Source organism: Pseudogemmobacter sp. TB195 (assembly GCF_058313095.1).
Window position 1 is genome coordinate 510,355 of sequence record NZ_JBZEGG010000001.1, and the last position, 55,901, is coordinate 566,255.

Annotated in this window: 51 protein-coding genes and 3 riboswitches (2 of these 54 only partly in view); of the genes, 27 read left to right on the plus strand and 24 right to left on the minus strand. The window is 65.0% G+C overall.

The annotated features are described in order from the left end of the window. The 3 genes from AC4FS3_RS02410 to AC4FS3_RS02420 form a co-directional block, all read right to left on the minus strand. Window positions 1-1,512 carry the 5' portion of a TerC family protein gene (locus AC4FS3_RS02410; RefSeq protein WP_491019205.1) on the minus strand. Its footprint begins 42 nt before the window's first position, so the window shows 1,512 of its 1,554 coding nt (coding positions 1-1,512); the start codon lies at window positions 1,510-1,512; its stop codon lies beyond the left edge, outside the window. Window positions 1,513-2,155: 643 nt separating this feature from the next. Further along, the gene (locus tag AC4FS3_RS02415) at window positions 2,156-5,239 is read right to left on the minus strand and encodes an efflux RND transporter permease subunit (protein WP_491019206.1); all 3,084 of its coding nucleotides are present in this window, start codon (window positions 5,237-5,239) and stop codon (window positions 2,156-2,158) included. Window positions 5,240-5,249: 10 nt separating this feature from the next. Then, window positions 5,250-6,359, minus strand: a complete 1,110-nt coding sequence (locus AC4FS3_RS02420; RefSeq protein WP_092900126.1) for an efflux RND transporter periplasmic adaptor subunit — start codon at window positions 6,357-6,359, stop codon at window positions 5,250-5,252. Window positions 6,360-6,583: 224 nt separating this feature from the next. Beyond that, window positions 6,584-6,716, plus strand: a riboswitch (FMN riboswitch). 84 nt (window positions 6,717-6,800) lie between these two features. Here AC4FS3_RS02420 and AC4FS3_RS02425 point away from each other — a divergent pair. After that, window positions 6,801-7,265: a 6,7-dimethyl-8-ribityllumazine synthase gene (locus AC4FS3_RS02425; RefSeq protein WP_092900124.1), complete on the plus strand. Its 465-nt coding sequence runs from the start codon at window positions 6,801-6,803 to the stop codon at window positions 7,263-7,265. On the opposite strand, the gene AC4FS3_RS02430 is transcribed toward AC4FS3_RS02425, so the two are convergent. From AC4FS3_RS02430 to AC4FS3_RS02465, 8 genes are all read right to left on the minus strand, one after another. Continuing rightward, a complete protein-coding gene (locus tag AC4FS3_RS02430) occupies window positions 7,266-8,915 on the minus strand; it encodes a glycerol-3-phosphate dehydrogenase/oxidase (RefSeq protein ID WP_491019207.1) in 1,650 nt (549 codons plus the stop codon). It abuts the gene before it with no gap. After that, complete coding sequence (locus AC4FS3_RS02435) at window positions 8,908-9,690, minus strand: DeoR/GlpR family DNA-binding transcription regulator (RefSeq protein WP_283176473.1); 783 nt, start codon at window positions 9,688-9,690, stop codon at window positions 8,908-8,910. Before AC4FS3_RS02435 ends, AC4FS3_RS02430 begins: the two co-directional genes overlap by 8 nt. Continuing rightward, a complete protein-coding gene (locus tag AC4FS3_RS02440; protein WP_491019208.1) occupies window positions 9,687-11,207 on the minus strand; it encodes an FGGY-family carbohydrate kinase in 1,521 nt (506 codons plus the stop codon). Before AC4FS3_RS02440 ends, AC4FS3_RS02435 begins: the two co-directional genes overlap by 4 nt. 81 nt (window positions 11,208-11,288) lie before the next feature. Then, window positions 11,289-12,164: a DeoR/GlpR family DNA-binding transcription regulator gene (locus AC4FS3_RS02445; protein ID WP_491019209.1), complete on the minus strand. Its 876-nt coding sequence runs from the start codon at window positions 12,162-12,164 to the stop codon at window positions 11,289-11,291. Between the two features lie 143 nt (window positions 12,165-12,307). Beyond that, window positions 12,308-13,255 carry a D-ribose ABC transporter substrate-binding protein gene (locus AC4FS3_RS02450; RefSeq protein ID WP_092900116.1) on the minus strand — a complete coding sequence of 316 codons (948 nt, stop codon included), beginning with the start codon at window positions 13,253-13,255 and terminating at the stop codon, window positions 12,308-12,310. Window positions 13,256-13,346: 91 nt separating this feature from the next. Beyond that, window positions 13,347-14,387 carry an ABC transporter permease gene (locus tag AC4FS3_RS02455; RefSeq protein ID WP_283176471.1) on the minus strand — a complete coding sequence of 347 codons (1,041 nt, stop codon included), beginning with the start codon at window positions 14,385-14,387 and terminating at the stop codon, window positions 13,347-13,349. Between the two features lie 26 nt (window positions 14,388-14,413). Continuing rightward, on the minus strand, window positions 14,414-15,952 hold the full coding sequence (locus tag AC4FS3_RS02460) for a sugar ABC transporter ATP-binding protein (protein ID WP_491019210.1): 1,539 nt from the start codon (window positions 15,950-15,952) through the stop codon (window positions 14,414-14,416). After that, complete coding sequence (locus tag AC4FS3_RS02465) at window positions 15,952-16,608, minus strand: DUF2291 family protein (protein ID WP_491019211.1); 657 nt, start codon at window positions 16,606-16,608, stop codon at window positions 15,952-15,954. The genes AC4FS3_RS02460 and AC4FS3_RS02465 overlap by 1 nt, the downstream gene beginning before the upstream one ends. 816 nt (window positions 16,609-17,424) lie before the next feature. On the opposite strand from AC4FS3_RS02465, the gene AC4FS3_RS02470 reads away from it, so the two are divergent. The 7 genes from AC4FS3_RS02470 to AC4FS3_RS02500 all read left to right on the plus strand — a co-directional run bounded on the left by AC4FS3_RS02470 (window position 17,425) and on the right by AC4FS3_RS02500 (window position 24,771). Beyond that, window positions 17,425-18,993 carry an FGGY-family carbohydrate kinase gene (locus AC4FS3_RS02470; RefSeq protein WP_491019212.1) on the plus strand — a complete coding sequence of 523 codons (1,569 nt, stop codon included), beginning with the start codon at window positions 17,425-17,427 and terminating at the stop codon, window positions 18,991-18,993. A gap of 1 nt (window position 18,994) precedes the next feature. After that, window positions 18,995-20,500, plus strand: a complete 1,506-nt coding sequence (locus tag AC4FS3_RS02475) for a glycerol-3-phosphate dehydrogenase (RefSeq protein ID WP_491019213.1) — start codon at window positions 18,995-18,997, stop codon at window positions 20,498-20,500. Beyond that, window positions 20,497-21,429, plus strand: a complete 933-nt coding sequence (locus AC4FS3_RS02480) for a sugar phosphate isomerase/epimerase family protein (protein ID WP_491019214.1) — start codon at window positions 20,497-20,499, stop codon at window positions 21,427-21,429. The genes AC4FS3_RS02475 and AC4FS3_RS02480 overlap by 4 nt, the downstream gene beginning before the upstream one ends. Window positions 21,430-21,472: 43 nt before the next feature. Next, complete coding sequence (locus AC4FS3_RS02485) at window positions 21,473-22,420, plus strand: sugar-binding transcriptional regulator (RefSeq protein WP_491019215.1); 948 nt, start codon at window positions 21,473-21,475, stop codon at window positions 22,418-22,420. Window positions 22,421-22,432: 12 nt separating this feature from the next. Further along, complete coding sequence (locus AC4FS3_RS02490) at window positions 22,433-23,212, plus strand: triose-phosphate isomerase (protein ID WP_491019216.1); 780 nt, start codon at window positions 22,433-22,435, stop codon at window positions 23,210-23,212. Window positions 23,213-23,222: 10 nt separating this feature from the next. Then, entirely contained in the window at window positions 23,223-23,696 is a 474-nt protein-coding gene (gene derI / locus AC4FS3_RS02495; RefSeq protein ID WP_283176463.1) for a D-erythrulose-4-phosphate isomerase, read from the plus strand. Window positions 23,697-23,799: 103 nt separating this feature from the next. Next, window positions 23,800-24,771 (plus strand): class 1 fructose-bisphosphatase, encoded by a 972-nt coding sequence (locus tag AC4FS3_RS02500; RefSeq protein WP_491019217.1) that lies wholly within the window; start codon window positions 23,800-23,802, stop codon window positions 24,769-24,771. 13 nt (window positions 24,772-24,784) lie between these two features. On the opposite strand, the gene AC4FS3_RS02505 is transcribed toward AC4FS3_RS02500, so the two are convergent. The 5 genes from AC4FS3_RS02505 to AC4FS3_RS02525 form a co-directional block, all read right to left on the minus strand. Then, on the minus strand, window positions 24,785-25,714 hold the full coding sequence (locus AC4FS3_RS02505) for a glutaminase (RefSeq protein ID WP_491019218.1): 930 nt from the start codon (window positions 25,712-25,714) through the stop codon (window positions 24,785-24,787). A 68-nt stretch (window positions 25,715-25,782) separates the two neighbouring features. After that, window positions 25,783-27,075: a F390 synthetase-related protein gene (locus tag AC4FS3_RS02510; protein ID WP_491019219.1), complete on the minus strand. Its 1,293-nt coding sequence runs from the start codon at window positions 27,073-27,075 to the stop codon at window positions 25,783-25,785. Further along, window positions 27,072-27,887 carry an MBL fold metallo-hydrolase gene (locus tag AC4FS3_RS02515; RefSeq protein ID WP_491019220.1) on the minus strand — a complete coding sequence of 272 codons (816 nt, stop codon included), beginning with the start codon at window positions 27,885-27,887 and terminating at the stop codon, window positions 27,072-27,074. The genes AC4FS3_RS02510 and AC4FS3_RS02515 overlap by 4 nt, the downstream gene beginning before the upstream one ends. Continuing rightward, a complete protein-coding gene (locus AC4FS3_RS02520; RefSeq protein WP_491019221.1) occupies window positions 27,877-28,851 on the minus strand; it encodes an NAD-dependent epimerase/dehydratase family protein in 975 nt (324 codons plus the stop codon). Before AC4FS3_RS02520 ends, AC4FS3_RS02515 begins: the two co-directional genes overlap by 11 nt. Next, window positions 28,851-29,807, minus strand: coding sequence for a 3-oxoacyl-[acyl-carrier-protein] synthase III C-terminal domain-containing protein (locus AC4FS3_RS02525; protein ID WP_491019222.1), 957 nt, complete (start codon window positions 29,805-29,807; stop codon window positions 28,851-28,853). Before AC4FS3_RS02525 ends, AC4FS3_RS02520 begins: the two co-directional genes overlap by 1 nt. Window positions 29,808-29,969: 162 nt before the next feature. On the opposite strand from AC4FS3_RS02525, the gene AC4FS3_RS02530 reads away from it, so the two are divergent. The 3 genes from AC4FS3_RS02530 to AC4FS3_RS02540 all read left to right on the plus strand — a co-directional run bounded on the left by AC4FS3_RS02530 (window position 29,970) and on the right by AC4FS3_RS02540 (window position 32,283). Beyond that, window positions 29,970-30,569, plus strand: coding sequence for a TetR/AcrR family transcriptional regulator (locus tag AC4FS3_RS02530; protein WP_491019223.1), 600 nt, complete (start codon window positions 29,970-29,972; stop codon window positions 30,567-30,569). A gap of 3 nt (window positions 30,570-30,572) precedes the next feature. Next, a complete protein-coding gene (locus tag AC4FS3_RS02535) occupies window positions 30,573-31,595 on the plus strand; it encodes a sulfotransferase (protein WP_491019224.1) in 1,023 nt (340 codons plus the stop codon). A 199-nt stretch (window positions 31,596-31,794) separates the two neighbouring features. Beyond that, window positions 31,795-32,283 carry a hypothetical protein gene (locus AC4FS3_RS02540; protein ID WP_491019225.1) on the plus strand — a complete coding sequence of 163 codons (489 nt, stop codon included), beginning with the start codon at window positions 31,795-31,797 and terminating at the stop codon, window positions 32,281-32,283. 18 nt (window positions 32,284-32,301) lie between these two features. Here AC4FS3_RS02540 and AC4FS3_RS02545 read toward each other — a convergent pair whose 3' ends face one another. From AC4FS3_RS02545 to cobO, 5 genes are all read right to left on the minus strand, one after another. Next, on the minus strand, window positions 32,302-32,808 hold the full coding sequence (locus AC4FS3_RS02545) for a flavin reductase family protein (protein WP_283176454.1): 507 nt from the start codon (window positions 32,806-32,808) through the stop codon (window positions 32,302-32,304). A gap of 72 nt (window positions 32,809-32,880) precedes the next feature. Continuing rightward, window positions 32,881-33,516 (minus strand): flavin reductase family protein, encoded by a 636-nt coding sequence (locus AC4FS3_RS02550; protein ID WP_491019226.1) that lies wholly within the window; start codon window positions 33,514-33,516, stop codon window positions 32,881-32,883. 3 nt (window positions 33,517-33,519) lie between these two features. After that, window positions 33,520-34,677, minus strand: a complete 1,158-nt coding sequence (locus AC4FS3_RS02555) for an HPP family protein (RefSeq protein ID WP_491019227.1) — start codon at window positions 34,675-34,677, stop codon at window positions 33,520-33,522. A 35-nt stretch (window positions 34,678-34,712) separates the two neighbouring features. Next, a complete protein-coding gene (locus AC4FS3_RS02560; protein WP_491019228.1) occupies window positions 34,713-36,173 on the minus strand; it encodes a cobyric acid synthase in 1,461 nt (486 codons plus the stop codon). Beyond that, window positions 36,173-36,811: a cob(I)yrinic acid a,c-diamide adenosyltransferase gene (gene cobO / locus AC4FS3_RS02565; protein ID WP_491019229.1), complete on the minus strand. Its 639-nt coding sequence runs from the start codon at window positions 36,809-36,811 to the stop codon at window positions 36,173-36,175. Before cobO ends, AC4FS3_RS02560 begins: the two co-directional genes overlap by 1 nt. 36 nt (window positions 36,812-36,847) lie before the next feature. After that, a riboswitch (cobalamin riboswitch) is annotated at window positions 36,848-37,053 on the plus strand. Window positions 37,054-37,161: 108 nt separating this feature from the next. Between cobO and AC4FS3_RS02570 the strand changes: the two genes are divergently transcribed. The 7 genes from AC4FS3_RS02570 to cobJ are packed head-to-tail and all read left to right on the plus strand — an operon-like array spanning window position 37,162 to window position 45,103. Then, on the plus strand, window positions 37,162-37,512 hold the full coding sequence (locus AC4FS3_RS02570; RefSeq protein ID WP_491019230.1) for a DUF1636 domain-containing protein: 351 nt from the start codon (window positions 37,162-37,164) through the stop codon (window positions 37,510-37,512). Window position 37,513: 1 nt separating this feature from the next. After that, window positions 37,514-38,542, plus strand: a complete 1,029-nt coding sequence (gene cobW, locus AC4FS3_RS02575) for a cobalamin biosynthesis protein CobW (RefSeq protein ID WP_198835382.1) — start codon at window positions 37,514-37,516, stop codon at window positions 38,540-38,542. 8 nt (window positions 38,543-38,550) lie between these two features. Further along, on the plus strand, window positions 38,551-41,877 hold the full coding sequence (gene cobN, locus AC4FS3_RS02580) for a cobaltochelatase subunit CobN (RefSeq protein WP_491019231.1): 3,327 nt from the start codon (window positions 38,551-38,553) through the stop codon (window positions 41,875-41,877). Next, window positions 41,874-42,992 (plus strand): ferredoxin-like domain-containing protein, encoded by a 1,119-nt coding sequence (locus tag AC4FS3_RS02585; protein ID WP_491019232.1) that lies wholly within the window; start codon window positions 41,874-41,876, stop codon window positions 42,990-42,992. Before cobN ends, AC4FS3_RS02585 begins: the two co-directional genes overlap by 4 nt. Beyond that, window positions 42,976-43,605 carry a precorrin-8X methylmutase gene (locus AC4FS3_RS02590; protein WP_491019233.1) on the plus strand — a complete coding sequence of 210 codons (630 nt, stop codon included), beginning with the start codon at window positions 42,976-42,978 and terminating at the stop codon, window positions 43,603-43,605. The genes AC4FS3_RS02585 and AC4FS3_RS02590 overlap by 17 nt, the downstream gene beginning before the upstream one ends. 2 nt (window positions 43,606-43,607) lie before the next feature. After that, complete coding sequence (gene cobI / locus AC4FS3_RS02595; protein ID WP_491019234.1) at window positions 43,608-44,315, plus strand: precorrin-2 C(20)-methyltransferase; 708 nt, start codon at window positions 43,608-43,610, stop codon at window positions 44,313-44,315. Then, window positions 44,312-45,103 (plus strand): precorrin-3B C(17)-methyltransferase, encoded by a 792-nt coding sequence (gene cobJ, locus AC4FS3_RS02600; protein ID WP_491019235.1) that lies wholly within the window; start codon window positions 44,312-44,314, stop codon window positions 45,101-45,103. The genes cobI and cobJ overlap by 4 nt, the downstream gene beginning before the upstream one ends. Here the strand turns inward: cobJ and AC4FS3_RS02605 are convergent. Further along, window positions 45,082-45,828 (minus strand): cobalt-precorrin-6A reductase, encoded by a 747-nt coding sequence (locus AC4FS3_RS02605; protein WP_491019236.1) that lies wholly within the window; start codon window positions 45,826-45,828, stop codon window positions 45,082-45,084. The genes cobJ and AC4FS3_RS02605 overlap by 22 nt on opposite strands. Here AC4FS3_RS02605 and cbiE point away from each other — a divergent pair. The 7 genes from cbiE (at window position 45,827) to AC4FS3_RS02640 (ending at window position 51,416) form a co-directional block, all read left to right on the plus strand. After that, window positions 45,827-47,008: a precorrin-6y C5,15-methyltransferase (decarboxylating) subunit CbiE gene (gene cbiE / locus AC4FS3_RS02610; protein ID WP_491019237.1), complete on the plus strand. Its 1,182-nt coding sequence runs from the start codon at window positions 45,827-45,829 to the stop codon at window positions 47,006-47,008. The genes AC4FS3_RS02605 and cbiE overlap by 2 nt on opposite strands. Further along, the gene (locus AC4FS3_RS02615; protein WP_491019238.1) at window positions 47,005-47,412 is read left to right on the plus strand and encodes a cobalamin biosynthesis protein; all 408 of its coding nucleotides are present in this window, start codon (window positions 47,005-47,007) and stop codon (window positions 47,410-47,412) included. The genes cbiE and AC4FS3_RS02615 overlap by 4 nt, the downstream gene beginning before the upstream one ends. Continuing rightward, on the plus strand, window positions 47,409-48,197 hold the full coding sequence (gene cobM / locus AC4FS3_RS02620) for a precorrin-4 C(11)-methyltransferase (protein ID WP_491019239.1): 789 nt from the start codon (window positions 47,409-47,411) through the stop codon (window positions 48,195-48,197). Before AC4FS3_RS02615 ends, cobM begins: the two co-directional genes overlap by 4 nt. Next, complete coding sequence (locus AC4FS3_RS02625) at window positions 48,194-49,489, plus strand: cobyrinic acid a,c-diamide synthase CobB (RefSeq protein ID WP_491019240.1); 1,296 nt, start codon at window positions 48,194-48,196, stop codon at window positions 49,487-49,489. Before cobM ends, AC4FS3_RS02625 begins: the two co-directional genes overlap by 4 nt. Beyond that, the gene (gene cobA, locus AC4FS3_RS02630) at window positions 49,486-50,205 is read left to right on the plus strand and encodes a uroporphyrinogen-III C-methyltransferase (protein WP_491019241.1); all 720 of its coding nucleotides are present in this window, start codon (window positions 49,486-49,488) and stop codon (window positions 50,203-50,205) included. The genes AC4FS3_RS02625 and cobA overlap by 4 nt, the downstream gene beginning before the upstream one ends. A gap of 33 nt (window positions 50,206-50,238) precedes the next feature. Continuing rightward, window positions 50,239-50,425: riboswitch (cobalamin riboswitch) on the plus strand. A 33-nt stretch (window positions 50,426-50,458) separates the two neighbouring features. Further along, the gene (locus AC4FS3_RS02635; protein ID WP_491019242.1) at window positions 50,459-50,629 is read left to right on the plus strand and encodes a CbtB domain-containing protein; all 171 of its coding nucleotides are present in this window, start codon (window positions 50,459-50,461) and stop codon (window positions 50,627-50,629) included. Between the two features lies 1 nt (window position 50,630). Beyond that, window positions 50,631-51,416 (plus strand): CbtA family protein, encoded by a 786-nt coding sequence (locus AC4FS3_RS02640; RefSeq protein WP_491019307.1) that lies wholly within the window; start codon window positions 50,631-50,633, stop codon window positions 51,414-51,416. A 17-nt stretch (window positions 51,417-51,433) separates the two neighbouring features. Here the strand turns inward: AC4FS3_RS02640 and cobF are convergent, their stop codons facing one another. Then, window positions 51,434-52,210, minus strand: coding sequence for a precorrin-6A synthase (deacetylating) (gene cobF, locus AC4FS3_RS02645; protein ID WP_491019243.1), 777 nt, complete (start codon window positions 52,208-52,210; stop codon window positions 51,434-51,436). A gap of 114 nt (window positions 52,211-52,324) precedes the next feature. Further along, the gene (locus AC4FS3_RS02650; protein ID WP_491019244.1) at window positions 52,325-54,301 is read right to left on the minus strand and encodes a lytic transglycosylase domain-containing protein; all 1,977 of its coding nucleotides are present in this window, start codon (window positions 54,299-54,301) and stop codon (window positions 52,325-52,327) included. Between the two features lie 243 nt (window positions 54,302-54,544). On the opposite strand from AC4FS3_RS02650, the gene dapA reads away from it, so the two are divergent. Then, on the plus strand, window positions 54,545-55,420 hold the full coding sequence (dapA, locus tag AC4FS3_RS02655) for a 4-hydroxy-tetrahydrodipicolinate synthase (protein ID WP_198835396.1): 876 nt from the start codon (window positions 54,545-54,547) through the stop codon (window positions 55,418-55,420). Window positions 55,421-55,480: 60 nt separating this feature from the next. Continuing rightward, window positions 55,481-55,901, plus strand: partial view of a DMT family transporter gene (locus AC4FS3_RS02660; protein ID WP_491019245.1) — the 5' portion only. The gene runs 461 nt beyond the window's last position; 421 of the gene's 882 nt are visible here — the first part of the coding sequence; it begins with the start codon at window positions 55,481-55,483; its stop codon lies beyond the right edge, outside the window.

Below are 55,901 nucleotides of genomic sequence, written 5' to 3' on the forward strand. Positions count from 1 at the left end.
GCGGCCATTCATCGCGACGATCTCGAATTCCAGCCCGTCGAATTCCAGCTTTTCTCCTTCGACCGGCATATTGCCATGCCGCCAGAGGATATAGCCGGCAAGGGTCGAATAGCGCTCGGTTTCATCCTCGAGATCGGCCTCGAACAGCGCGCTCGCGCGGCGGATATCCATCCAGCCATCGACCAGCCAGGACCCATCCTCGGCGCGTTCCTCGGTCAGGGGCTCTTCATCCTCGTCGGGGAAGTCGCCGGCAATCGCCTCCAGCACATCGGTGGGGGTGACAATCCCTTCGAGAGATCCGAATTCGTCAACGATCACGGCAAGCTGCACCGGGGCCCGGCGCAGCTGCTCCATCAGGCGCAGCACCGAGACGCTTTCATGCAGCACCAGCGGTTCTCGCACCGAACGCTCGACACTGATATGACCATCCGTCAGCAGATCGCGCATCAGATCACGCGCCAGCGCCACGCCTGAAAACTCATCGAGGCTGCCGCGTGCGATCAGGAAACGGGAATGCTTCTGATCGAGGATCTGTTCGCGGATCTTCGCCTCGTCGGAGTCGAGATCGATCCAGTCGATCTCGTTCCTTGGTGTCATCACCGAGGTCGCAGGCCGGTCGGTGAGACCCAGAACACCCTGGATCATCTCTTTCTCTTCCTGCGCGAACAGGGCCTGCTCGGCCGAGCGGTCGGCGATCACATCCGCAGTGCCGCCCAGATCCTCGCCCTTGCGCCCGCCCAGAAGCCGCAACACCGCCTCGGCCGTGCGGTCACGCAGATCGCCCGAGGTGATGTAGCGTTCGCGATTGGCGCGGCCGATCTGGTTCAGCGCCTCGATCCCCACCGAGAAGCCGATGGCGGCATAGAGATAGCCCTTCGGGATGTGGAAGCCGAAACCCTCAACGATCAGCGAGAAGCCGATCATCATCAGGAAGCCAAGGCAGAGGATGACCACGGTCGGGTGTTTTGAGACGAAATTCATCAGTGTCTTCGACATCAGCAGCATGACCGCCATCGCGACCAGCACGGCGATATACATGATGGAAAGATGCTGAACCATGCCGACGGCGGTGATCACCGAATCCAGCGAAAACACCGCATCCAGCACCACGATCTGCAACAGGACCTGCCAGAAGGCGACCTGGACGACAGACCCCTCTTTTTGACCGGAATGCCCCTCCAGCCGCTCATGCAGCTCCATTGTGCCTTTGAACAGCAGGAACAGACCGCCGAAGATCAGGATGAGATCGCGCCCCGAGAAACCGTGTCCGAATATGGTGAACAGGTTAGATTGCAGCGTCACGATCCAGGCGATCGAGGCCAGCAGTACAAAACGCATGATCAAAGCCAGCGACAGGCCGATGATCCGGGCGCGGTCGCGCTGATGCGCGGGCAGCTTGTCGGCGAGGACGGCAATGAAGACGAGGTTGTCGATCCCCAGGACGATCTCAAGAACGATCAGTGTCGCGAGGCCGGCCCAGGCGGCCGGGTCAGACATCCATTCAAATAACACGAGGCTTGGCTCCGAAGTGAGAAAGCCGCGCCGGGATCATCCCGGCGCGGTTGGCGTAATGGTTGGCGTGACTGCCCGCAAAAGGGCAGGGCAGGGGTATCAGGGGTAAGAGGGGCCTTCTTACGAAGGTTTCCCTTCGTCGGGGCGCGGGGGGCTGGGCGTCGAGACTTCGCCCTATACTGCCTGAGCCCTCATCCGAGGCGCCCGGCGCGGCGGCCGGTTCGGCAGAAGAGGTGCCACGGCCTGCGCCTGTGACACCCGTGTTGCAGGTGCCCCGCGATCTGGCGGGGGCGCGGCATGATATGCCGACTGACCTGCGCGTCTGCCGCGCTGTGACGTGACCGAGTTTCACCCGTGTTCCCATAATTGCCGGTCCGGAGCTGCGAGCGGGCGATTATCCCGCCGTCGCGCACGCCCCGGTGCAGCGTAAGTTTTCTTCATGTCGGCGTCAGCCGCAAGCACTTCTGCCAGAATCAGCCAGATTTGCCGGCGGAATGGCGCCAGGGCCATGATCCTGGCGGCGAGCTTCCATGAAAAATGTGAAGGTTTTATAGCCATCGGGCGGTGAAACCGCGCCACCGGCATGGGAGCGCGCAAAGAAAAAGGAGGGCCGGAGCCCTCCTTTCCGGTGTGTTTTGCCGGCTCAATGTGCCGGGCTGGACCCGAATTGCTGCTCCACCTGCCGTTTGTGCAAGGCGTAAGCGGCGTCTGAGCGCGAGATCAGCGTGTAGAACATCGGCACCACGAAGAGGGTGAAGAGCGTCCCGATCAACAGGCCGGTGAAGATCACCAGACCCATCGCCTGCCGCGCCGCGGCCCCCGCGCCTTCCGCGATGATCAGCGGCACCACGGCCAGAGCCATGGCCGCAGTGGTCATCAGGATCGGGCGCAGACGGGTTTTCGCCGCCGCGACAATTGCTGCGCGCCGCGACAGCCCGTGATCCTCGCGCTGCTGGTTGGCGAATTCCACCATCAGGATCCCGTGTTTCGTGATCAGACCTATCAGTGTGATCAGACCCACCTGAGTGTAGATGTTGAGCGTGCTCGCCCCCATATACAGCGGCAAAAGCGCACCGAAAATCGACAGCGGCACCGACATCATGATGATGAAGGGATCGCGGAAGCTTTCGAACTGTGCGGCCAGAACCAGGTAGATCACGATGATTGCCGCCCCGAAGGCCAGCATGATCGTATTGCCTTCGGTCTTTTCCAGCCGCGACTGGCCGGAATAGTCGATGAAGAAGCCATCCGGCAGCACTTCTGCGGCAATCTCTTCAAGCTTTGCCAGTGCGGTGCCGCTGGACACGCCGGGCATCGCCATAGCCGACAGCGTGGCCGAGTTGAGCTGGTTGAACTGCTCGATCGACGAGGCTGCGACGCCCGGGGCAAGGTTGATCACCGCAGACAAAGGCAGCATCGCACCCGAAGAGGACCGCACGAAGAAGTCGTTCAGCCGCTCGGGGTTGTCGCGCCATTCAGACGGGACCTGGGTCACGATATCATAGCTGTTCGAGTCGCGGTCAAACTGCGCCACTGCGCCGCCACCGACCAGGAGGCCCAGCGTGGTGCCGATATCCGAGACCGAAACGCCAAGATTGGCGGCGCGGTCGCGGTCAATCGTCACCCGCACCTGGGGTGCGTCAAACGACATCGAGTTCTGCACGACGATGAAGAGGCCGCTGGCCATCGCCTTCTGGTAGATCTCATCCGCGACTTCGACCACGCGTTCGGGGGCGTGGATCGACTGGATCACCATCGAGATCGGCAGCCCACCGCCTGCGCCGGGCAGCGAGGGCGGGGCGAAGACGAAGCTCTGCATCCCCGGCGCATTGTCGAGAACGCCCTGGATCTGCTGTTTGATCTCTTCCTGGCTGCGGCTGCGATTGGCCCAGTCCTTCAGCGCCCAGATATAGAAACCGGTATTCGGCGTCCCCATGCCCGCGACCGAGAAATAGGTCTCGACCTCTTCGATGTCTTTGGTGCGGTTGGTGATTTCCGTGGCAAAGGCCTGGGTGTAATCCAGCGTCGCATAGCGCGGGGCATTCATCAGCGCGAACAGCGCGCCCTGATCTTCTTCGGGTGCCAGTTCTGACGAGGTGTTCATCAGCATGAAGCCCGTCGCGCCCAGCAACGAGACCACCATCAGAAGGGTCACGGGCCGGTAATCCAGCGACGAAGAGATGCGCCGCTCATACCAGTTCGCAAGCCCGTTCAGCGTCTTGTCGACGATCCTCTGAAAGCGCCCCGGCTCGCCATGGGTCAGCAGACGTGCCGACATCGCGGGGGTGATGGTCAGCGCGATGACCCCCGAAATGATCACCGACCCGGCGAGTGTCAGTGCGAATTCGGTGAACAGCGACCCGGTCAGGCCGCCGGTAAAGGCCAGCGGCGCCAGCACGGCGGCAAGCGTGATCGTCATCGCGATCACCGGGCCGGTGATCTCTTTCATCCCCAGAATTGCGGCTTTGGGTGGCGAGAGACCCTCGTCGATATGACGGTGGATGTTTTCCACCACGACGATGGCATCATCCACCACAAGGCCGATCGCCAGCACCATCGCCAGAAGCGTCAGCAGGTTGATCGAATAGCCAAGCGCCAGCATGATCGCGCAGACCCCGATCAGCGACAGGGGAATGGTGACGATCGGCATCAGCACCGAGCGGAACGACCCGAGGAACAGCAAAATAACCACCACCACGATGGCGACCGCCTCGGCGATGGTCTTGAACACTTCGGAAATCGAGGCGGCGATGGTCTCGGTGCTGTCATAGACCATGGTGATTTCCATGCCCCGGGGCAGCGTGGCCTGCAGCTCTGGCAGCGCCTCGAGCACGTTCGAGGCCACATCGAGCTGGTTCTCGCCCGGTGCCGGAATGATGCCGATGAAGGTGCCGGGCTGGCCCTTGAAGGTCACGATCCCTTCCGGCTCGCCCGAGGCCAGTTCGATCCGCGCGACATCGCGCAGCTTCACAACGCCATTCTCACCCGATACCAGCGGCAGCTCGCCAAAAGCTTCGGCATCCTGCAGCGTCGAGGCAAGTGTCAGCGAATAAACGAAATATTCGTTCTCGGTCTTGCCCGGTGCCGAGAGAAAGTTCGACGAGCGGATCGCCCCCAGCACTTCGGCCGCCGTCACGCCGCGCGACGAGAGTTTCAGCGGATCAAGCCAGACCCGCATGGTGAATTCCTGGCCGCCCAGAATATCCATCTGAGCCACGCCCTGGATATTGGTCACCCTGGGGCTGATCACGCGTTCCAGATATTCATTCAGCTGCTCGGGCGACATATTCGGGTTCTGCGCCGCAAGATACATCAGCGCGAAGGTCTGGCCGGTGCCTTTCAGGATCACCGGATCATCGGCGTCGGAAGGAAGATTGCCGCGGACCTGGTTGACCTTGGACATGACCTCGGTCAGCGCGATATCCGGGTCGGCGCCCAGTTTCATCTGCACTGTGACGGTGGAGACCGACTGCCGCGAGGCGCTGGTGATGTAATCCACATTCTCGGTGGTCGAGACCGCCGAGGCGATGGGCGAAGTGATAAAGCCCTGGATCAGTTCGGCATCGGCACCGGCATAGACGGTGCTGATGGTGATGACCGATTCCTCGACCTCGGGATATTGGCGCACCGGCAGGTTCACCACCGAAGCGAGGCCGATAAACAGGATCAGGGCGCCAAGGACCGTCGAAAGGACCGGGCGTCGGATGAAGATCTCAGAAAAATGCATCCGTTTCCCCTTATTCAGCCTGGGTTTCGGCTTTGGGCATCAGATCGACCGAATTGTCGACCCTGACCCGCGCGCCCGAGGTCAGACGGTTCTGACCCGAGGTCACGATCAGGTCTCCCGCCTTGATCCCTTCGGTGACCTCGATCCGGCCGCCGGCGCGGCGACCAAGCTTCACGAAGACCTGCTCGACTTTCTGTTCTTCTGCCGTCTCGCCGCCCTGGATCACATAGATCGTATCGCCATAAAGCGAAGAGCTGACCGCCGTTTGCGGCACCGCGATCACGCCTTCCTCTTTCGGAAGCGTGATGCGTACGCGCAGGAACTGTCCCGGAACCAGCCCGCCCGAGAGGTTTTCGACCTCGGCCCGGACCGAAACCATGCGGGTATTCGGGTCAACGCGCGGCTCGATGCCGGTGATGGTGCCAGTGGCGGAAAAATCGCCGACCTCTGAAGTGACAGTCACCGCACCGCCCATCTTCAGAACGGCAAGCTGTTGTTCAGGAACCGAGAAATCGACCCGCATCCGGCTGAGATCCTGCAGCGTCGCATAGATTTCGCCGGCCGAGACATACTGCCCGACCTCGACCCGCGGGATGCCGATCACCCCGGCAAAGGGCGCTTTCAGGGTTTTGCGGTCAAGCGCAGTCTGCGCAATCGCCACCTGCGCCGCAGCGCTTTCGACCTGGGCCTCGGCGCTTTCCAGCGTGGTCGCGGCACCGACACCGCGATCCGACAGGGTGCGGGCGCGGCTTTCCTCGGCGCGGGCGACCTTGAGCGCCGCCTCGGCAGATCCGAGCTGCGCCTTCTCGCTGTCATCGTCGATCAGGATCATCATCTGACCTTCGGTGACCTTGTCATTGGCGGCAAATTGCACCGCGCGGATCAGACCACCGCTCTCAATTGCCAGATCGACCCCCTGGCGCGACAGCGAAGTGCCGATGGCGTCGATGCCCGGCTCCCATGTCACCGGCTGCACCGGTTCGGCATTGACCGCGACCGGCGGCGGCACCATCCCCCCGAGGAACTGCGCAATCATCTCGTCACGAAAGAACTTGAACCAGACGATTCCGCCGACGACTATTCCCAAAAGAATGACTGCAATTATGAGCCGCTTGATCATCGGTTACTCCTGCTGGCGCGGTTCTGTCGGATGCCGGCACTATTCCGGTCTTGAACCGTGTTTAACTGAACTTTCCGGTCCGAGTGGTCAATCTGACATAGCTGTATCGGACCGACCGCTTTCCCGGGTCTTCGGCGGCAATGCTTATTTGTTCTTGTGAGGATCACAAGAGCGGCAATGCGCGGCCGGGCCTTGATTTCATATTTTCTCTCATGTTAGCCCTTAGGAGTTCTCAGGGCGGGGTGAGATTCCCCACCGGCGGTTATAGCCCGCGAGCGCTTCTCCCGGTGGGAGAGGGTCAGCAGATCCGGTGAAATTCCGGGGCCGACGGTATAGTCCGGATGAAAGAGAACCTGTCTGATGGGAAACCCGGCTTCGCCGGTCTGTCAGGCGGGCAATGCTCTGGGGCCGAAGACGTTAACTCAACGGATAGGTTCCGAAATGACTGATAACTCCTCCTCCAAATCTCCGCGCATCGCGTTCATCCGTGCCCGTTGGCATTCTGAAATCGTCGATCAGGCGCTGAAAGGCTTTACCGAGCGCGCGGAGAAAGTGCTGCCCGGCACCGGGATCGACGTCTTTGACGTGCCCGGCGCGCTCGAGGCGCCGCTGGTGGCGAAAAAGCTCGCGAAAACCGGCAAATATGAAGGAATCGTCGTTGCGGCCCTGGTTGTCGATGGCGGCATCTACCGCCATGACTTCGTCGCCGGTGCGGTGGTGGACGGCCTGGTGCAAGTCGGGCTTGAGACCGAAGTGCCGGTCTATTCCGTCTCGCTGACGCCGCATAACTTCCAGCCGGTCGAAGTGCTGGAAGGCTTTTACCACGCGCATTTCGTCAAGAAAGGCGCCGAGGCCGCAGAAGCCGTCAAGGCGATGCGCGACCTCGAGGCCAAAATCAACGGCTGATCATTTCAGCCGCAGGCGGTTGCGGGATTTAAGATCCTCCCGCGCCCGCTCAGCTTCCATGGCCCGCCGCGCCTCATCCCAGTTGAGCGCGGCGGCAGCCACGCCCGCCGCCTGTTCAAGACTGGCATCGGTCAGCACACCGGTCACCGACAGCGCCGTGCGGCGTTTGACCAGGTCATCCAGATGCACGACCTGTTCGTTGCGGATGATCCAGCCCAGTTCCTGCAGGGAATAATCCGGCGCATCCGAAAGCGTGATCGGGCGCGGCCCTTCGGCCTTTGCCACCGCGCGCGCCGTTGTGCCATATCGCGCGAAAAGCGCCTTCACCCTGCCCTGGCCGGCACCGGTCTCGCTTGCGACCTGCGCCACCCAGGCCGGTTGATCCGCCGGATAGTCGCGCCCGCCACCAATGGCGAGATCCTGCGTTGACACTTTCCGCGGCTGCCCGAGCCGTTTCAGCACCACATCGGCCACTTCTTCCGAAAAGCCCCGGAAAGTGGTCCATTTGCCGCCCACCAGCGAAATCACCGGCCAGGTCCGCGCGCCTTCGGCTTCGATCACCGGCGCCGAATGGTCGCGGCTGATCAACCCGGGATTTGCCGCATCCGAGGCCGGCAGTGGCCGGATCCCGGCATAGGCATAGACGATCTGATCCTTCGAGAAACTCAGCCCAGGCAGCAGCGAGGCAATCGCCTGCATGAAATAGTCGATCTCGTCCTCTTCGCAGCGCACATCATCCGGATCCGCCGCGCGGATATCGGTCGACCCCACCAGCGCCCGGCCAAGATAGTCGAAGACAAGGCAGATCCGCCCGTCATCGGCCTCGAAATAGATCATCCGGCCCTTCAGCGCGGCAATCACTCCGGGGTGATCCAGCAGGATATGCGAGCCCTTGGTGCCGCCGATCAGTTTTGTGGTCAGCCCCAGCTGCGCATTGACCCGGTCAATCCAGGGGCCGCCTGCGTTCAATACGATCCTCGGGCGGAAGGCGCGCGCGGTGCCGTCCGCTGCGGTCAGGCGGATTACATCACCTTCGACCACAAGACCGGTCGTGTAGTTCAGCACCTCGGCATTCGGATTGGCGCGTTTGCCATCCATCAGCAGTTCCAGCACCAGGCGTTCCGGCATCCGCACGGTCGCGTCATAATAGGTGCCTGCCGCGACGATCTTCGGCGTCAGCGGCGGGATTTCTCTCAGCGCGCGCGTTTTCGACCAGAGGCTGTGCTTCGGCATCACCCGGCGTTTTGCACCGTAAAAATCATAGAGGCTGAGGCCGATTTTCATCAGCACCGCCCCCCGTGACCGGGGCGCGGTCGTCGACCCGAACAGCGTCCGTATCGCCGCCGGAATGCCTTTGAACCATGAAAAGATCGGGATCACCGTATGCAGCGGATGCACCGCATGTGGCGCGTTTCTGAGCAGCAGGTTGCGCTCCAGCGTCGATTGCGCAACCAGGCCGAATTCACCCGTCTCAAGGTATTTGATCCCGCCATGGATCAGCCGCGACGGCGCCGCCGAGGTGCCCGAGCTGAAATCACCCTTATCCGCGATCACCACGCTCACGCCCTGTTCCGCGAGGTCGCGGAAGGTGCCGGCGCCATTGACCCCGGCACCGAGGATCAGCACGTCAATATCTTGTATGTCAGTCATTCTCATCCACCAGGATCAGGGGAACACCCGCCGCACGTAAATCGCGTTCCGTGTCGGGGGCAAGGCCGCGATCCACATAGACCGCGTCGAATTCGGTGAGATCGGCAAAGCGGTGCAGCGCCAGTTTGCCGAATTTGGTATGGTCCAGCAGCAGGACGCGCCGCGCCGCCGCTTTCAGCATCGCCTGTTTGACCCGCACCGCCCGCGCGTCCTGGATCAGGGCGACCGCCCCTGAAACGCCCGAGGCCGAACAGATCACGAGATTTGCCCGCAGCCCGGCCAGCGCGGTCTCGCACAGATGGCCGATAAAGGCGTTATAGGTCGGGTGATAATCGCCGCCCAAAGCGATCAGCTGCGGCCCCTCGGGGGCAGAAAGGCGCTGCATCATGCCAAGGCTGTTGGTGATCACCGTCAGCGGGTCGATCTGGCCCAGATGGGGCCCAAGCGCGGCGACCGTGGTGCTGTCGTCAAGGATCACCGCCTGGCCCGGCTGGATTTCCGCCAGCGCGGCGCGGGCCAGCGCGGCTTTCGCGCCGGCGGCATGGGTCTCGCGCCAGGCGATCAGGCTTTCATAGACGCCCGAAGGCTGGGCCGAGACCGCGCCATGCAGCTTGCGCAAAACCCCCTGCCGCGCGAGATCCTCGATATGGCGGTGGATCGTCATGCGCGAGACGCCGAAAGCCTGGACCAGATCGTCGATCCGGACCTCGCCTTTCTCGATCACCAGCGCGGCGATTTCGTCGCGGCGACCCGGTTTTCCTGCCGCGCTGCTCATGCCAGCGCTTCCAGCTGCGGCCAGAGCGGCGCGAGCGAGGCCGCCAGATCGCAATGCAGCCGGTAGCGCGCGTCCATCTCAGCGCGGCGAACCGGGTCGGGCGCCCAGGTCTTGCCAAGCGCGGCGAGGTCACGCGGATCGGCGGTCGGGCTGTCAAAAAGCCCCACGCCCGAGCCCGCGCAAAGCGCTGCCGCCCAGGCAGCGGGTTCCTCGGTTGCCGTCACCGTGACCGGCAGGCCCAGAACATCCGCGAAGACCTGTGCGAAAAGCGGATTGCGCGAAATTCCCCCGGTCAGCAGCGCGGTTTGCGGCTGAAACCCATCGCGCAAGGCATCGACATGGATCCGGTGGTTGAAAGCGATCCCCTCGATCACCGCGCGCAGCATATCGCCGCGGTCATGCCAGCCGCGCAGGCCGAGAAAACTCGCCGAAGCCCCCGCCCCATGCGGCGAGCCAAAGAGATAGGGGTGGAACATCAGGGTCGAGGGGCGCGTGATAGCGGCTTCAATCTCGGGCGTGATCAGCGCATGAAAGCTCACGCCTGCTGCCTCGGCCTTTGCCCGGTCATCGCCGCAGAGCGTATCAAGGAACCAGTCGTAATTCGCCGCCGAGGCCGGCGAGATCGACATATTATTCCATTCGCCTTTCCGCAGCCCGTTGCGGCAGAACCAGCGCGCATCGGTTCTGGCCGTGTTCGAGACGGTTTCATTGATCGAATAGGTGCCGGCGACAATCGCCACGCGCCCCGCACCATGCCCGCCAATCCCAAGCGCCGAGGCGGTCACATCATGCAGCCCCGCCACAACCGGCGTGCCTTCGCGCAGGCCCGTCAGCTGTGCTGCGGCAGCGGTAACCTGGCCCACGATCTGATCGGGCAGCGAGACCGGCGGCAGCGCATGTGACAATGCCTCCAGCCCGAAAAGTCTCAGGATTTCGGGGTCATAATCCTGGCTGTGAACATTGGTGAAACAGGTGCTTGCCTCGGTCAGATCGGTGCCGATCACGCCCGAAAGGCAATAGCGCAGCCAGTCCTTGCAGGCGAGGATATGACCGATCTTCGCGAACCGTTCCGGCTCATGCGCCCGGATCCAGGCCAGAAGCGCAGTTGGCGCCGAGGCATGCGGCATCTGGCCCGACAGATCCAGCGCGCGGGCCGAGATGCCATTCGCCTCCCATTCCGCCACCTGATCCGCCGCGCGGCTGTCGAGCGAAAGGACCCCGGGCCCGAGCGCCGCGCCGTCGCGATCGAGCAGGTACAGCCCGTCCCCATGCGCCGTTGCTGCCACTGCCGCGATATCACTGGCCCGGCCCGAAAGCGCCAGCGCCTCGGAAATCGCCTCGGCCGTCGCGGCCCAGAGCCGGTTCATATCGCGTTCGACATGGCGGGGGCGGGGCATAAGCTGCGGCAGGCGGCGGCGCGCCACGGCAAGCGGGCGGCCCATCGCGTCGAACACGACCGCTTTGGTCACTGTCAGTCCATTGTCGATGCCAAGAAGGCAGGGACCTTGATCAGCCATGAAACAGACCTCCCGACCGCGCGACATGGGCGGTTCCACAGAAGGCACCATTTCATGATGTTAATATAACATCAAGTGATGTTACATTTCCGGATCATCCCCTGCGAGCGGCGCGAGTTTCAACCGCACCCCTTCGCGCAGGAGATGGCTGGCAAGCGTCGGGTCCAGTCCGTCATCCACAATCACCAGGTCGAAGTCCCGCAAACCCGCCATGGAATGCAGCGCCCGGCGGGTGAATTTGGAATGATCGGCCAGCAGGATGCGGCGATCGGCGCAATCGAGCATGGCGCGCTTGATCTCGGTCATCTCGGGGCTTTGGTGAAAGGCCTGGCCATCGGTGATCGCGGCGGTGGACATGAAGGCGAGATCGGCGCGGAGCGCGCGGATGCTGGTCGCGGTCACCGGCCCGAGAAAGGCATTGCACCAGTTGTGCAACTGCCCGCCCAGGCCGAGCAGGGTGATATGCGGCGTAGAGCGCAGCGCATTCATCAGCGTCAGTGAATTGGTGATCGCGGTCAGCGGCACGCGGGTGGTCAGATGCGGCACCATTTCGAACACGGTGGTGCTGTCATCGAAAAACGCGGCCTGACCCGGCTCCAGCTCTGCTGCGGCCATGGCGGCGATGGCGCGTTTCTCGGCGCCCTGACGGGAAGTGCGCCACAGATCCGAGGCCTCGATCAGGCTGGTTGGTGCAGCAGAAACCACACCACGCATCTTGCGCAAAAGCCCGCGACCGGCGAGGTCATCGAGATCGCGATGCGCCGTCATCAGGCTGATCCCGAAACGCGAGGTCAGATCCTCGATCCGCATCGAGCCCTCGGCGATCACCGTCTCTGCAATCAGCTGGCGCCGCGCGATCTGGCGGGCATGGCGGCTGTCAGACGGAATCGCATCGCTGCCCAGAAGATCGGGGCGCGGATCCTGAATCGGATCTGACAAGTATTTATGCTCGGACATTTGGGCCTCCCGCCAGCCGGTTACTGCATTTCACCCGAAAGGCAAACGACGGCGATGTTCAGCGGAGGGAAAGCCGGGCCGGAACAATCCGGCACCGGCAAAAGGCAGAAGCGGCGGGCCGGAGGGCCGGCCCGCACCAGGTCTTACTCAGACAGAACGAAGGGAGCGGTGTATTTGTCGACATTGTCTGCGGTGATCAGCAGGCAGTCAAAGAGCTGCTTTTCCGATGCCGCGCCGGTTTCGCCGGTTTTGATGAACTTGTCGGCCTGCACCACAGCTTCGCGCGAGAAGATCGCGACCGGCTGGAGAACGGTGTATTGCAGCTCACCGGCCTTAATTGCCTCGACCGCGTCGGGCGAGCCGTCGAAGCCACCAACCTTGACCTGAGCCAGCTTGCCGGCCTCTTTCAGCGCGGCAATCGCGCCCAGAGCCATTTCGTCATTGCCGGCGATCAGGCCGATGACATCCGGGTTCGCCTGCAAAAGCGACTGGGTCTTCTGGTAGCCCTGGGTGCGGTCCCAGTTCGCCACTTCCTGACCGGCTTTCACCAGATCCGGATATTGGGTGATGACGGTTTCATAGCCGTTCGAACGGGTCGCGGCATTGTTGTCTGCCGGGTTGCCGAACAGTTCAACGAACTTGCCCGCATCGCCAACGGCCTCGACCCATTGCTGGGCACCCAGAGCTGCGCCCTGAGCGTTGTTCGAGACGAGCTGACCCTTGGCCAGGCCTTCCTGGTTGATCTCGGCATTCACGAGGAAAACCGGGATGCCCGCATCAACAGCCTTCTGCACTGCGCCAATCGAGCCATCGGCATTGGCCGGATCGAGGATGATCGCGACCGACTTATTGGTGATCGCGGTATCGACGAGGGTGCTCTCGGTATTGGTGTCGCCTTTATGCGAGGAGACATTGGCGGTGTAGCCAAGCTCTTCTGCGGTCGCTTTGGCGACTTCGCCCTCGGTGAACCAATAGGGGTTCGCCGGGTCATTGACGATGATGGTGATCAGGCCTTCGGCCGATGCGGCGAAAGCCATCATCGGCAGAGCGGCGGCAGCACCCATCAGCGCGCGGCGGGTCAGTTTAAGCATGTGTAATCCTCCCAGGGGTTGCATGCAGTCTTGCGGTCTTTGCCAATGGCGCGCGGGGTATGGCCCAGGCGCCCCGGCGAAGGGGTGTGGCTCAGGCTTTCCTCCCGCCTTTGCCGGTCTGGATCGAGTTCATCAGCACGGCGAGCACGATCACGCCGCCGGTGAAAACGGTCTGCCAGTAGGACGAGACGCCGGTGATCACGAGGCCCGCCGACAGGAAGCCGATCACGAAAGCGCCGAGCATGGTGCCAAGCACGGTGCCGCGCCCGCCGGTCAGGGCGGCGCCCCCGATCACCACCGCGGCAATCGCGGTCAGCTCGTAAGTCGTGCCTGCGGTCGGGCCAGCCGAGGTCAGCTGCGACGACAGGACCAGACCCGCCACCGCCGAAAGCATCCCCGACAGCGTATAGACGGTGACCTTGACGAATTTCACCGGTACGCCCGACAGCTCTGCCGCGCGCTCATTGCCGCCCGAGGCATAAAGCCAGCGGCCAAAGGCCGTGCGGCTGAGGACAAGCCAGGCGACGATTGCGCAGAAGGCCAGCACCAGAACCGAGATTGGCACGCCTGCAATCCGCTCGGATCCCAGCCATTTGAAGCCGGTATTGCCCAGATCGGGCGAGCCTGCGAGGCGGTTATAGGTCAGGCCATTGGTCATCAGGAGCGCAACGCCGCGCGCCACATACATCACGCCAAGCGTGGCGACAAAGGCGGGAACCTTCAGATAGGCGACCAGCACGCCATTGACCGCACCGACCAGCGCGCCCACGACCAGGGTGATCACCACAACCGCCCAGACCGGCGGATAAAGGATCACGCCGAGCGCGTCGATCTCGACGCCCTGCATCAGCGCGCCGCCGATCACGCCGCACAGCGCGAGGATCGAGCCGACCGACAGATCGATGCCGCCGTTCAGGATCACCAGCAGCATGCCGATGGCCAGCAGTCCGAAAATCGCGACTTGGCTGGCCATGATCAGGAAGTTCGAAGTCGTGAAGTAATTCGGTGAGAGATATGAAAAGACCGCGACAATCACGATCAGAGCGAAGAAAGCCCGGCCTTCAAGCAGAAGCTTCAGCAGGCTGAAACCTTCGCTCCTGGTGGCGGGGGCGGGTTTGGTGGTGTCGGACATTGTTCTGTTTTCCCCGAACTTCGCTCTTAAGCCGCGTGCTGTTCGCCAGAGGCGGCCATGATCATTTCTTTGGTGGCGTCTGCGCCGAATTCAGCCGTGATACGGCCCTTGTGCATGACGATGATGCGATGCGCGATCGACAGGCACTCGCTGACTTCCGATGTGGTATAGACCACGGCGAGGCCCCGTTTCGCGCCATCGGCGAGCAGGCGGAACACCTCGGCCTTGGCGCCGATATCGATCCCGCGCGACGGCTCGTCCAGCAAGATCACCTGCGGATTGGTCGCCATCATCTTGCCGATGACCACCTTTTGCTGGTTGCCGCCCGAAAGCGAGCCAATCGCCGCATCCGGGCCAGAGGTCTTGACGGTCACGCGCTTGATCGAATCCGCGATCAGTGCCTTTTCCGCCCTGCGCGAGGTGAAGAGCCCGCGGGTAAAGGCGGTGATCGAGGCGAGGGACAGGTTCTGCCCCACCGACATCGTCTGCACCAGCCCGTCGCGCTGCCGGTCTTCCGGCACCAGCGCAAGCCCGCGCGCGATCCGCTGCGCGATGGAAAGATGCGAGATCTCTTCGCCTTTCAGCTCGATCCGGCCCGAGGCCGCGTGCAGCCGCCCTGCCAGGGTCTCCATCAGCTCTGACCGCCCGGCGCCCATCAGCCCATAGATACAGACGACTTCGCCGGCCTTCACCTCAAGCGAGAGGTTGTCGACCACGTTATAGGCATTGCCGCCCGGATCGGGGACGACCATGTTTTTCACCGAAAGGGCGGTCTGGCCGAACTCATACCCGTCCGGCGGCGCGCCGAGATTGTAATTCTCGCCCACCATATTGCGCACGATCCAGTTCAGATCGATGTCAGCGCGCGGCGCCCAGGCGGTCATCGCGCCATCGCGCAAAACCACAGCGTGATCGGTGATCAGCAGCGCCTCTTCCAGGTGGTGCGAGATATAGACGATCGACACGCCCTTAGTGGTCAGGTCATTGATGACCTTGAACAAAACCTCGACCTCGGTCGCGGAAAGCGCCGAAGTCGGCTCGTCCATGATCAGGATGCGGCTGTCGACGGAAAGCGCACGGGCGATTTCCACGATCTGTTGCTGACCAAGGCGCAGATCCTCGACCGGGGTCAGCGGATCGATATCCTGCTCCAGATCCTGCATCAGCTTGCGGGCCTGGCGCTCTTCCTCGGCGAAATCGACGCCCATCGGGCCTTTGATCTCGCGGCCCATGAAGATGTTATCGCGCACGGAAAGATTGGGTGCGAGGCTCAGCTCCTGGTGGATGATCGAGATGCCCAGATCGCGGGCATGGGTTGAATTCTGGAAATGGACCGGCTGCCCATCCTGGATGATCTCGCCCGAGGTGGGCTGGATGACCCCGGAAAGGATCTTCATCAACGTTGATTTGCCGGCACCGTTTTCGCCGAAAAGCGTGGTGACCTGGCCGCGATGGATGTCGAAATTCACGCCTTTCAGCGCATGAACCGCGCCGTAAGACTTCGCCACATTGCGCGCGGCGAGCACCACTTCGGCAGTGTCGAATTTGGCTGTATCCGTGCTCATCACTGCACCGTCAGGCTGACGGGGGTGATGCGCCACATTTTGGCATTGATCAGGGTGAAGGCACCGGTGACCTCCAGCGTCTTGCCGGTCAGGTTCGCGGTGTCGATCCCGTCCAGAACGGCGGTCTTCATCGCGCGGTTGATTGCCGAACCGGCATCCTGATATTCGATCTGGTTCTTGAAGGCGCCGAATTCGATATCGCCGGGCGCGTCACGCAGGTCGGTGCCATTGATCGCCGGCCCGGTCTGAAGCCGGACGCTGATCCCTTCCGGCATCCCGTCAATCGCCATTTCATAGACGCCCGATTTCGCCTCGCCCGCAACGCCGGTGAATTTCACCATCATCACGGTGCCGGTGGTCGCCGGGGTGCCATATTCCTTCGCGGCCGCCGCCTTGTCGGCCTGGACGGCCTGGGCGAGCGTTACCACATCCACCGCTTTCGCGATCACGGCGTCTTTGATGCGGGGAAACTCGGCCTGGCCATAAGTGTCGGGCGAGAAAGCCTGCTGGCGGGTATCAGAGTCGGATCCGACCCGTACCACCTTAGTGTCGAGCGCGATTGCCGCGATCACGGCCAGAACAATCGCGCCGGCGATCCAGATCCTGCGACGGCTTTCGCTGCGCGGCGCGGCTGCGGTTTCCAGGCTTTGGCTCATGATTTGGTTCCCGGGAAAGTGATGTCTGAGAGAAGCGGCAGGCGCGGCATCAGGGGTCCAGTGCCAAAGCGGGCATGGCCGCCGGCGGCGAAGGCCAGAACGTCCGTTTGCATACCTTTAACTCCTCACCTTGCGACGGTCCCGGGTGTCACGCTCCTCAACGCGCTGGCTTTGGGCCAGGGGACTTTCGCCTTCGTTTGCAGCCTTTGTGATATTATAGTGATATTTAATCCGTCAAGTAAGATATGAAATGAGGCGGATGCAGGCTTTGAAATTTCCGGGAAGGCCGGGCGCTCCCGCTGATTCCGTCTGGTAGGGTCGTGGATATTGGCCCTCGCGGCGAACATGCTGCTGTTGCAGCCGGGCGTGCTGCGGGAGCAGCGGAATTTAATCTTAATTTATTGATTTAATGTGATTTGATGGCGGGAACTGGTACAGATCCACCTCTGGCGTCGCCATGACAATCCGGCGCCGGTTATCAGCCTTCCGGGGATGGCAGGCGGGGAAAGCCCTGGCCGGATGCTGGCTCCTTTCCCCAAGAATATCTGAAATAAATTACTTTGTCCGTAAAAAAATTCATTCACTATGGTATGATTGTGGGATATACCTCGCGCGGGTCTGCATGACAGAATGAGGGCCTGGATTTTTCAGCCGAAACGGGGGGAGGTCGCGGATGCGGCCGGATCGGCGGGAGGGATGGATTGCATATCGGCTTTCATATCGGGTCACAGAGAGGTCTTGTCCCCGCATCCCTGCGGCACCGCACTGGCGTGACCGCCGCGAGGGATGTTGTGGCGGCTGGGGGAGGGTCCGGACATGGCCGGCACTGAGATTCTGATCGGAATTGACGCGGGCACTTCGGTGATCAAGGCGGTGGCCTTTGATCTTGCGGGGCGGCAACTGGCCTCGGCTGCGGTGCCGAATCGCTACGCGACTGCCGCTGACGGATCGGCGACGCAGCCCCTGGGTCAGACCTGGGATGATTGCGCACGCGCCTTGCGTGAGCTGGGCGAGCTGGTCGAAGGGCTGGCGGGTCGCACCGCCGCGCTGGCGGTGACGGGGCAGGGCGACGGCACCTGGCTTGCCGGGGCAGGGAACCGCCCGGTCGGCGATGCCTGGCTCTGGCTGGATGCCCGCGCGGCGCCGACGGTCGAAAGGCTCGCCCATTGTGCTGAAAACCGCGCACGGTTCGAGGCCACCGGCACCGGGCTCAACACCTGCCAGATGGGCAGCCAGATCGCTCATATGCAAAGCTTCCGGCCTGAATTGCTGGAGGCGGCTGAGGTCGCGCTGCATTGCAAGGACTGGCTTTACCTCAACCTCACTGGCGTTCGGGCGACCGACCCATCGGAGGCGAGTTTCACCTTCGGGAATTACCGCAACCGTCAATATGATGACACGGTGATCGCAGCCCTCGGGCTTGAGGCGCAGCGCCATCTGCTGCCGCCGATCGTCGAGGGCACCGAAGTCACGCATCCGCTGAGTCCTGCGGCTGCGGCTGCGACCGGGCTCAGGGCCGGAACGCCGGTCAGCCTCGGCTATGTCGATATGGTGATGACCGCGCTTGGCGCCGGGGTCTATGGCGGCGGCGGCGAGGATGTCGCCTGTTCGACCGTGGGATCGACCGGGGTGCATATGCGGGCGGTCAGATGGCAGGATGTGCATCTGAATGCCGAGGGCACCGGCTATGTGATCTGCCTGCCGGTCCCCGGCGTGGTGACCCAGGTGCAGACCAATATGGCGGCCACGCTGAATGTCGACTGGGCGCTTGGCCTCGCGGGCGATGCGCTCAAGGCCTTTGGTCATGATGTCAGCCATAAAGAGCTGGTCGCGCGCATCGACGCCTGGCTTTCCGAAAGCCAGCCCGGCCAGATCGTCTACCACCCCTATATTTCTGAGGCCGGCGAGCGCGGGCCTTTCGTCAATGCTCAGGCCCGTGCGGGCTTTACCGGGTTTTCGCAATATCACGGCTTCCCCGATCTCTTGCGCGCAGTGACCGAGGGCCTCGGGCACGCCATGCGCGATTGCTACGCGGCGATGGGAAAACTGCCCGGAGAGTTGCGGCTGACCGGGGGCGCGGCGCGGTCGGGCGCTTTGCGTAAGATCTTTTCGGCTTCGGTTGATGCGCCTGTCCGGGTATCGGCCCGCGATGAGGCCGGGGCTGCAGGGGCCGCTATGATGGCCGCCGTTGCCATCGGCGCCTATAAATCCATGGATGATTGCGTCAATGAATGGGTGATCCCGCTTCTGGGCGCGCCCGAAGCCCCGGATGCGGGCCTTGTTGACGCCTATCACCGCATCTTTCCCGCCTATCAATCGGCGCGGCAGGTTCTGGTTCCGGTCTGGGATCAGCTGTCCCGCGCCCGCCGCCCGTCAGGAGAATGACATGACCGATATGATCGACCTCTTTGTGATCGGAGGCGGCATCAACGGTGCCGGTATGGCGCGCGATGCAGCCGGGCGCGGGCTTTCCGTGGTGATGGCGGAGAAAGACGACCTGGCGCAGGGGACATCCTCGCGCTCGGGCAAGCTGGTGCATGGCGGGCTGCGCTATCTGGAATATTACGAATTCCGCCTGGTGCGCGAGGCGCTGATCGAGCGCGAGGTTCTGCTGAACGCAGCACCCCATATCATCTGGCCGATGCGCTTCGTGCTGCCGCATTCGCCGGCGGACCGGCCCGCCTGGCTCGTGCGCCTTGGGCTGTTCCTTTATGATCATCTGGGGGGCCGCAAGAAACTCCCCGGCACGCGGACGCTGAACCTGCATCGTGACCCGGAAGGGGCGGCGATCCTCGATCAGTACAAAAAGGGCTTTGAATATTCCGATTGCTGGGTCGATGACGCCAGGCTGGTGGCGCTGAACGCGCTTGGCGCGGCGGAGAAGGGGGCGACGATCCTGACCCGCTCGCCGGTGACTTCTGCTGTGCGCGAGAATGGGGGCTGGACGGTGACCGTTCGCAATCACAAGGGTGAGGAGCAGACCTACCGCGCCAAATGTATCGTGAACTGTGCGGGTCCCTGGGTCTCGGACGTGATCCAGAATGTCGCCCATACCAAATCGACGCGCGGCGTGCGGCTGGTCAAGGGCAGCCATATCATCGTACCGAAATGGTGGGCCGGGCAGAATGCTTATCTGGTGCAGAACCACGACAAGCGCGTGATCTTCATCAACCCCTATGAGGGGAATATGGCGCTGATCGGCACCACCGATATCCCCTGGGAAGACCGCGCCGAAGACGTCGAGATCAACGAGAGTGAGATCGACTATCTGCTGAAATGCGTGAACCGCTATTTCAAGGAAAAGCTGCGGCGTGAGGATGTGGTCCATGCCTATTCCGGCGTGCGGCCATTGTTTGACGATGGCAAAGGCAACCCTTCGGCTGTCACCCGTGACTATGTGTTTGACCTCGACGAGACCGGCGGCACGCCGATGCTGAATGTCTTTGGTGGCAAGATCACCACCTTCCGCGAGCTGGCCGAGCGCGGGATGCATAAGCTGAAACATATCTTCCCGCAGATGGGGCCGGACTGGACCGCGACAGCGAAACTCCCCGGTGGCGAGATGCCGAACGCGGATTATGAGAGCTTTATTGAGACCCAGCGGGAGGCCTTCCCCTGGATGCCGCGCGCGCTCATCCTTTACTATGCCCGCCGCTATGGCAGCCGGATGAAGGATCTGATCGCGGGCGCGACCTCGGTCGACGGTCTTGGCCGGCATTTCGGCGGCGATCTTTATGAGGCCGAGGTGAAATACCTGGTTGCGAAAGAATGGGCGATGGAGGCGGAAGACATTCTCTGGCGCCGCACCAAACATAAGCTGCACCTGACCGAAGATCAGATTGCGGAATTCACCACCTGGTTTGACGGCTGGAAAGCGGGGGCGCGCGCATGAAACTGACGCTTTCGCTGAACACCAACCCGCTGGTGAACCGTTTCGCGGAACCCTCGGACCTGATCGAGACCGTGGCGCGCGATCTGAAGATCCGCGACCTGCAGCTGACGCATGAATTCATCAACCCGTCCTGGCCCGCCCCGGTGATCCGCCGTCTGACGCGCGAAATGCAGGCGGCCCAGGCCCGCACCGGGGTGCGGGTGACCTCCGGCATGACCGGGCCCTACGGGCGGCTGAACCATTTTGGCCACCCGGACCGGGATGTGCGCCGCTACTATACCGACTGGTTCAAGACCTTTGCCGATATCACCGCCGATCTGGGCGGGGTCTCGGTGGGCACCCAGTTCGCGATCTTCACCTATAAGGATTTCGACGATCAGGCCCGGCGCGAAGAGCTGACGCAAATCGCCATCGACCACTGGGCCGAAGTGGCGGAACATGCGAAAGCGGCCGGCCTGAAATATGTCTACTGGGAGCCGATGTCGGTGGGCCGCGAATTCGGCGAGACGATCCGCGAGGCCATCGCGCTGCAAGACCGGCTGACGGCGGCGAATATGGCAGTACCGATGTGGATGATGGCCGATATCGACCATGGCGATGTCACCAGCCCGAACCCCGATGACACCGACCCCTATGCCTGGGCGCGGGCGGTCCCGAAGCTTTCGCCGATCATCCATATCAAGCAGTCGATGATGGACAAATCCGGCCACAAGCCTTTCACCGCCGATTTCAACGCCAAAGGCCGCATTCAGCCCGAGCTGCTGCTCGCCGCCTTCCGCGAAGGCGGTGCGGTGGATAACGAGATCTGCCTTGAGCTGAGCTTCAAAGAGCGGGAGCCGAATGACCGCCAGGTGATTGCGCAGATCGCGGAAAGCGTTGCCTTCTGGGCGCCGCATATCGACACCGGTGTGCAGGACCTGCATATCTGACGCCGCGTTAACCCAGGGCAACAGCCTTAACCCCAGGACGACAATGGCACCGCGCCGCGACATTGACCCCGAAGAAAGCCTCGCGATCCGCGCGGCCTGGCTGCATTACGCAGGCGGGCTGACCCAGGCCGCGGTGGCGAAACGGCTGGGGCTTGCATCCGTCAAGACCCATCGGCTGATCGCCCGGGCGGTGCTTGAGGGCGCGGTCAAGGTCACGATTGACGGCGACATCGTCGAATGTGTGGAATTCGAAGACCGGCTGTCGCGCCGTTACGGGCTGGATTACTGCGAAGTGGCGCCGGATCTGGGCGAAGAGGGGATGCCTCTGCGCGCCCTCGGCATGGCGGGCGCCGGGTTTTTGCGGCGCGAGATCGAACGGGGCGAGACGCCGGTGATCGGTCTGGGCCATGGCCGCACCATGCAGGCGACCGTGCGCCAATTGCCCAGGATCAATGCGGCTGGCGTCAGCTTTGTCTCGCTTTTGGGCGGGTTGACGCGGAACTACGCCGCCAATCCGCATGATGTGATGCACAGCCTGGCGGAAAAAACCGGCGCAATGGCCTTTGTGCTGCCGGTGCCGTTCTTTGCCCGCTCGGTCACGGATCGTGAGGTTCTGCTGTCGCAGCCCGGCGTGCGCGAGATCTTTGATCTTTCCGCCGGGGCCGGGCTGAAGCTCGTGGGGATTGGCACGGCGGATGCCGGGGCGGGGCTGGTGGCCTCGGGCATGATCGAGCCGCGCGAGATCGAAGAGATCACCGCCACCGGCGGCGCGGGCGAGATGCTTGGCCATTTCTTTGACGCGCTCGGGCGCGAGGTGGAAACCGGCCTGACCGCCCGCACGCTTTCGGTCGGGTTCCGGCCCGGGGGGGACCGCATCGTCGCCATCGCGGGCGGTGCCGACAAACACCACGCCATCCGGGCCGTGCTGGCCAGCGGCCGGCTGAGCGGGCTGATCACAGATGAGCCAACAGCGCGCGCGCTGCTGGACTGAAGAGGAAAGAGAATGGCACAAGAGACCTGGACCGGGAAAACCTGGATCGGCACCAACTGGAAGATGCATAAGGACTGGGCCGCAGCAAAGCGCTTTGCCGAGGGCCTGATCGCATCAGACAAAGATCGCGACCCGCGCATCCAGCGTTTCATCATCCCGCCTTATCTTTATGTGCGTGAAATCAAAGCGATGCTGAAGGACACTTCGGTCAGGGTCGGCGCGCAGAATATGCATTGGGAAAGCGAGGGTGCTTTCACCGGCGAGATTTCCCCGATGATGCTGAAAGATGCCGGTCTCGATATGGTCGAACTCGGCCATTCCGAGCGCCGCGAGATGTTTGGCGAGACCGATGAAGGCGTCGGGCTGAAGACCGAATCCGCGATCCGCCACGGCCTCGTGCCGCTCATCTGCATCGGCGAGACGCTGGAGGACCGCAATTCGGGCCGCGCCGCTGAGGTGCTGGCGAAACAGACCCGTTTTGCGCTGGAGCGCCTTTCTCCTGAACAGAAACAGGCCGAAATCCTGCTGGCTTACGAGCCGGTCTGGGCCATTGGCGTCAATGGCATCCCGGCCAAAGCCGATTACGCCGATGCGCGTCAGGCTGAAATCATCGCGGTCGCCACCGAGGTTCTGGGCCGCCGCGTGGCCTGCCTCTATGGCGGTTCGGTCAATCCCGGCAATTGCGAGGAACTGATCCAGTGCCCGCATATTGACGGTCTTTTCGTCGGTCGCTCGGCCTGGGAGGTCGAGGGCTATCTGGGTATCATGGCGCAAGTCAGCGCCAAACTGTGAGGGAAGACAGATGAAACTTGCAATCGCAGGCGACAGCGCCGGTGAAGGTCTCGCCAAAATCCTGGCCGATCACCTGAAAGGCAAATTCGAGGTCTCGGAAATCTCGCGCACCGATGCGGGCCCGGATGCGTTTTACGCCAACCTCTCGGACCGCGTCGGCTCCGAGGTGATGGCGGGCCAATATGACCGCGCGATCCTCGTCTGCGGCACCGGCATCGGTGTCTGCATCGCGGCGAATAAAGTGCCGGGCATCCGTGCAGCACTGACCCATGACACCTATTCCGCCACCCGCGCGGCCCTGTCGAACAACGCCCAGATCATCACCATGGGCGCGCGCGTCATCGGGCCGGAACTGGCGAAAGCCATTGCCGATGCCTGGCTCTCGGAAACCGAAAACTTCGACGCCGCCGGCAAATCCGCCAGCAATGTCGATGCCATCGACGCGGTCGGCGCGAAATATAACGCGAAGCTTTCGGGCGGCTGAGCCCCATTGAACAACAAGCCCCCGGGGTCTATCCCCGACGGGGCTTGTCGGGGCGCGAACTCCTCCTCCTCCTCTCGCGCCCCACCTATTTGCGGAGTTGCCGATGCTGACCCTCCCCGCTGATCACGCGCCTGACGGGATGCGTCTTGAAGATCACCTGACCGGCAAATCCGGCCCGGTTTCCGTGATCCGGGCCTTTGCAGAGGCGCTTCCCGGGATTGCGGCGCGGCTTGCGGCGGGGCGGCTTTACTCTGACCCGGCCGCGGTGATCGGCATCAATGAAAGCGGCGACAAACAGAAAGCGATGGATGACGCGGCGCATCACTATGTGCTGCCTTACTTGCGCGATGCGGGCGTCCGGCTTGTGCTTTCGGAAGAGGCCGAGGATATCGTCACCCTGAACCCGGACGGGCTCTGGGATGTGGCGATGGACCCGATTGACGGATCAAACTCCATCGGGATCGGGGCGCCTCTTGGCATGTTCTTCGCGGCCTTCCCGGCCAAAGGCGCGGATTTCCTGCGCCCGGGCAGCGAAATCGTGGCGGCGGGCTATGCGTCGATCGGCCATTCGCTGGATTACGGCTTTACGCTGGGTGAGGGCGTTCAGATTTTTGGCTACGACCCGCAGGGGCGCGACTTCCGCCAGACCCATGCCAATGTGCAACTGAAGCCGAAGGCCTCGACCATTGCCTATAACGCCTCGAACCAGCGGCATTGGGCGCAAGGGTTGCAGGACTGGGTCTGCGATATGGAGCTTGGCCGCGATGGCCCGCGCGGGCGCGATTTCAATATGCGCTGGCTCGCGGCAGCGGCGGGGGAACTCCACCGCATCCTGATCGAGGGCGGCGCGTTTCTGTATCCCGCCGACAGCCGTAAAGGCTATGAGAACGGGCGCTTGCGCACGCTTTATGAGGCGTTCCCGATTGCTTTCCTGATCGAACAGGCGGGCGGCAAGGCGACCGATGGCGTCAACACGATCCTGGCCCGACTGCCCCTGGCGCATCACGAACACACGCCGCTTGTGTTCGGCGCGGCGGATGAGGTCGATATCATCCGAGATTACCTGACGCGCTGATCAGACCAAGGCCTCAGAACACGGACCATCCCATCCGCTGCGACAACATCTCAAGCGCCTCGGCGCCCAGGAGCGAATTGCCATTCGCGTTCAGCCCCGGCGACCAGACGGCAATCGAGGCCACCCCTGGCACAACCGCGAGGATCCCGCCTCCGACCCCGCTTTTCCCGGGCAGGCCAACGCGGTAGGCAAAATCGCCCGAGCCGTCATAATGGCCGCAGGTCAGCATCAGCGCGTTGATCCGCCGCGCCCTGACGCCCGAGATCACCGAGCGCCCGGTCACCGGATTCTTGCCGCCATTGGCCAGATACCCCCCGGCGCGGGCCAGTTGCGCGCAGCTCATGGTGACCGCGCAATGGTGGAAATAGACGCCCAGCACATGGTCGGGCGGGTTGGTCAGATTATCCCAGGAATGCAGGTAATTCGCGAGCGCCGCATTGCGAAAACCGGTCGCCTTTTCGGCGCGCGCCACCGCCGGATCGGCGCTGATCGTGTCATCATCCGAGATGAAGCGCAAAAACCGCAGGATCTCGCCAATCGTCTCACGCGGTGCCCGGGCATGCGCCAGCAGCGCATCCGCCACCACCAGCGCGCCCGGATTGATGAACGGGTTGCGGGGGATGCCCTTTTCCTGTTCCAGCAGCACGATGGAGTTGAAGGCGCTTCCCGAAGGTTCGCGCCCGACGCGGCGCCAGAGCGCATCGCCATACATCCCAAGCGCCAGTGTCAGGGTGAAAACCTTGGAGATCGACTGGATGGAGAAAGGCAGATCCGCCTCGCCTGCCGTGAAAAGCCCGCCCTCATTCAGCGCGACTGCGATGCCGAAATGCTTCGGGCTGACATGGGCCAGCGGCGGGATGTAATCGGCGGGATGGCCGCGCTCTTCGCGGCTCGCGAGCGTGGCAGTGATCTCGTTCAGGATATCTTGCAGCTTGTCCATCATGGCAGCCTGCCCGTCACGCCCCTGCGCTGGCAAGTCCCTTTCAGACTGACCGCATTCAGGCTTCCCTGTCAGCGCCGCACCAGCACGCGCCGCCGTTTGGCGCCCGGATCTGCGGCCAGATCTGCGGGCAATCCGGTGCGGAACTCCATCACGGGCGGGATGCAGCCAAGGCCGGCGGCGAGGCGGGTAAGCGAATGCTCCATCGCCGGGATGGCGATTTCCCCGACCGTGGTGTCGAGCCAGACCGTCAGCCGCCTCGCCTCTTCAATCACCCGGTAATCCCGCACCGGCACCGGCAGGGTCGCCACCGCCTGGCGGATCGCGTCCGAGGGCACCATGCGCGGCCTGCCATCCGCGCCGGCCCACCAGAGGATATCATCGGCGCGCCCTTCAATCCGTTTCAGCCGCTGGCTCGCACAGCCGCAGGGGCAGGGCTCCGGGTCGGGGATCAGCACATCATCCAGCCGGTAGCGCAGGATCGGCAGGCTCTGCCGGGTAAAATCGGTGATCACCGGGCAAAAGGCGCCGGTCGCTTCGTCGATCACATCGCGGTCGAAATGGATATAGCGCTCGTTCAGATGCAGCGATCCATGGCGACAGGGATAGCCCAGAACACCTTCGGTGCATTGATAGGCCTGATCCGGACGCTGGTCGAAAACAGTCTCTATTACCGCGCAATCTTCGGGAGAGAGCACCTCGGCGACCGAGATGATCCGCTTTGGGCGAATGCGGATCTGCCCCGCCGCCTGCGCCTTTGCGATCAGGCCGAGGATCTGCGCCGGGGCGATCAGCACGGTCGGGTTCTGCTGGTTCAGCAAAGGCAGATGCGCCTCGAACTCAGACAGAAGATCGTAGAAACGAAACTGCATCAGCGGGTTCGAAAGGCTTTCATAGAGCGCGTTATTCGCGCGCAGGAAAAACGCGATCCGCTGGCGCGACAAAAGCGGCGCGGGCCAGAACCGGCCGCACATCACCGCCGCCCAGAGCGCGCGTTCGCGTTTGTCGCTGAGAAACAGCCCGCGCTGCCCCGATGTGCCGGTGGAAAGCCCCACCGCCACCTCGCCGATCATTGGGGAAAAATCGCGGCTCTCTTCGGATTTCAGCGCTATATCCAGGGCCTGGTCGCGATGAATGCCACAGGTGTTGATGCCAGTAAAATGCTCCATCAGCCGGGCCTTGTTCATCATCGGCCATTCCGCAATGCGCCTTGCAGCATAGGGCGCGTGAAAGGGCGAGCGCGGCATGATCTGCTCGCGCAGGTGGCGCAGCCCGGCGGCCTGCCAGGCGATGATTTCCGCGCGCGAGCGAAAGCCGCGTCCGTAACGTGCGGCCAGAAAGGCGGTGAGGGGCGAGGGGGTCACGCAAAGGCCTCCGGGCAATGGGACGGCCAGAAGGTGATGTCGGGCCGGTTCCGGGCGAGATCGGCCAGCGCCGAGAAGGTGGCGAGATAGGCCGCCGCATCGCCAAGGCGGCGCAGGGTGTAATCGGGCGGCGGGCAGCCATCGCGCAGCGCCTGGCGGCTCCAGGCCGCATCGGCGATCAGAAAGGCCGGGCCGCTGGTGGTCTGGGGCAGGTATAGGCCGAACTGGCCATGACCATGCCCGGGCAAGGCCACTGCAAGCAGGCTGCCAGTGCCGGAAATGTCGTGAAACGATCCCAGGCCGCTGCTGCCATCCGGGGGCGCGGCCTGCGGGAAATCTTCGAAAAACTGCGGTGACAGAGCCTGAAGCCGCCGTCGGAGCCCTTCGGGGCACCCCGCTTTCAGCGTGGCGAGGCGGCTGCCCTGATGCAGATGAGCCCAGGCTTTGCGCGAGGTGAGGACGGGCGGGATCGGATCCATCCCGAACAGCCCCGCGACATGATCGGCATGGAGATGCGAGAGCACCACCTGCCGGATCTGCGCGCCGTGGCGGCCGAGCTGCGCGGGCAGGCGCTGGTCCCAATCCAGATGCGCCGGCGTGAGCCAACGGTAGAGCCGTTCCGGGAAGGGGCGGGTTGCCTCGAAAAAGGCAGGTCCGTAGCCGGTATCGAACAGGATATCGCCGAGGCCCGGATGGCGGATCAGCACGACACCGGCGGGAAAGCGGATGGGCCGCCAGCCCGCATCGCGGCGCGACAGCCTGGCGGGGGCGCAGCAATATCCGACGCGAAACGGGATGAGTTCAGGCAGCATAGTCGCGGATCCCTTCTGAAAGGGTCACTTGCGGGCGATATCCCAGATCGGCCCGTGCGGCAGAGATGTCGAGCGTCAGGCTGCGGCCCAGCGAGACCACGGCCTGGCGGGTCAGCACCGGCTCGATATCGGGGCGAAACAGGTGATGCAGGGCCTCGAACCCGGTGGCGATTGTCATGGCGACCCCATAGGGCAGGTGCCTGCGGCGCGGCGTGAGGCCAAAGAGATCCGCCGCCGCATCGGCAAGCTGCGCGAACCGCCAACTCTCGCCCGAGGTGATGTTGAACACCCGCCCTCCGACCTTTTGGGCGTGAGCTGCGGCCAGAACCATCGCGCGCGCGGCATCCGAGACATGGGTGACATCAATCAGCGCCGCGCCGCCCGAGATCAGGGGCAGCGTCCCGCGCCGCATCGCCGTCAGAAGACGCGGCATCAGCGCCCGGTCGCCGCGCCCATAGATCGAACGGGGGCGCAGGGCCACCACCCGCATCGCGCCGGGCTGGTCATAAGACAGCGCCAGTGCCTCGGATTCCGCCTTGGTCCGGGCGTAATGGGTGGCAAAGTGTGCGGGCAGGGGCGCGTCTTCGGTCAGATCCAGCCGGTCGGTGCCATTGGCATAAATGCTGGGGGAAGAGGCGAAAATGAACCGCTTCACCCCGCTGTCGCGCGCCGCGTCCAGTAATCTGCGGGTTGCATCCACATTCAGCGCCTGGAAATCGCGGGCGCGCCCCCAGGCCGAAGACAGGGCGGCACAGTGGAAAACAGTCTCTGTGCCGGCTAAAACCGGCTCGAGCGGCAGCGGATCGCAGAGATCGAGCGGCAGAAATTCCGCGCCCTGTTGCTCCAGGCCTGCCCCGGCCCGCAGGTCGCGACCCTGCGCGGTGACCCTGGTGCCTGCAGCCAGCAATTGCCGCGCGATGCCGCCGCCAAGGCACCCGGTCGCCCCTGTGATCAGAACCGCCATCAGCAGCGCACCACCATGCCACCGAGCGACAGCCCCGCCGAGGTGCCGATCAGCATGGCAAGCCCGCCGCGTTGCAGGCGCCCCGAGGTGATCGCGTGATGCAGGGCACTCGGGATCGAGGCCGCGATCTGATTGCCCAGCTGCCCGAAGGTCCGGATCACCTTTTCGGGCGGTATCCCCAGCCGCGCCAGCCCATGATCCAGTGCCGGGCCAGAGGCCTGATGCGGCACGATACAGGCCAGATCGTTGTAGCCGACACCCGCCTCGTCCATGAGCGCCCGGAGGAAACGCGGCAGATAGCGCGCCGCGATGCGGAAGGCGGTCTGCCCGTCCATATGAAACACATTGGTGCGGTCGAGCAGCTCCGGATCGCGGGCGCCGCCGTAACGGGTGCCGCCGCCTTCAAGCACACAGGCGGCCTGGCCTTCGGAATAGGTTTCAAACCGGCTTGCCAGCACGCCCTCGCCCGCATCTGCGCCCAGAACCACCGCCGCCGCGCCGTCGCCGAAGATCGCCGCCGTATCGGGGTCGGACCAGTCCAGCCCGACCGAGGCGATGTCAGCGGAAAACACCAGCACCCGGCGCGCCCGCCCGGTGGCAATCCGCATCGCGGCCAGATCCAGCGCCTGCACGAAACTCAGACAGGTCGCATTCACGTCGTAAGAAGGAATACCCGATTTCCCCAGCCCAAGCCGGGCCTGCACCAGCGTCGCGGTCGAAGGGATCGCCTGTTCCATCACCCCGCAGGCGCCAAGGATCAGATCGAGATCGCCCGCGCGGATCCCGGCCACCTCAAGCGCCTGGCGCGCCGCTTCGGTCGCCATCATCGATGTGCTTTCCTCGGGTCCGGCAATATGGCGGGCGGCAAGCCCATAGCGGCGTTCGGTGGTGCCCGCAGCCCAGCCGAACCGCTGGTCAATCGCGGATGAGGCAAGGCGCTGTTGCGGCAGATACATACCCGTTCCGAGAATCCGCATCGCAGGTGGGCTGTTCCGATGGGATGTACTCTGCATGACGCACCTTATTGAACATTGTTCACTAACCCTTGACCTGGGCCGGGCTTTGCGTCAAGAAGTTTTTGAACAACGTTCAGTATGCAAAACCTTACGGAGGCGACTATGAGCCGACCCCAGCGTGTGCCGCGGGCAGAGCTGCGCCAGGCCATCCTTGAGTCTGCACGCGGGATCCTGGATCGCGAAGGCGTCCCGGGTCTCTCGGCCCGCGCGATCGCGCGTGAGGTCGGATATACTGCGGCCTCGATCTACAATGTCTTCGGCTCGATGTCGGATATTCTGATGGAGGTGAATCGCGAGACCTTTGCCCGGCTTGAACAGCTCTTTGACACGCTCCCCGAGGCAGGCACCCCTGCGGCGCGGCTGCATCTGATCTGCCAGAGCTATATTTCTTTCATGCGTCGCAACCCGGCTTTGTGGAGCGCGCTTTTCGGCGGTATGCGCCAGCGCGAGACTTTCCCCGCCTGGTATGGCGAGGCGGTCCGGGGCCTGATGGGGCGGTTGACAGAGCTGCTCCGCGAACATGCGCCCGATCTGGATGACAATCGTGCCATGCGGCTGACCGAGCAGCTTTATGTCGCGGTGCATGGCGCGGTGGCGCTGGAGGTGGACCGCCGGCTCGACATCCTGACCACACAAAGCGCCGGCGAAATCGCGGCTTCGGTGCTGGATGCGATGCTCAGCCGGCTGAAGCCGAAAGGCTGAAAGATGGCGGGGGCGTTCATTCTAGGATCGGCGCGCTGCGGGTCGACGCTGGTTTCGGATCTGATCCGCCTGCATCCCGAACTGCTCAGCCTCTCTGAGGTGTTTTCCACGGCCGGCGCGCGGGCCTTCCCGCCCGGTCAGCTTTCGGCGCGGGACTTCTGGCGTGGCCTCGCGGAGCCGACCCGGATCGGCGCGCTGGCCGGCAATCCGCTGCGGGCGCCGCGCGAGTTTCTCTATGGGCGCCAGCAGGGCAACCGCCATGACCCGTTTCGCTGCCCGCCGCTCCTCCAGGTCGCGCTGCCGCATCTGACTGACGCGCCCGATGACCTTTTCGACCAGTTGGCGGCGGAGGTTGCTGCATTTCCCCGGCAAAGCGTTGCGGATCACTACCGCCAGCTGTTTGGCGCGATGGCCATGGCCCGCAATCGCCGGCTCTGGGTTGAACGCTCGGGTGGCTCGCTGGTGGCGACGCGGACGCTGGCGCGCCTGTTTCCCGAAGCGCGCCTTGTCCTGCTGACGCGGAGCGGCCCGGAAACCGTGCTCTCGATGAGCGATTACCCCGCCACCAGGCTGGCCGCGCGGATGTGGCAGCGGATGCGGGGCTTTGGCATCGACCTTCTTGACCCCGACAGCCATTACGGGCGCGGGCGGATCTGGCGGGTCCTGCAGGCGCTGAGCATTGCGATGCCGGTCACGCCGATGCTGGATCGGCCCGCCGATCCGCTGCTGCTGGCGCGGTTCTGGTCGGCCATGATGATCCGGGGGGCGCAGGCGCTTGCGACCCTGCCACGGGCGCGCTGGCATCACCTTTCCTATGAGGCGCTGATCGCGACACCAGAGCCCGAACTGGCGGCGCTGGCCTTGTATCTGGGCGTATCGGCCCCGGCGGGCTGGCTGCGTGAGGCCGGGGCCCGGCCGGAGCACCGCCCGTCTCGCGCGGACCGGCTTGCCCCCGCTGAGAGGGCGCGTCTTATCGCGGCCTGCGCCCCGGGCGAGGCTGCGCTTGCCGCCCTGATCCGAAGCTGACCCGGGCCTGATCCGGGTCCGTAGGCCGCGCGGAATATGGCAGGTCCAGGGCATTAAGGACCGATTTTAATGACTCGAATGCCCCCTGCCTCTGCTGTGAAAACCTCGTCTTAAGCACGCCTCTGCTTTGCTCATCTTCGCGACGGGTGAGGGTCGGACACTCTGATGACCCCGCCGCAAAGGTGGAAAGGGGTTCGTCATGAAACATGTCTCGACCCGGGTGCGGGCGGGCTTTGCAGTACTTTGCTTTTCGATAGCCAGCGGTGCAATGCCACCATTCAGTCTGGGAAAGGCCCTGGCGCAGATGCGGCCGACCCATATCGGCACGATCTGGGTGGTGCGGGCCGACCCGGGCGGTCTGATCGCGACCAGGGAACGCGAGGTTCAGCGCTTGCGGGCCAGCGGCGACCGCGTCGAGCTGCGCGGCACCTGCAATTCGGCCTGCACGATGTATCTCGGGCTCGACAATATCTGCGTCCACCGCCGCGCGAGCTTTGGCTTTCATGGCCCAAGCTCTTACGGCAAGCCGCTGCCAAAGCCGGAATTTGACCACTGGTCGCAGATCATGGCGCAGAATTACCGCGAACCGCTTCGCAGCTGGTTCATGGAAACGGCGCGTTACAGGCTCGACAACCCTCTCCGGGTGAGCGGGGCAGAGCTGATCCGCCTCGGCTATCCGGAATGCTGATCGGGGGGACCCGGCAGATCAGCTGATATCCACCGCCCGGCGATAGGCACGCTGGCCATAAAGCAGGGTTGCCGGATCTTCCGACAGGGTCACACCGGTGACATGGCCGACAAAGATATGATGGGTTTCCCAGTAAAGCGCGGTGGCAAGGCGGCATTCAAACACCGCCGTCGCCCCCGCGATTTTGGGCTGGCCAAGGCTGCCCGGTTGCCAGGGCACCTGGGCAAAGCGCGCGTCATGATCTGCCATGCCGCTGCGGCCGGCAAAGATATTGGCGATCTCGTGCTGGCCCTCATGCAGCAGATTGGCGCAAAAGGCGCGGTTCTTCAGGATCGCTGTCGCGGTCGAGCTGCGGTGATGGATACAGGCCAGCAGCGAGGGATGGTCGCCATCCGCCGAAACCGAGGTCAGCGAGGAAATCGTCACGCCAAAGCGCCCGCCTTCTCCATCCGTGGTGGCGACGGCGACAAAGGTCGCAGCCCGGCTCATGCCTTCGACAAAACACCTGCGCAGTTCCGGGTCCATAGATGGGCCTCCTGTACGTTAGTACAAATTTATTGCATTGGGCGGGCAGGAAATGCCAGCGAAAATCGTGCCTCAGCCGCGGTCTTTGGCAATGCGGTCCTGCCAGAACGGGCGCTCCAGTCGGAACACATCGCGCGTGCGCACATAATCCGCGCCAAAAGACCGCCCGACGAGGTCAAGCCCGGGCGTGTCGACATGGCCGCGCGCTTCATCCAGCACGAAACGATCCTCGATATGGATCGACAGCACCTCGCCGACAATCAGCGTCTGCCGGGGCCCGGTCGCTACCCGCTGCAGGAGGCAGCATTCCAGCGCCACGGGGCTCGCGCTTATCCGGGGCGGCGCGATTTTGACCGAAGGCGTCAGCTCCAGCCCGGCCAGCTCTGCCTCGCTCACGCCTTCGGGCGCGTCGATCGAGGTCAGGTTCATCGCCCCGGCCAGCGCGAAAGGCACCAGGTTCACCACGAACTCGCCGCTGTCGAGGATGTTCTGCGCCGAATGTTTCAGCCCGCCGTCGCGGCCCGGGCTGATCCCCAGCACCACGGTGGGCGGCTCATCCCCCATCACGTTGAAAAAGCTGAACGGCGCGGTGTTCACCACCCCGGCGGCAGATTTCGTCACTACCCAGGCGATGGGGCGTGGCATGACCGTGGCGACGAGCAGCTTATAGGCGATCCCTGCCGCGGTACTTTCCAGATCGAAATGCAAATCTCAGCCCTCTTCCTTGCGCTGATGTGCCAGCGCGGCGATCAGATCAGTGCGGGTGACGATGCCCAGAATACGCGTGCCTTCAAGCACCGGCACCGCATCATTCGGCCCCTCGGCCAGCAGCGGCAGCAGGTCATGGACAGGCGTGCCGGGGCTGCGGGTCGGCACATGGGGATCCATCACCTCCCGCGCCCGAACGGTACGCCCGCCCGCAGCGCCCAGCAATCGCGCAAGGTTTGCGGTGAAGCGGGTGCCGCTCAGTCGTGCATCTTCGGCGCCGCGCCGGATCAGGTGGATCTGGAAGATCACGCCCAGATAGCTGCCATCCGCCGCCGCCACCGGCAGCGAGGTAAAGCCCCGGTCGCGAAAGATCGCGCCAACCTCGGTCAGGGGCGTCTCGGGGCCAACGGTCACAAGGTTGCGCGACATGATCTCGCCGCAGGTGATGCCTTCGGTCTGGTGCCGCGCGGCCAGCAGCTCGGCGGCCGAGATCAGCCGGGCGAGGTCTTCAACGCCGATATTGGCGCTTTGGTGAAATTCCTGCAGCAGCCCGGCCAGTTCCGCGCGCGAAACGCCGAGCCGGTCAAGCGGGCGCGGATCGGGCTGGCCGGGGGCGGCGGTGGCAGGCTGACGGAACGGATAGCGCCGCCCGGTCAGTGCCGCCGCCAGCGCCGCCACCGGCACCAGTGCCAGTGTGCCAAGCGCGACCGGCACCAGCACATAGAAAAAGCCGAGCTCCGCCGCCGCATGGGGCGCAAGCACCGTCGCCAGCGCAACCGCGCCGCCGGGCGGGTGCAGGGCGCGGCTGAGATGCATCGCCAGCACGGCCAGCGCCGGGGCCAGCACGATCCGCAGCTCGGGCGCCTCGATGGTCAGAACCAGCGCCACGCCGACAAGGGCCGAGACCGCATTCCCCACCACCGCCGACCAGGGCTGCGCCAGCGGGCTGTTCGGCAGGGCGAATAGAAGCACCGCGCTGGCGCCAAAAGGCGCGATGACGAAGAGCCCCCAGGCCGAGGCGCCAGGGGCGGGGCTGAGGAACAGGATCAGCGCCACCATGCCGACAAACATGCCTGCCGTGGCGCGCAGGGTTTCGGTCCAGCCGCTAAAGCCCATCGCGGGGCCGGCATGGCGCAGCGTCCGGCGCAGATATTGTCCCATGGCGGCCTCCTGTTGCGGCGTGTCACTCTGCCCGATCAGCGGGCGAGCGCAAGCAGCCCGTCACAATCGAGATGGGTTTCCATATGATCGGCAAGGCGGTCAAGGATGCGCTCCACTTCGGCGCCGTATCGGGTTGCGCCGGCGGTGATGCCGAAATCCTTCAGCCAGGCGGCGCGGAAGGCGTCACTGGTGAATAGCCCGTGGAGATAGCTGCCCTCGACCCTGCCATTGGGCGAACGCGCGCCTTCCGGCTGGTCGCCGAGATACGCAAAGGGACGGGCGCGGTCAGGGCCTTCGGTCCGTCCGATATGGATCTCATAGCCGGTCACATCGAGGCCGGTGGCGGCATGGCGGGCCGTGACCCGTGCCAGCCGCTTGTCGCCCGACATCACCGTTTCCACATCGAGAAGGCCAAGCCCCGGCGTCACCCCCGGCGCGCCTTCGATCCCATCGGGATCGGCGACCGAGTGGCCCAGCATCTGATAGCCGCCGCAGAGCCCGAGGATCCGCCCGCCGCGCCGGTGATGCGCGAGAATGTCTATATCCCAGCCCTGTTCGCGCAGAAACGCCAGATCTCCGCGTGTCGATTTCGACCCGGGGATCACCACAAGATCACTATCGCCGGGGATCGCCTGACCGGGAAGGATCATCGAAACCGTCAGATCCGGCTCCAGTTTCAGCGGGTCGAGATCGTCGAAATTCGCGATGCGGCTGAGAGCCAGGCAGGCGACCTTTACCCGCCCCTTGCCCGATGGCGCCAGGTCGAGCGCATCTTCCGCCGGCAAAAGCCGGGCATCGCGAAACCAGGGCAAAACGCCAAAACCGCGCCAGCCGGTACGGTCCCCGATCAGCCGGTAGCCATCATCGAACAATGAGGGATCACCGCGAAAGCGATTGATCAGAAAGCCCGCGATCTGCGCGTTATCGCCTGCGTCCAGCACGGCCTGGGTGCCGACGATCTGCGCGATCACGCCGCCGCGGTCGATATCACCCGCCAGCACCACCGGCACGTCGGCCGCCAAGGCAAAGCCCATATTGGCGATGTCATTTCGCCTCAGATTGACCTCGGCCGGGCTGCCGGCGCCTTCGACAATCACCAGATCCGCCTGAGCCCTGAGGCGGCGGAAGCTCTCCTGCACTGCCTCGGCGATCTTCGGCTTCAGGCCAGCATAATCCTTTGCGCGCACCGAGGTCAGGCGACGCCCCTGCACCACCACTTGCGCGCCGGTATCGGTTTCAGGCTTCAGCAGGACCGGGTTCATATCGCTATGCGGCTCCACCCCGCAGGCCAGCGCCTGCAGTGCCTGGGCCCGCCCGATCTCGCCCCCGTCCACTGTGACCGCGGCATTGTTCGACATGTTTTGCGGCTTGAACGGCAGGACCGTCTGCCCCCGCCGCCGCGCCACCCGGCAAAGCCCCGCGACCAGCAGCGACTTGCCGACATTCGAGCCTGTGCCCTGGATCATCAGCGCGCGGCCAGGCGTCTGGCCAGACATCAGAACTCTACCCCGGCCTGGGCTTTAACCCCGGCGCGGAACGGGTGTTTCACCATCGCCATTTCCGTCACCAGATCGGCCAGTTCCATCAGTTCCGGCTTTGCATTGCGCCCGGTCAGCACGACATGGGTCATCGGGGGTTTCTCATCGCGCAGAAACGCCAGCACCTCGACCAGAACAAGGTAGTCATAGCGCAGCGCGATATTGATCTCGTCCAGCAGCACCATGCGGTTCCGCTCGTCCCGGATCAGCTCTTTCGCCTTTTCCCAGGCGCGCGCGGCGGCGGCGCGGTCCCGCTCCAGATCCTGGGTCTCCCAGGTAAAGCCCTCGCCCATCGTGTGGAACTGGCAGAGACCTCCGAAATTCTTCAGGATCAGATCGCGCTCACCGGTCGACATCGCGCCCTTGATGAACTGCACCACGCCGCAGGGCATTTCATGCGCGATGCAGCGCAGGATCATCCCGAAGGCGGAGGAGCTTTTGCCCTTGCCCGGCCCGGTATGGACGATGATCAGCCCCTTCTCGCCGGTCTTTTCCGCCATCATCCGGTCGCGCGCGGCTTTGATCTTCGCCTTTTTTGCGGCGTGGCGGGCAGCATCTTCCGCAGGAGTTGCGGCGGGATCGGGAGCATCGGTCATTCCTGGCCTCGCTTGACATTCGGTGGGTCTGATGGCTTGGCTGTGGCCATCGCTGGTTCCTGCCATACAGCAGGCGAAGAGGGAATGCGACAGGCCGAAAGCCCAGACGCAGCCGCCCCCGCGACCGTGACCGGAAAGGTCGCCCAACCGCCACTGGCCATCCGGCCGGGAAGGCAGGGCGCCCGCAGGGGGATCCCCCGAAATCCGCAAGCCGGGAGACCTGCCAGCGCCGGTGCGGCCCTTCGGGGCGCGCATCATTCGTAACGGGCGGCCGGGGTGAGCCGCGGGTCTGGTGGTGCTTTTGCCCGCCACCTGTTCCCCGCGCAGCCACAGCCATGCCGGAGGGGCAAATGGCCGGAGAAACCGAGCTTGTGGTCTGTACCACATGCAGATTGCCGGGCAGCAGCCCCGAGGCCATACGCGATGGCGCGCGGCTCTCTGAGGCGCTGACCGCCAAAGGCGTGGGGCATCGCCGCCAGGAATGCCTGTCTGCCTGTTCCAATGGCTGCGCCGTGGTGTTTCGCGGCCCGGGCCGCTGGACCTATGTCCAGGGCCATCTCGACCCCGATCTGCATCTGAACGACCTCGTCACCATGTATCACGCCTTTGCGGCGACGCCCGATGGCATCGTCCCCTGGCGTGCGCGGCCCGAGGTCATCCGCAAGAACACAATCGCCCGTATCCCTCCGATGGAGCTTTGACATGTCCGCAGACAAATCCCTGGAAAAAACCCCCGTCACCGTGATCACCGGCTTTCTTGGCGCCGGGAAAACCACGCTGATCCGCCACCTGCTGCAAAACCCGGGCGGGCGGCGGCTCGCTGTGCTGGTGAATGAATTTGGCGATGTCGGCGTTGATGGCGACCTGATCCGCGACTGCGCCGATGCGAATTGCCCGGAAAGCTCGATTGTCGAGCTCACCAATGGCTGCATCTGCTGCACCGTTGCCGACGAGTTCATCCCCTCGATCGAAAAGCTGATGGCGATGGAGCCGCGCCCCGATCATATCGTGATCGAAACCTCGGGCCTTGCGCTGCCGAAACCGCTGCTGAAGGCCTTCGACTGGCCGGCTTTGCGCTCTAAAATCACCATCGACGGTGTGGTCGCGGTCGCCGATGCCGAAGCGGTCGCCGCCGGCCTTTTCGCGCCGAATCCGGCACAGCCCGGCGCGGCTGAAGCCGATCACGAGACCCCGCTTTCCGAGGTCTTCGAAGATCAGATCGCCTGCGCCGATATCGTTCTTTTGTCCAAGGCCGATCTCGCAGGAGATGCCGGTATCGCAAAGGCGAAAGCCGTGATCGAGGCCGAGGCGCCGCGCCCTCTGCCGATGCTGCCTTTGACCGAAGGCGTGATCGATGCGCGTGTCGTGCTGGGGATCGGCGCGGCTGCCGAAGACAGCCTGAATGAGCGCCCCTCGCATCACGATGGCCATGATGATCACGATCATGACGATTTCGACACGATCGTGGTCGATCTGCCCGAGATCACCGACCCGGAGGCACTTGCGGCGAAAGTCTCGGCCCTGGCAGCCGCGCAGAACATTCTGCGCGTCAAAGGCCATGTGGCGGTCGAGGGCAAGCCGATGCGCCTTCTGATCCAGGCCGTCGGCCCGCGTGTGCGTCATCAGTTCGACCGGCCATGGGGCAACCAGCCCCGTCGCTCGCAGCTTGTCGTGATCGCGGAACATGGCAATATCGACGCAGCCGCCGTTCGGGCCGCTCTGGGGGCATAAGGGGCCTGATGCACGTCCTCTTTCGCGAAAGCCACGGTCTGGAAGAGACCGACATGCCGCAGGATCTCGGGCAGACGCCCGGGGATCTTGTGGTGCTGTCGTTTTCCGACAGCGACCTCGGGGCTTTTGCGGCAGGGTGGAAGCGGGGGCGCGAGACGCTGCCCTCCCTCAGGCTGGCAAACCTGTCGCGGCTGACGCATCCGCTCTCGGTCGATACCTGGATCGGGCAGACGCTGACCGGGGCGAAAGGCGTGCTGATCCGGCTGATCGGCGGGGTGAATTACTGGGCTTACGGCGTCGAACAGGTCTCTAACATGGCCAGATCACGCGGGATCGCGCTGGCGCTCCTGCCGGCGGATGGTCGCCCCGACCCTGCACTGGATGCCGCCTCGACTTTGCCGGTCGCCACGCTGCGGCGCCTGTCCACGCTGTGCGATACCGGCGGGGCGATCGCAGCCCAGGGCGCGCTGGCGCAGCTCGCGCTTGCGGCGGGTCTCTATGCCGGGCCGGTGCCCGGGGCAAAATCGCTGCCGGGCTTTGGCTTTTGGCACCCGTCAGGCGGCGTGATCCGTGACTTGCCACATGGCGAGGCGCCGCTTGTCCTGATCCCCTTCTACCGTGCCTGGGCCGCCGCCGGCGACACCGCCGCCATCGACGCCCTGATCCTGGCGTTCGAAGCCGAAGGCTTTCGGGCATATGGCGCGTTCCTTCCCAGCCTCAAGGACGAGGCCGCTGCCCGCTGGCTGCGCGAGACCCTCCCGGCGCCTGGACTGAAAGCGGTGGTCAATGCCACCGCCTTTTCCGCCCGCGACGCCAGTGGCTCGCCGCTGGAGGCCGCCGGTGTGCCGGTCTTCCAGGTGATCCACGCCACCTCTACCCGCGCCGCCTGGGAAGGGGCCGGGCGCGGCCTCTCCCCCGCCGATCTGGCGATGCATGTGGCGCTTCCCGAAGTCGATGGCCGCATCACTGCCGGCGTGATTTCATTCAAGGACGAGGCGCCGCGCGACCCGGATCTGCAATTTTCCCGCACCAGCCACGCGCCGGACCCCGAACGTATCGGGGCCGTGGTCGCGAAGGTCAGAGCCTGGATCCGCCTCGCGTCAGAGCCCCCGGCCAGCCGCCGCATCGCGATGGTTCTCTCGACCTATCCGGGCAAATCCTGGCGCATGGCTCATGCCGTGGGCCTTGACGTTCTGGCCTCGGCCGAGGCGATGGCCGAGGACCTCTGCGCCGCCGGTTTCAGCATTCAACCCGGTGCTCCGCTTGATCAGGCGCTGCAGTCCGAGACCATCGCCTGGCCGCTTTCGGCCTATCGCGAGGCGCTCGCCCGACTGCCGGAACCCCTGAAAACCGCCATAACAGAGACGCATGGCCGCCCAGAAGACGATCCGGCGATCCAGGCCGGCGCCTTCCATTTCCAGGCGACGCGGCGCGGCAATCTTCTGATCGCCCTGCAGCCCGAACGCAGCCGCAGCCCGGATCGTGACGGCGAATATCACGATACCGGTCGCATCCCCGGCCACGCCTATACCGCTTTCTATCTCTGGCTGCGGCAGGGCACAGATGCGCTTCTCCATATCGGCGCCCATGGCACGCTCGAATGGCTGCCCGGGAAGGCGGTCGCCCTCTCCGCCGCCTGCTGGCCCGAGGCGCTGGTCGCGCCGCTTCCCGTGATCTACCCGTTCATCGTCAATGACCCGGGCGAGGCCGCTCAGGCCCGCCGCCGCATTGGAGCCGTCACGCTCGGTCATCTGACCCCGCCGCTGGCGGATGCCGCAATGCCCCCGGCGCTGGCCCGGCTTGAACGCCTGCTTGATGAATATTCCACCGCCGATGGCCTCGACCCGGCCCGCCGTGACCGGCTGATCGCCGCTATCCGTCAGGAAGCGCAAAGCGCGCATGTCGAACAGGATCTTGACATCCCGGAAACCGCCTCCCCCGCCGAGGCGATCCCCAGGATCGACCGTTTCGTCTGCGACCTGAAAGAAAGCCAGTTCGGCGAAGGCCTCCACATCTGGGCCCGCGGCACACCTTTTCATCTGTCCGAAAATATCCTCGGGGGCCACCCTTCCGGGCCCGGGGGGGCAGACAGCCCCCGGGGCCAGCCATCCGGCGATCCCGACTCGCTGACCTCCGAACGCGACAACCTCATCGCCGCGCTCAACGGCCAGCCAGTTCCGCCCGGACCCTCCGGCTCGCCCTGGCGGGGCCGCGCCGATGTGCTGCCCACGGGACGTAACCTCTATGGCACCGACCCGCGCGCTGTGCCGTCACGCGCCGCCCATGCCCAGGGCATCAGACTGGCCGAAGAACTGGTGCGCCGCCACCTCCAGGATCATGGCGATTACCCGCGCGGCCTTGTCCTCAACCTCTGGGGGTCGGCCACGATGCGCACGGCGGGCGAGGAATTCGCCATGGCGCTGCATCTCGCCGGGCTGGAGCCGATCTGGGACGAAGGCTCTGACCGCGTCACCGGTTTTGGCATCCTGCCGCTGACCCTGATGGACCGCCCCCGGATCGAGGTCTCGATCCGCGCTTCCGGCCTGTTCAGAGACGTCTTTCCCGATCTCGCCCGGCTTTTTGATGCAGGCTGCGAGGCGCTGGCCGAGCGTGACGAAGCTGCCGATATGAACCCCTACACGACCGCGCCGCGCGGGGCCCGGGTCTTCGCGCCTGCCCCCGGCAGCTATGGTCTCGGGATCCGCGAGGGCGATTATTCCGAAAGCGCCCGCAAGGCGGCGGGCGAGGCCTGGCTTGCGGCTTCGGACCATACGGCCCAGGGCGCCCCTGCACGCGATCTGCTTGAAACGCGGCTTCGGGCGGCGGACGCCTTCCTTCATACCCAGGATATAACGGAAACCGATCTTTTGCTCGCGATGGATTACGCCAGCCATGAAGGCGGTTTCGCCGCCGCGATGGAGCGGCTTGGGGCGGCAAAACCGGCGCTTTACCACCTTGACGCCACCCGCCCCGACCAGCCCCGCGCCCGGGCGCTGACCGAGGAAATCGCCCGTGTCACCCGCGCCCGCGCTGCCAATCCGGTCTGGCTGACCTCGATGACCCGGCATGGGTTCCGGGGGGCCGCCGAGATCGCCGCGACGCTGGAACATCTCGCGGCTTTTGCCCATCTCGCCCGCGTGGTGCCGTCGCATCTCTTCGATCTTTACCGCGAGGCGACGCTGGACGACCCGGCGATCCGGGCTTTTCTCGAGACCGCCAACCCCGATGCCCTTGCTGCGATGGAGGATTGCTTCCGCGCGCTGGAAGCGGCGGGTCTGTGGCAAAGCCGCTCCAATTCCCGCGCAGCCAGGATGTCGTCAGAGGGGGTGGCATGAGCGGGCAGGTGCAGGGCTGGTGTCCGGGTGCGCTGCGGCCGATGATGTCCGGCGACGGCCTGGTGCTGCGCATCCGCCCCCATGCCGGGCGGCTGATGCCGGAACAGGTGCTGGCGCTGGCGGATCTCGCGGAAACCCATGGCAATGGGCTGATCGACCTCGGCTCGCGCGCGCATCTGCAATTGCGCGGCGTCACCGAGGCCGCGCTGCCAGCGCTGCATCAGGCGCTGATCTCGCTTGATCTCCTCGATTCCAGCGCCGAGGCCGAGGCGCGGCGCAATATCCTCACGACACCCTTGCACCGCGCGGGCGATGAGACGCTGACGCTGGTCGAAGGCCTGGAAGAGGCTTTTCGGGACGCGCCGGTCCTTCCCGCAAAATTCGGCTTTGCCGTGGATACCGGGGCGGCGGCGATCCTTGGGGGCACTTCGGCGGATCTGAGGATCGAACGTGCGGCTCAGGGCCTGATCCTGCGCGCCGAGGGGATGGAACGAGGCGAGCCAGTGACCACTGACAGCGCCATTCCGCGTCTGATCGAGGTGCTGCACTGGTTCCTCGCGCAAGGATCTGCGACCCGGATGGCACGGCTTGCGGCCCGCCCGCCGCTGAACGCGACCGAACTGCCGATGACCGGGCCGGCGCTGGTCCCGGGCAGGACTGCGGCGGGGCTCTGCCTCGCGCTGCCCTTTGGTCAGATCGGGGCGGCGATGCTCAGGGCGCTGGCGGTTGCACCGCTGCGGCTGACGCCCTGGCGGTCGGTGATCCTGGAAGACATCACCCGCGCGCCGGTCACCGGCCTGATCGAAGACCCTCATGATCCGCTTTTGCGCGTGGCGGCCTGCACCGGAGCGCCCGGTTGCCTGTCTGCCGAGGCGCCGGTGCGGGGCCTCGCCCGCAGCCTGGCGCCTTTGGTGCCGGCGGGCGCCTTGCTGCATGTTTCGGGCTGTGGCAAGGGCTGCGCTCATCCAGGCCCCGCCCGCCTGACCCTTACTGCAAGACAAGGCCGCTTCGATCTGATTGAAGACGGCGCCGCCAGTGCCAGTCCCGCCTTGTGCGGGCTTTCCCCCGATGACCTTCCTGCGATTTTGCGAGGCCGCCTTGACCCATCTTTATGAAACCGACGGCGCGAAGATCTATCTCGCAAGCTTTGCCACCATCCGCGCCGAGGCCGATCTGGCGCGCTTTACCCCCGAGGAAGAGGTGGTCGCGGTCCGCATGATCCATGCCAGCGGCATGGTCGAACTGGCCCCCCATATCCGCTTTGCGCCGGGCTTTGCAATCGAGGCCCGCGCGGCGCTGGAGGCGGGGGCACCGATCCTGTGCGATGCAAAAATGGTCAGCGAGGGCATCACCCGCGCCCGTCTGCCGGCGGGGAATGAGGTGATCTGCACGCTGCAGGACCCGTCCGTGCCGGAGCTGGCGGCGCGGATCGGCAATACGCGTTCGGCGGCGGCGGTGGAACTGTGGCGCCCCTATCTTGCGGGCGCGGTGGTGGCGATCGGCAATGCGCCGACTGCGTTGTTCCATCTGCTGAACCTGCTGCAGGATCCGGATTTCCCGCGCCCGGCGGCGATCATCGGCTGCCCGGTCGGCTTTATCGGCGCGGCGGAATCGAAAGCGGCGCTGGCAGAAGACAACCCTTTGCCCTGGTGTGTGGTAGATGGCCGCCTCGGCGGTTCGGCGATCACGGTGGCGGCGGTCAACGCGCTTGCCAGCCGTAAGGAGTGAGCATGGCCAAAGTCACCTGTATCGGCCTCGGGCCGGGCGATCCGGATCTGATGAGCGTCAGAGCGCATCGGCTGCTGACCTCGGCGCGGATCGTCGCCTATTTCCGCAAGCCCGGTCGCGAAGGCCAGGCGCGGCGGATGGTCGAGGGGCTGATCCCGGCAGGGGCCGAGGAATGGCCGATGGAATATCCGGTCACGACCGAGATTCCGGTGCAGGATCCAGGCTATAATGCGGCTTTGGCGCCGTTTTACGACCATTGGGCCGCGCGGCTTCAGTCGGCAGAAGCGGATGTTGTGGTGCTGTGTGAAGGGGATCCCTTTCTCTACGGCTCGTTCATGCATCTGCAATCGCGGCTGCCTGCCGGGATGGTCGGGGTAGTGCCGGGAATTCCGGGCATGGTCGGCTGCTGGCATGCGACGGGCCAGCCGGTGACCTGGGGGGATGATGTGCTGACGGTGCTGCCCGCGACCTTGCCCGAGGCGGAACTTGCACGGCGGGTGGCGGATACCGATGCTCTGGTGGTGATGAAGATCGGGCGCAATCTGGCCAAGCTCCGGCGCGTACTGGCAGCGGCGGGGCGCCTGCCGGAGGCCTGGCTCGTGGAACATGGCACCATGCCCGCCGAGCGGGTGCGGCTATTGGAGGATGCAGGCGAAGAAGCGCCCTATTTCTCGATTGCCATAATCCATGGAAAAGGGCGGCGGCCATGACGGATGCAGAGGCCGGGGCGCTGCCCCCGCATCCCCAGCGTGGTACTGCCAGCAGGACGGGCTGGGTCGTTGTTGCAGGGCTCGGGCCCGGCGCGGAGGCGATGGTGACGCCGGAAGTGGCGGCGGCTCTGGCCGAGGCCACGGATGTGATCGGCTATATCCCCTATGTCGCCCGGGTTGCGGATCGCGATGGGCTGGTGAAGCATCCCAGTGACAACCGGGTGGAACTGGACCGCGCGCGCCATGCCTTTGAGCTGGCGGCGGCGGGACGGCAGGTTGTGGTGGTCTCTTCGGGCGATCCCGGGGTCTTTGCCATGGCGTCGGCTCTGTTCGAGGCGATGGAGACGGGGCCGGAGGCCTGGCGGGAGCTGGATTTGCGGGTTCTGCCGGGGATCACCGCCATGCTGGCGGCAGCGGCGGCGGCGGGCGCGCCTTTGGGGCATGATTTCTGCGCGATCAATCTTTCGGATAACCTTAAGCCCTTTGAACTGGTCGAGAAACGGCTGCGTCTGGCGGTGGAAGGTGATTTCGCGATGGGCTTCTACAATCCGCGCTCGAAATCCCGGCCGGGGCGGTTCGAGCGGGTGATCGAAGTGCTGCGCGAGGGCTGCGAGCCGTCGCGGCTGGTGGTGCTGGCCCGCGCGGTCTCGACCCCGGAACAGGAGCTGCGGGTGGTCGAGCTGCGCGATCTGCAGCCGGAGATGGTCGATATGCGGACCATGGTTCTGGTCGGCTCTTCGCTGACGCGCCGGGTCGGACGGTTTGTTTACACGCCGAGGTCGGCATGAAGCCGGGCGAGGACTTCCGCAGGATCAGAGACGGTTTCCGCTGGCGGCAAAGCGGGGCGGTCGATCAGCCAGACCGGCAGGCCGAGCGTGCGTGCGGCCTCGAGTTTCGCGTCCGCGCCCTGGCCGCCGGAGTTTTTGGCGATGATCAGATCGCTGCCATGCCGCCGCAAGAGCGCGAGGTCGCTGGCGAGATCAAAGGGGCCGCGCGCGATTTCAACCGTGACGCGCGGCAAGGGCAGCGGTGCCTCGGGCGGATCGACAAGGCGCAGGAGATAGTCATGCTGCGGCTGGCCGGCAAAGGCCGCCAGATGCAGCCGTCCAATGGCGAGAAACACCCGGCGCGGCGCCGCCCCGAGCCGCATAGCGGCGGCTTCGAGATCGGGGAGGCGCGTCCAGTCGTCACCGGGCGCGGGCGTCCAGGCGGGGCGCATCAGCCGGATCAGAGGCGTGCCGGTCAGGGCCGCCGCCGCATGGGCGTTCTGGCTCATCTGCGCGGCAAAAGGATGCGTGGCGTCGATCAGATGCGTGACCTGATGCTGGCGCATCCAGACGGCAAGCCCTTCGGCACCGCCGAAACCGCCGGTTCTGACCGCGACGGGCTGGGTGCGCGGCGTCTCTGTCCGACCGGCATAGGACAGCGTGGCCCTGATCCCGTGTTCCGCGACCAGGCGGGCGAGCTGGCTCGCCTCGGTCGTGCCGCCAAGAATGAGAAGGTTCGGGGTCATGGCTGAATGGCTTTCCATCATCGGTATTGGCGAAGATGGCGCGTCTGGCCTGCCGGATGCAAGCCGTCAGGCGCTGGCGGCGGCGGATGTCGTGTTCGGGGGGCCGCGTCATCTGGCGATGATCGGGCACCCTGACAAGCGGCCCTGGCCGGTGCCTTTCGCGCTGGCGCCGGTTCTGGCTTTGCGCGGGCAGCGGGTCGCGGTTCTGGCCTCGGGCGATCCGTTCTGGTTCGGTGCCGGTGGCAGTCTGGCGCGAGACCTGGCGCCGGGCGAATGGCGCGCCTTTCCAGGGCCTTCGGTCTTTTCGCTGGTTGCCGCCCGCAAGGGCTGGCGGCTGGAAGAGGTCAGCTGCCACGGGCTTCACGCAGCGCCGCTGTCGCGGCTGCGCCCAGGCCTCGCGCCTGGCGCGCGGCTGATCGTGACGCTTCGCGATGGCAAGGCCCCGGCGGCGCTGGCGGCTTTCCTCGTGGAAACCGGGTTTTCTGCAAGCCTGGTGACGTTTTTTACCCATCTCGGCGGCCCGGAAGAGCGTGTGATCGCCACCACCGCTGGTGAGTTCGACGGGGCGGTGACGGAGGATCTTGTCGTTGCCGCAGTGGAGATCCGGGGCGCGGGCCGGGCGGCAACGCTTGCCACCGGGCGCGCGGACGCGCTTTTTGAACATGATGGCCAGATCACCAAACGCCCGGTCCGGGCGCTGGCTTTGTCGGCGCTCGCGCCGCGCGCGGGCGAGCTGCTCTGGGATATCGGCACCGGGTCGGGGTCAATCGCGATCGAATGGCTGCTGTCGCATCCCGCCATGCGGGCGATCGGCGTCGAGGCGGATGCCACCCGCGCAGGCCGGGCGCGCGGCAATGCCATGCGGCTTGGTGTCGACCGGCTTGAGATCCGCGAGGGGCGGGCGCTGGATGTGCTGCCCGCGCTGCCCCGCCCGGATGCGGTGTTCATCGGCGGTGGTGCCGATGACAACCTCCTGAACGCGCTCTGGGCCTGCCTGCCGCAGGGCGTGCGGGTTGTGGTGCATGGTGTGACGCTTGAAACCGAGGCGTTGCTCGCGGCCTGGCATGGCGCTAAAGGCGGCCAGCTTTTGCGCATCGAGCTGGCCGAGGCGGTGCCATTAGGGCGCAAGCGGGGGTGGAAATCCAGTTTTCCGGTGGTGCAATGGAGTGTGACGCGATGATACCGCCCCATATCAATCCGTCGCGCATCGCCGGCATCGGCTTTCGCGAAACCGCCCAGGTTGAATCGATCCTTGATGCGCTGGCGCGCGCCGGCGCCGCTGACCTGCGCCATATCGCGCTGCCGGCAGTCAAGGCGCGCCATCATGCCGCGCAGCAGCTGGCGCGGCTGGGCTATCACCTGCATCCGGTCACTGCCGCCGCGCTGACGGCACCGGCAACCCTGACCGACAGCGCCGCCTCGCGCGCGGCGCATGGAACGGGGTCGGTGTCAGAGGCCTGCGCGCTGGCTGCCCTTGGCCCCGGCGCCCGCCTCACCGCGCCACGTGTGATTTCCGCCGATGGCAAGGCCACCGCTGCCATCGCCATCGCCCAAAAAGACCTGCCGCAAGGAGCCGCCCCATGACCGTTCATTTCATCGGCGCCGGCCCCGGTGCGGCCGACCTGCTGACGCTGCGCGGGCGCGACCTGATCGCGGCCTCGCCTGTCTGCCTTTATGCCGGGTCGCTGATCCCCGAGGCGGTGCTGGCCCATTGCCCGCCCGGCGCAAAGATCGTCAACACGGCCCCCCTGGATCTGGACGCGATCATCGCCGAGATCCGTGCGGCGCATGAGGCGGGCCTTGATGTCGCGCGGCTCCATTCCGGCGATTTGTCGGTCTGGTCGGCGATGGGCGAACAGATCCGCCGGTTGAAGGCCGAGGGCATCCCCTATGATGTGACGCCGGGTGTGCCCTCTTTCGCCGCTGCCGCCGCGACCTTGGGGATGGAGCTGACGCTGCCGGGCCTTGCACAGAGCCTTGTCCTGACCCGCACCCCTGGCCGCGCCTCGGCGATGCCGGAACGCGAAAAGCTGGAGGCCTTTGCGGCCACGGGGGCGACTTTGGCCATCCATCTCTCGATCCACCGGCTGCACGAGACGGCCGCCGAACTCACCCCGCATTACGGGGCCGATTGCCCGGTGGCGGTGGTCTGGCGCGCCTCCTGGCCGGATGAGCGGGTGGTGCGCGGCACACTTGCGACCATCGCCGGGCTGATCGGCGACACGATGGAGCGCACCGCGCTGATCCTGGTCGGCCCGTCCCTGGGGCAGCACTCGGAGGGGCAGGAAGGGTTCATCGAATCGAGCCTTTATTCCACCGATTATGACCGCCGTTTCCGTGCGGGCCGGGCCGATGCGGTGAAGCTGTGACCAAAGGGCTGATCATATCCGCCCCGCGCTCCGGCGCAGGCAAGACCACTGTGATGCTCGGGCTGTTGCGCGCATTGCGCGATGACGGCGTGGCGGTGCAGCCCTATAAATGCGGCCCCGATTACATCGACCCGGCCTTTCACTTTGCGGCTTCGGGGCGGTCGAGTTTCAACCTTGACAGCTGGGCAATGGCGCCCGGGCTGATCGGGGCGCAGCTGGCGCGGGGCGGCGAGATGGCGCTGGCCGAGGGGTCGATGGGGCTGTTCGACGGCGTGGCATTCCCGGGTGAAACCGGAACCGGCGCCAGCGCCGATATCGCGGCGCTGACCGGCTGGCCGGTCGTGGTGGTGCTGGATGTCTCGGGCGCGGCGCAGACGGTGGCGGCTATGGCTGCCGGGATGGCGGCCTATCGCAAGGACGTGAAAATCGCGGGCGTGATCCTGAACCGCGTCGCCTCGCCCCGCCATGAGAGGCTCTGCCGGCTGGGGATGGAGGCGGTCGGGCTGCCGGTTTTCGGAGCCTTGCCCCGGCGCGGCGACCTGACCCTGCCAGAGCGGCATCTGGGTCTGGTTCAGGCTGTCGAACATCCGGATCTTGAACGCGCCATCAGTGACTATGCCGGTTTTCTGCGCGACCATACCGATCTTGCTTCCCTGCGCGCGGCAGCAGCGGGCGCAGTGAGCACCCCGGCGGGAGAGCTGCCGAAACCGCCCGGCCAGCGCATTGCGCTGGCGCGGGACGAGGCGTTCTCCTTCACCTATCCGCATCTGCTGGATGCCTGGCACGCGCAGGGCGCCGAGATCCTGCCCTTTTCGCCCCTGGCCGATGAAGCGCCGCCCGAGGCCGATCTTTGCTGGTTGCCGGGCGGCTACCCCGAGCTTCATGCAGGCCGGATCGCGGCGGCATCAGGTTTTCTTGCGGGCATCAGAAATTTCGCGGCGGTAAAGCCGGTTCATGGCGAATGCGGCGGCTATATGGTGCTGGGCGAGGCGCTGGTCGATGCGGCTGGCACCCGGCATCAGATGGCCGGGCTGCTGGGCCTCGTGACCACATATGAGAAACGCAGGATGCATCTGGGCTACCGCCTGGCCGCGCTTTCCGCGCCGATCCCGGGCCATGCTGCGGGCGCGAGGCTGCGCGGGCATGAGTTCCATTATTCGACCATCCTCGCCCAACCCGATGCGCCCCTTGCCACCGTGCTTGATGCCGAAAGCGCGCCGGTCCCCGAAACCGGATCGCGCCAGGGCCTCGTCACCGGCACATTCTTCCACCTGATCGGAGCCGCCACATGAGCGAGATCGTCAGCTTTGTCTCCTCTGGCCCGGGCGATCCCGATCTGCTGACCCTGCGGGCCATTAAACGGCTGCAGGCGGCGGAGGTGGTGCTGTATGACGACCTTTCCTCCGGGCCGATCCTCGATCTGGCGGCGCCGGAGGCCGATCTGATCTCGGTCGGCAAGCGGGCGGGGCGCGCCTCGCCGCGCCAGGATCATGTCAGCCGGCTGCTGGTCGATCATGCGCGTTCGGGCCTGAAAGTGGTGCGGCTGAAATCCGGCGATTCCGGCATGTTCGGCAGGCTTGAAGAGGAAATCACCGCGCTTAATGAGGCCGGGATCGGCTATGAGATCGTGCCCGGCGTCACCGCGCCCTCGGCTGCTGCGGCGGCGGCGGGGATCCCGCTGACGCGGCGGCTCAATGCGCGAAGGGTGCAGTTCGTGACCGGCCATGATGTGACCGGCGCGCTGCCCGAAAGCCTCAACTGGGCGGCTCTGGCCGATACCCAGGCGGTGACCTCGGTCTTTATGGCGCGGGCGACATTCCCGCAGCTGGCGGCAAAGCTGATCGCCGCCGGATTGGCGCCCGACACGCCCGCTTTGATGGCGCAGGGCGTCTCGACCCCGGCGCAATCCTTCCGCCGTGATACGGTTGCGGGCCTGGCCGCGTATCTTGAGGGCGCCGCCCCCGACCCGGCGCCGACCCTTATCCTCTACGGCGCGCTGGCGCCCTGACCAGAGCGGCTTGACCGGGCGTCACGCGCCTGTCACTCTCGATATCGTGAAGGTGCCGGGCGACCGGCATGGGAACAGGGCGGGGGAGACCCCGACCCGACCGCCCCCGCGACTGTGCGCAGCGAGCCGACCCCGTTAACCACTGTGGAGCAATCCATGGGAAGGAGGGCAGAGGCTGTGACCTGCAAGTCAGGAGACCGACCTTCGCATTTGATGGAACCGCCGTCGGGGATGACGGCAAGGAGTGATTCATATGTCCACCATTGCCCGCTCTGGTGAGAAGGCCGATGTCAAACTGGCGAATATCTTTGTCGTGGCGCTTTTGGGTGCTGCGCTGATCTTCGTCGCTGGCCTCGCCCAGTCGGAAACCCTGCATGACGCCGCCCATGATGTGCGTCACGCGGTCGGATTCCCCTGCCACTGATATGTTGCAAAGACTGCTGACCAGCGCGTTGATCGCTGGCGCTGCTGCGGGGCTGATTGCCGCCCTGCTGCAGCTTGTTTTCGTGCAGCCCGTGCTGCTTCATGCCGAGCTTTATGAGGGCGGCGAGCGCACCCATTTCGCGGCGGCCTCCGACCATCATCACGGTGAAGAACCGGCGCCGGAAGCCACAGAGCCGCAGACAGAACCTGCCGCCGAACCGGGCCATGCCCATGGCGCGGATGAAGCGCATGACCATGGCGAGGCGGCGGAGATCCCCGGTATCGGCTTTGACGCAGGCCGCGACGGGCTGTCGATCCTGTTCTCGATCATGGTCTATGCCGGCTATGGGCTGCTGCTGGTCGCGGCGATGGCCCTGTCCGAGAATAATGGCAACCGGGTCACCGCACGCCAGGGTCTTCTCTGGGGGATCGCGGGCTTTGTCGCGGTGCAGATGGCGCCGGCTTTCGGCCTCTCGCCCGAGCTTCCGGGCATGGCCGCGGCCGATGTCAACGCCCGCGCGATCTGGTGGGTGGCGACAGTGATTGCGACCGCCATCGGTCTCTGGCTGATCGCATTCGGCAAAAACTGGGTGGTCTGGGCGGCGGCGATCCTGCTGATCCTCGCGCCCCATATCGTCGGCGCGCCGCATCCGCATGAGTTCACCGGCCCGACGCCGCCCGAACTGGCCGCGCAATTCGCCGGCCGCGCCATCGGGGTCGGTCTTGCGGTCTGGACGCTGCTCGGCCTTTTCGCAGCCTGGCTCTGGAGCCGTGGCCGCGAGGCATAAACCAGCTTCCCGGCGGCTTATGCCGCCGGGGATGTCCGGTCCAGAATATAGATATCCATGAGCCAGCCGTGCTCGGCCCGTGCCGCTTCGCGCCGGGCGAGGATACGCGGCCCCGCCTCGGCCAGCGGTCCGGCTTCGGTGATCTCATTCGCCATGCCGACAAAGGCGCCCCACCAGATCGAGATGCCTTCGGGCGCCAGATCCTGAAAGGCACAGCTGCCGTCCAGCATCACCACCAGCCGGTCGACGCCTTCGGGCCAGCCCTCTTCGCGCAGCCGCCGCCCTGTCGTCACCAGAAACGGCGCGCCAAGCCCGTTGAGCGGAATGCGATGCGCGGCGGCCAGCACCTGCGGCGACATGATCCCCGGCACCACCGAGACCGAGACCTCGCGCAGCCTGCCCAGCCGCGCGGCAATCCGCAGGGTACTGTCGTAAAGCGCGGGATCGCCCCAGACCATGAGCGCCACCCGCTGCACGCCGGGATGCGCGTCAATCGCTGCCGCCCAGGCCCCGGCAATCGCATCATGCCAGTCATTCACCCGCGCGAGGTAAGAGGGGTTGGCCGGATCCCGCACCGGCATGGCAAAGCCCGCCACGATCACCCCGGGCCGCGTCACGAGATCCTCGCAGATCTGGCGGCGCAGATCGGCAAGATCGGCTTTGTCTTCGCCTTTCTCCGGGATCAGGATCAGATCGGCCGCATTCAGCGCCTTCACCGCCTGCAAGGTGAGATGGTCCGGATTGCCGGTGCCAATACCGACCAGACTAAGTTCCAAAGCACCACCCCCCTGCATCCATTCCCGCGCCAGAAACCAGCTTCGGCCGGGAATGAAAAGCCTGCCTGCCAGTTTCCGCCTGACCTGAATACCCGCCCCGGAGGCAGGTGCCGCCTGCCGGAGCCACCGGCCTCAGCCCTTCAGCTCTGCCGTCACCCGGACCGGCCCCACCGTCCCGCGCAGTTTCGCGCGGTAGATCACGACGCCTTCAACCACCCGCATCACATAGGTTCGGGTCTCGCCGATCGGAATCATCTCGACCCAGTCGACCACATCCACCTCCGGCAGGCGCGGGTCGCCAAGCTCGCCGATCCAGCGGCGCGGCCGCCCGGGCCCGGCATTATAGCCCGAGGCGATCAGCGCAATCGAGGGCCCGAATTCCTCGACCATCTTCGCCAGATAGGCCGAACCGACCTGGGTGTTGAACCCCGGGTCATAAAGCCGCGACAGCGAATATTCCAGGCCCAGCCCCTTGGCCATCCGCGCTGCGGTCTCGGGCAGAACCTGCATCAGCCCGCGCGCATCCGCGCCCGAACGCGCCATCGGCTCGAATTCGCTTTCACGCCGCGCAATGGCAAGCGCCAGCGCGCGGCTGACATGCAACCCGTCCGGCACGAGGTCCGGCACCGGGTAATAGGTGCGGGGCAGGATCGCGCCCCGCTCTGCCGCCTGTTTCGCCAGCACCAGCGCGATATGCGGCTGACCCATCTCCAGCGCCATCTCGGCAAGCTGCGCTATGCCCCTTGCGTCCTGCCCCTCGGCCAGATGCAGGAGGAACCGCTTGCCCTCGACCCGGTTTCCGGCCGAGAGCATAAGCCGCCCCATCGCCAGAACCGAAGACCCGGCGAAAGACGATTGCCGCCAGCCCGAGGCCGGAGCATCGTTCAAAAGCTGAGGATCCAGCGACAGCCCGAGTTTTTCTGCCGATAAAAGCCCGTAATAGGCGGTCTGATGTTGCGCCGCGCGCTGGAAATGCGCCTTTGCGCTCTCGGCCCGGCCGGCGGCCTCATCGGCGCGGCCCTGCCAGTAATCGGCACGCGAGACCGAGATCGCGGTGGAAACCCCGGCCCGCAGATGCGCGAAATGTTTCAGCGCGGTTTCGGGGTCGTTCAGCTTCCTCAGCGCGATAAAGCCCGCCAGAAATTCCAGATCGGCGTAAGCGCCGCCCGCTGTCATCCCGTGCCGCGCCGCCACCCGGTAAGCATCCTGCGCACGCCCCTGGCGCATCAGCCAGCGCGCCAGCAGCGCGCGCCGCGGCGCCCATTCCTCGGGGCGGCCAAGGTTTTCCGGCGCGACCGACAGGATCAGCTCTGCCGATTCCGCATAGAGATCCCGCTTCATCCGCCACAAGAACCGCTCATAGCTGAGGCCCGGATCGGATTTCAGTGCCTCGGGGACCGCCGCGACCAGCCCGTCGACCCCGGGCTGACCGGCGCGCAAGGCAAGCCGCGCCTCGGCGAGTTTGCGCTTTGCCTCCGGCACCCGGGGCAGCATCCGGAGCGCCTCGGCACGCCGCCCCTCCCAGAGCAGGTTTTCCAGCCGCAGATCATTCACCATCGCCACCGCATCGGGCATCAGGACCTGCAGCTCGGCCTCCTGATCGGCGGTGAGCGAAAGCTCGGCCCAGGCCCGCATCGCTTCGGTCTCGGCCATGCCGATCTGGCCAAGCGCCTTATAGGCCCGCACCAGGGCAACGGCGCCGGTGCCGCTGCGCGGTGGCGAGGCGCGGAAATAGCCGGCCACCCGCGACGGCGTCTCAGACCTGGCCACCGCCTCCTCGCCCTTTTGCCGCAAGAGGGCAAGACCCGGCCAGTCGCCCCGCCGCGCAAGGAAGGCCTCGTAATCGCCCAGCCGGCCATCGCCGTCCCGCAGCTGGCTCCAAAGGACAAAATCCCGCACCAGGCCGTCCTGAGAGGCCGCAAGCGCCCCCGGCCAGTCTTTCTTACGCACCAGTTCAAGGGCGCTGCGCATCTCCTGCACCTGATCGGCGTGCGCCGCTGTCGGAAGGAACAGGGACGTGATGATCAGGGCCGGGATGATCAGAACCCGAGAAAGCAGAGCCGGGAGAACCAGGGTCAGGAGGCGGAGGCGGTGGATGAGTAAGGTCATGGGGCGGAGTCTGCCAAAGAGGCCGGATCGCCACAAGGCACGTTCCTGTCAGCAGCGGCCCGGCACCAGGGGCGCATGTCGGAAGACGCCTGCCAGAAAGGGCAGCGTCCCGGCCCCGAATCTGTCACTGCGCCTGTCCTGCCCGGGCCCTCATGCAGTGCTTGGCAAGGCGCAATTGCAAGGGTAAGGAAAGTCCGTTGCAGCCAGGGGCGAAAAGGGCCCCCAGATGAGGAGACGCGTGCCATGATCCAGGGGTCGATTCCCGCTTTGGTTACGCCGTTCAAGGACGGCGCCGTGGATATGGACATGCTCAAGAAACTTGTCGACTGGCAGATCGCCGAGGGCTCGACCGGGCTGGTTCCCGTCGGCACCACCGGCGAGAGCCCGACGCTGAGCCATGAAGAGCACGAGGCCGTGGTCGAGGCCGTGGTGACATTCGCGGCAGGCCGGGTGCCGGTGATCGCGGGCGCGGGCTCGAACAGCACGGTCGAGGGCATCCGGCTGATCCGCCATGCCGAGCGCGTCGGTGCCGATGCCGCCCTGGTCGTGACGCCTTATTACAACAAGCCGAACCAGGCCGGTCTGATCGCGCATTACAAAGCCCTGCATGAGGCCAGCAATCTGCCGATCATCATCTATAATATTCCGGGCCGTTCGGTGATCGACATGTCGCCCGCGACGATGGGCGAGCTGGCAAAGCTGCCGCGAATCGTCGGCGTGAAAGACGCGACCGGCAATATCGGCAAGGTCAGCCAGCAGCGCGAGACCTGCGGCGCAGATTTCATCCAGCTGTCCGGCAATGACGATACCGCGCTGGCCTTCAACGCCCATGGCGGCTGCGGCGCGATTTCGGTCACGGCCAATGTGGCGCCGAAGCTCTGTGCCGAATTCCAGGCGGCCACGCTGCGAGGTGACTTCCGCACGGCGCTTGACTACCAGGACCGGCTTTTCCCGCTGCATGAGGCGCTGTTCATCGAGCCAGGTCTTGTCGGCGCGAAATATGCGCTCTCCCTGCTGGGGCGCTGCAGCGAAGAGGTCCGGTTGCCGCTGGTCGGTCTGAGCGATGATACGAAAGCAAAGATCCGCGCGGCCATGACCCATGCCGGTCTGCTCAACTAGCGCCCGGTTCCTGCACAGGAACCGGCCCGGAGTTTTCATAAAACTCCGGGGTCGCGCGGGATGACCGAGGGCATCACGCCAAATCTGCGGGGCGCGGCCCTGATGACGCTGGCCATGGCAGGCTTTGCGGTCGAGGATCTCTTTATCCGCAAGGCCTCCGCCCATGTGCCGGTCGGCCAGGTCATGGCGATCATGGGCTTTGGCGGTGCCATGGTTTTCGCGCTCATGGCGCGCGCCGCGCGCGAAGCCGTCTTTCCGCGGGTTTTTCTGTCTTCCGCTATGCTTGTGCGGTCAGGGTTCGAGATCGCGGGGCGGCTTTTCTACAGTCTCGCCATTGCGCTGACCTCGATGCCCACCACGGTTGCCATTCTTCAGGCGACGCCGCTGGTGGTTCTTGCCGGAGCGGCGCTTATCTTTGGCGAAAAGGTTGGCTGGCGGCGCTGGTCGGCGGTTGCGGTTGGGTTTCTTGGCGTGATGATCG

What these genes read in the sequence shown, in the direction of transcription:
- AC4FS3_RS02475 (WP_491019213.1), top strand. Translation starts at nt 18,995, where the DNA reads ATGACCGATATGATCGACCTCTTTGTGATCGGAGGCGGCATCAACGGT.
- AC4FS3_RS02515 (WP_491019220.1), bottom strand. Translation starts at nt 27,887, where the DNA reads ATGCTGCCTGAACTCATCCCGTTTCGCGTCGGATATTGCTGCGCCCCC.
- AC4FS3_RS02545 (WP_283176454.1), bottom strand. Translation starts at nt 32,808, where the DNA reads ATGGACCCGGAACTGCGCAGGTGTTTTGTCGAAGGCATGAGCCGGGCT.
- AC4FS3_RS02530 (WP_491019223.1), top strand. Translation starts at nt 29,970, where the DNA reads ATGAGCCGACCCCAGCGTGTGCCGCGGGCAGAGCTGCGCCAGGCCATC.
- cobW (WP_198835382.1), top strand. Translation starts at nt 37,514, where the DNA reads ATGTCCGCAGACAAATCCCTGGAAAAAACCCCCGTCACCGTGATCACC.
- derI (WP_283176463.1), top strand. Translation starts at nt 23,223, where the DNA reads ATGAAACTTGCAATCGCAGGCGACAGCGCCGGTGAAGGTCTCGCCAAA.
- cobM (WP_491019239.1), top strand. Translation starts at nt 47,409, where the DNA reads ATGACCGTTCATTTCATCGGCGCCGGCCCCGGTGCGGCCGACCTGCTG.
- AC4FS3_RS02425 (WP_092900124.1), top strand. Translation starts at nt 6,801, where the DNA reads ATGACTGATAACTCCTCCTCCAAATCTCCGCGCATCGCGTTCATCCGT.
- AC4FS3_RS02430 (WP_491019207.1), bottom strand. Translation starts at nt 8,915, where the DNA reads ATGACTGACATACAAGATATTGACGTGCTGATCCTCGGTGCCGGGGTC.
- AC4FS3_RS02420 (WP_092900126.1), bottom strand. Translation starts at nt 6,359, where the DNA reads ATGATCAAGCGGCTCATAATTGCAGTCATTCTTTTGGGAATAGTCGTC.
- AC4FS3_RS02415 (WP_491019206.1), bottom strand. Translation starts at nt 5,239, where the DNA reads ATGCATTTTTCTGAGATCTTCATCCGACGCCCGGTCCTTTCGACGGTC.
- cobN (WP_491019231.1), top strand. Translation starts at nt 38,551, where the DNA reads ATGCACGTCCTCTTTCGCGAAAGCCACGGTCTGGAAGAGACCGACATG.
- AC4FS3_RS02555 (WP_491019227.1), bottom strand. Translation starts at nt 34,677, where the DNA reads ATGGGACAATATCTGCGCCGGACGCTGCGCCATGCCGGCCCCGCGATG.
- AC4FS3_RS02540 (WP_491019225.1), top strand. Translation starts at nt 31,795, where the DNA reads ATGAAACATGTCTCGACCCGGGTGCGGGCGGGCTTTGCAGTACTTTGC.
- AC4FS3_RS02435 (WP_283176473.1), bottom strand. Translation starts at nt 9,690, where the DNA reads ATGAGCAGCGCGGCAGGAAAACCGGGTCGCCGCGACGAAATCGCCGCG.
- AC4FS3_RS02485 (WP_491019215.1), top strand. Translation starts at nt 21,473, where the DNA reads ATGGCACCGCGCCGCGACATTGACCCCGAAGAAAGCCTCGCGATCCGC.
- AC4FS3_RS02650 (WP_491019244.1), bottom strand. Translation starts at nt 54,301, where the DNA reads ATGACCTTACTCATCCACCGCCTCCGCCTCCTGACCCTGGTTCTCCCG.
- AC4FS3_RS02585 (WP_491019232.1), top strand. Translation starts at nt 41,874, where the DNA reads ATGAGCGGGCAGGTGCAGGGCTGGTGTCCGGGTGCGCTGCGGCCGATG.
- AC4FS3_RS02560 (WP_491019228.1), bottom strand. Translation starts at nt 36,173, where the DNA reads ATGTCTGGCCAGACGCCTGGCCGCGCGCTGATGATCCAGGGCACAGGC.
- cobO (WP_491019229.1), bottom strand. Translation starts at nt 36,811, where the DNA reads ATGACCGATGCTCCCGATCCCGCCGCAACTCCTGCGGAAGATGCTGCC.
- dapA (WP_198835396.1), top strand. Translation starts at nt 54,545, where the DNA reads ATGATCCAGGGGTCGATTCCCGCTTTGGTTACGCCGTTCAAGGACGGC.
- AC4FS3_RS02505 (WP_491019218.1), bottom strand. Translation starts at nt 25,714, where the DNA reads ATGATGGACAAGCTGCAAGATATCCTGAACGAGATCACTGCCACGCTC.
- AC4FS3_RS02520 (WP_491019221.1), bottom strand. Translation starts at nt 28,851, where the DNA reads ATGGCGGTTCTGATCACAGGGGCGACCGGGTGCCTTGGCGGCGGCATC.
- AC4FS3_RS02470 (WP_491019212.1), top strand. Translation starts at nt 17,425, where the DNA reads ATGGCCGGCACTGAGATTCTGATCGGAATTGACGCGGGCACTTCGGTG.
- cobF (WP_491019243.1), bottom strand. Translation starts at nt 52,210, where the DNA reads ATGCAGGGGGGTGGTGCTTTGGAACTTAGTCTGGTCGGTATTGGCACC.
- AC4FS3_RS02480 (WP_491019214.1), top strand. Translation starts at nt 20,497, where the DNA reads ATGAAACTGACGCTTTCGCTGAACACCAACCCGCTGGTGAACCGTTTC.
- AC4FS3_RS02535 (WP_491019224.1), top strand. Translation starts at nt 30,573, where the DNA reads ATGGCGGGGGCGTTCATTCTAGGATCGGCGCGCTGCGGGTCGACGCTG.
- AC4FS3_RS02455 (WP_283176471.1), bottom strand. Translation starts at nt 14,387, where the DNA reads ATGTCCGACACCACCAAACCCGCCCCCGCCACCAGGAGCGAAGGTTTC.
- AC4FS3_RS02490 (WP_491019216.1), top strand. Translation starts at nt 22,433, where the DNA reads ATGGCACAAGAGACCTGGACCGGGAAAACCTGGATCGGCACCAACTGG.
- cobA (WP_491019241.1), top strand. Translation starts at nt 49,486, where the DNA reads ATGAGCGAGATCGTCAGCTTTGTCTCCTCTGGCCCGGGCGATCCCGAT.
- AC4FS3_RS02440 (WP_491019208.1), bottom strand. Translation starts at nt 11,207, where the DNA reads ATGGCTGATCAAGGTCCCTGCCTTCTTGGCATCGACAATGGACTGACA.
- AC4FS3_RS02605 (WP_491019236.1), bottom strand. Translation starts at nt 45,828, where the DNA reads ATGACCCCGAACCTTCTCATTCTTGGCGGCACGACCGAGGCGAGCCAG.
- AC4FS3_RS02570 (WP_491019230.1), top strand. Translation starts at nt 37,162, where the DNA reads ATGGCCGGAGAAACCGAGCTTGTGGTCTGTACCACATGCAGATTGCCG.
- AC4FS3_RS02500 (WP_491019217.1), top strand. Translation starts at nt 23,800, where the DNA reads ATGCTGACCCTCCCCGCTGATCACGCGCCTGACGGGATGCGTCTTGAA.
- AC4FS3_RS02460 (WP_491019210.1), bottom strand. Translation starts at nt 15,952, where the DNA reads ATGAGCACGGATACAGCCAAATTCGACACTGCCGAAGTGGTGCTCGCC.
- cobJ (WP_491019235.1), top strand. Translation starts at nt 44,312, where the DNA reads ATGACGGATGCAGAGGCCGGGGCGCTGCCCCCGCATCCCCAGCGTGGT.
- AC4FS3_RS02450 (WP_092900116.1), bottom strand. Translation starts at nt 13,255, where the DNA reads ATGCTTAAACTGACCCGCCGCGCGCTGATGGGTGCTGCCGCCGCTCTG.
- cobI (WP_491019234.1), top strand. Translation starts at nt 43,608, where the DNA reads ATGGCCAAAGTCACCTGTATCGGCCTCGGGCCGGGCGATCCGGATCTG.
- AC4FS3_RS02465 (WP_491019211.1), bottom strand. Translation starts at nt 16,608, where the DNA reads ATGAGCCAAAGCCTGGAAACCGCAGCCGCGCCGCGCAGCGAAAGCCGT.
- cbiE (WP_491019237.1), top strand. Translation starts at nt 45,827, where the DNA reads ATGGCTGAATGGCTTTCCATCATCGGTATTGGCGAAGATGGCGCGTCT.
- AC4FS3_RS02615 (WP_491019238.1), top strand. Translation starts at nt 47,005, where the DNA reads ATGATACCGCCCCATATCAATCCGTCGCGCATCGCCGGCATCGGCTTT.
- AC4FS3_RS02445 (WP_491019209.1), bottom strand. Translation starts at nt 12,164, where the DNA reads ATGTCCGAGCATAAATACTTGTCAGATCCGATTCAGGATCCGCGCCCC.
- AC4FS3_RS02525 (WP_491019222.1), bottom strand. Translation starts at nt 29,807, where the DNA reads ATGTATCTGCCGCAACAGCGCCTTGCCTCATCCGCGATTGACCAGCGG.
- AC4FS3_RS02640 (WP_491019307.1), top strand. Translation starts at nt 50,631, where the DNA reads ATGTTGCAAAGACTGCTGACCAGCGCGTTGATCGCTGGCGCTGCTGCG.
- AC4FS3_RS02635 (WP_491019242.1), top strand. Translation starts at nt 50,459, where the DNA reads ATGTCCACCATTGCCCGCTCTGGTGAGAAGGCCGATGTCAAACTGGCG.